Source organism: Fluctibacter corallii (assembly GCF_025751585.1).
Lineage (GTDB): Bacteria > Pseudomonadota > Gammaproteobacteria > Enterobacterales > Alteromonadaceae > Fluctibacter_A > Fluctibacter_A corallii.
The window spans coordinates 1-57,671 of sequence record NZ_JAOWKX010000012.1; the positions used below are offsets into that span (position 1 = coordinate 1).

General features: G+C 42.9%; 56 protein-coding genes and 4 pseudogenes (1 of these 60 running past the window's edge). 14 read left to right on the forward strand and 46 right to left on the reverse strand.

All coding sequences use genetic code 11. The features are described from left to right. Window positions 1–157: 157 nt before the first annotated feature. From OE749_RS17590 to OE749_RS17675, 18 genes are all read right to left on the reverse strand, one after another. Complete coding sequence (locus OE749_RS17590) at window positions 158–574, reverse strand: F0F1 ATP synthase subunit epsilon (RefSeq protein WP_263713805.1); 417 nt, start codon at window positions 572–574, stop codon at window positions 158–160. A 174-nt stretch (window positions 575–748) separates the two neighbouring features. Then, window positions 749–2,134, reverse strand: coding sequence for a F0F1 ATP synthase subunit beta (atpD, locus tag OE749_RS17595; RefSeq protein WP_263713806.1), 1,386 nt, complete (start codon window positions 2,132–2,134; stop codon window positions 749–751). Window positions 2,135–2,165: 31 nt separating this feature from the next. After that, window positions 2,166–3,026 carry a F0F1 ATP synthase subunit gamma gene (gene atpG / locus OE749_RS17600; RefSeq protein WP_263713807.1) on the reverse strand — a complete coding sequence of 287 codons (861 nt, stop codon included), beginning with the start codon at window positions 3,024–3,026 and terminating at the stop codon, window positions 2,166–2,168. Between the two features lie 48 nt (window positions 3,027–3,074). After that, window positions 3,075–4,616 (reverse strand): F0F1 ATP synthase subunit alpha, encoded by a 1,542-nt coding sequence (gene atpA, locus OE749_RS17605; RefSeq protein ID WP_263713808.1) that lies wholly within the window; start codon window positions 4,614–4,616, stop codon window positions 3,075–3,077. A 13-nt stretch (window positions 4,617–4,629) separates the two neighbouring features. Next, window positions 4,630–5,163, reverse strand: a complete 534-nt coding sequence (gene atpH, locus OE749_RS17610; protein ID WP_263713809.1) for a F0F1 ATP synthase subunit delta — start codon at window positions 5,161–5,163, stop codon at window positions 4,630–4,632. Between the two features lie 14 nt (window positions 5,164–5,177). Beyond that, window positions 5,178–5,648, reverse strand: a complete 471-nt coding sequence (gene atpF, locus OE749_RS17615; protein ID WP_263713810.1) for a F0F1 ATP synthase subunit B — start codon at window positions 5,646–5,648, stop codon at window positions 5,178–5,180. A 47-nt stretch (window positions 5,649–5,695) separates the two neighbouring features. Then, on the reverse strand, window positions 5,696–5,917 hold the full coding sequence (atpE, locus tag OE749_RS17620) for a F0F1 ATP synthase subunit C (RefSeq protein WP_026376053.1): 222 nt from the start codon (window positions 5,915–5,917) through the stop codon (window positions 5,696–5,698). A gap of 90 nt (window positions 5,918–6,007) precedes the next feature. After that, window positions 6,008–6,841 (reverse strand): F0F1 ATP synthase subunit A, encoded by an 834-nt coding sequence (gene atpB, locus OE749_RS17625; RefSeq protein WP_263713811.1) that lies wholly within the window; start codon window positions 6,839–6,841, stop codon window positions 6,008–6,010. Between the two features lie 80 nt (window positions 6,842–6,921). Then, a complete protein-coding gene (locus tag OE749_RS17630; protein ID WP_263713812.1) occupies window positions 6,922–7,308 on the reverse strand; it encodes an ATP synthase subunit I in 387 nt (128 codons plus the stop codon). Between the two features lie 377 nt (window positions 7,309–7,685). Continuing rightward, window positions 7,686–8,561 carry a ParB/RepB/Spo0J family partition protein gene (locus OE749_RS17635; RefSeq protein ID WP_263713813.1) on the reverse strand — a complete coding sequence of 292 codons (876 nt, stop codon included), beginning with the start codon at window positions 8,559–8,561 and terminating at the stop codon, window positions 7,686–7,688. 38 nt (window positions 8,562–8,599) lie between these two features. Further along, the gene (locus tag OE749_RS17640) at window positions 8,600–9,385 is read right to left on the reverse strand and encodes a ParA family protein (RefSeq protein WP_263713814.1); all 786 of its coding nucleotides are present in this window, start codon (window positions 9,383–9,385) and stop codon (window positions 8,600–8,602) included. A gap of 71 nt (window positions 9,386–9,456) precedes the next feature. Beyond that, window positions 9,457–10,092, reverse strand: coding sequence for a 16S rRNA (guanine(527)-N(7))-methyltransferase RsmG (gene rsmG, locus OE749_RS17645; RefSeq protein WP_263713815.1), 636 nt, complete (start codon window positions 10,090–10,092; stop codon window positions 9,457–9,459). A 3-nt stretch (window positions 10,093–10,095) separates the two neighbouring features. Then, window positions 10,096–11,997 (reverse strand): tRNA uridine-5-carboxymethylaminomethyl(34) synthesis enzyme MnmG, encoded by a 1,902-nt coding sequence (gene mnmG / locus OE749_RS17650; protein WP_263713816.1) that lies wholly within the window; start codon window positions 11,995–11,997, stop codon window positions 10,096–10,098. A 712-nt stretch (window positions 11,998–12,709) separates the two neighbouring features. After that, the gene (locus OE749_RS17655) at window positions 12,710–13,540 is read right to left on the reverse strand and encodes an ATP-binding protein (protein ID WP_263713817.1); all 831 of its coding nucleotides are present in this window, start codon (window positions 13,538–13,540) and stop codon (window positions 12,710–12,712) included. Window positions 13,541–13,548: 8 nt separating this feature from the next. Next, entirely contained in the window at window positions 13,549–14,190 is a 642-nt protein-coding gene (locus OE749_RS17660) for a DnaT-like ssDNA-binding domain-containing protein (protein ID WP_263713818.1), read from the reverse strand. Beyond that, on the reverse strand, window positions 14,191–14,637 hold the full coding sequence (locus OE749_RS17665) for a flavodoxin domain-containing protein (protein ID WP_263713819.1): 447 nt from the start codon (window positions 14,635–14,637) through the stop codon (window positions 14,191–14,193). It lies immediately after the preceding gene. Between the two features lie 172 nt (window positions 14,638–14,809). Next, window positions 14,810–15,220 carry a helix-turn-helix domain-containing protein gene (locus tag OE749_RS17670; protein ID WP_263713820.1) on the reverse strand — a complete coding sequence of 137 codons (411 nt, stop codon included), beginning with the start codon at window positions 15,218–15,220 and terminating at the stop codon, window positions 14,810–14,812. A 174-nt stretch (window positions 15,221–15,394) separates the two neighbouring features. Beyond that, window positions 15,395–15,895 carry a hypothetical protein gene (locus OE749_RS17675; RefSeq protein WP_263713821.1) on the reverse strand — a complete coding sequence of 167 codons (501 nt, stop codon included), beginning with the start codon at window positions 15,893–15,895 and terminating at the stop codon, window positions 15,395–15,397. A 69-nt stretch (window positions 15,896–15,964) separates the two neighbouring features. On the opposite strand from OE749_RS17675, the gene OE749_RS17680 reads away from it, so the two are divergent. Then, a protein-coding gene (locus OE749_RS17680) for an IS3 family transposase (RefSeq protein ID WP_263713822.1) occupies window positions 15,965–17,115 on the forward strand; the annotation gives its coding sequence in 2 pieces (ribosomal slippage) (window positions 15,965–16,202 and window positions 16,202–17,115; 1,152 coding nt in all). 39 nt (window positions 17,116–17,154) lie between these two features. On the opposite strand, the gene OE749_RS17685 is transcribed toward OE749_RS17680, so the two are convergent. Then, entirely contained in the window at window positions 17,155–18,249 is a 1,095-nt protein-coding gene (locus tag OE749_RS17685; RefSeq protein WP_263713823.1) for an XRE family transcriptional regulator, read from the reverse strand. 13 nt (window positions 18,250–18,262) lie between these two features. After that, window positions 18,263–18,934 (reverse strand): hypothetical protein, encoded by a 672-nt coding sequence (locus tag OE749_RS17690; RefSeq protein WP_263713824.1) that lies wholly within the window; start codon window positions 18,932–18,934, stop codon window positions 18,263–18,265. Window positions 18,935–19,287: 353 nt separating this feature from the next. Here OE749_RS17690 and OE749_RS18630 point away from each other — a divergent pair. Then, window positions 19,288–19,434: pseudogene (locus OE749_RS18630) on the forward strand (IS3 family transposase); the annotation flags it as partial. Between the two features lie 215 nt (window positions 19,435–19,649). Here OE749_RS18630 and OE749_RS17700 read toward each other — a convergent pair. Further along, a pseudogene (locus OE749_RS17700) lies at window positions 19,650–20,759 on the reverse strand (IS3 family transposase). A gap of 73 nt (window positions 20,760–20,832) precedes the next feature. Here OE749_RS17700 and OE749_RS17705 point away from each other — a divergent pair. Continuing rightward, window positions 20,833–21,159: pseudogene (locus OE749_RS17705) on the forward strand (integrase core domain-containing protein); the annotation flags it as partial. Between the two features lie 48 nt (window positions 21,160–21,207). Here the strand turns inward: OE749_RS17705 and OE749_RS17710 are convergent. From OE749_RS17710 to rpmH, 10 genes and pseudogenes are all read right to left on the reverse strand, one after another. Further along, the gene (locus OE749_RS17710; RefSeq protein WP_263713826.1) at window positions 21,208–21,762 is read right to left on the reverse strand and encodes a hypothetical protein; all 555 of its coding nucleotides are present in this window, start codon (window positions 21,760–21,762) and stop codon (window positions 21,208–21,210) included. After that, the gene (locus tag OE749_RS17715; RefSeq protein ID WP_263713827.1) at window positions 21,762–22,343 is read right to left on the reverse strand and encodes a ComF family protein; all 582 of its coding nucleotides are present in this window, start codon (window positions 22,341–22,343) and stop codon (window positions 21,762–21,764) included. Before OE749_RS17715 ends, OE749_RS17710 begins: the two co-directional genes overlap by 1 nt. A 156-nt stretch (window positions 22,344–22,499) precedes the next feature. After that, window positions 22,500–22,619: pseudogene (locus OE749_RS17720) on the reverse strand (helix-turn-helix domain-containing protein); the annotation flags it as partial. Between the two features lie 91 nt (window positions 22,620–22,710). Then, a complete protein-coding gene (locus OE749_RS17725) occupies window positions 22,711–23,532 on the reverse strand; it encodes a site-specific integrase (RefSeq protein ID WP_263713828.1) in 822 nt (273 codons plus the stop codon). Window positions 23,533–23,681: 149 nt separating this feature from the next. Next, window positions 23,682–25,055: a tRNA uridine-5-carboxymethylaminomethyl(34) synthesis GTPase MnmE gene (mnmE, locus tag OE749_RS17730; protein ID WP_263713871.1), complete on the reverse strand. Its 1,374-nt coding sequence runs from the start codon at window positions 25,053–25,055 to the stop codon at window positions 23,682–23,684. Beyond that, window positions 25,055–25,537, reverse strand: a complete 483-nt coding sequence (locus OE749_RS17735) for a YajQ family cyclic di-GMP-binding protein (protein WP_263713829.1) — start codon at window positions 25,535–25,537, stop codon at window positions 25,055–25,057. The genes mnmE and OE749_RS17735 overlap by 1 nt, the downstream gene beginning before the upstream one ends. 102 nt (window positions 25,538–25,639) lie before the next feature. Then, complete coding sequence (gene yidC / locus OE749_RS17740; RefSeq protein WP_263713830.1) at window positions 25,640–27,280, reverse strand: membrane protein insertase YidC; 1,641 nt, start codon at window positions 27,278–27,280, stop codon at window positions 25,640–25,642. Between the two features lie 119 nt (window positions 27,281–27,399). Then, a complete protein-coding gene (gene yidD, locus OE749_RS17745) occupies window positions 27,400–27,663 on the reverse strand; it encodes a membrane protein insertion efficiency factor YidD (RefSeq protein WP_263713831.1) in 264 nt (87 codons plus the stop codon). Continuing rightward, the gene (gene rnpA / locus OE749_RS17750; protein WP_263713832.1) at window positions 27,633–27,986 is read right to left on the reverse strand and encodes a ribonuclease P protein component; all 354 of its coding nucleotides are present in this window, start codon (window positions 27,984–27,986) and stop codon (window positions 27,633–27,635) included. Before rnpA ends, yidD begins: the two co-directional genes overlap by 31 nt. An 8-nt stretch (window positions 27,987–27,994) precedes the next feature. Next, the gene (rpmH, locus tag OE749_RS17755; RefSeq protein WP_082633349.1) at window positions 27,995–28,129 is read right to left on the reverse strand and encodes a 50S ribosomal protein L34; all 135 of its coding nucleotides are present in this window, start codon (window positions 28,127–28,129) and stop codon (window positions 27,995–27,997) included. 558 nt (window positions 28,130–28,687) lie between these two features. Here rpmH and dnaA point away from each other — a divergent pair. Genes dnaA through gyrB form a run of 4 tightly spaced genes read left to right on the forward strand, consistent with a single transcriptional unit; the run spans window position 28,688 to window position 34,773 of the window. Beyond that, complete coding sequence (gene dnaA, locus OE749_RS17760) at window positions 28,688–30,076, forward strand: chromosomal replication initiator protein DnaA (RefSeq protein ID WP_263713833.1); 1,389 nt, start codon at window positions 28,688–28,690, stop codon at window positions 30,074–30,076. 19 nt (window positions 30,077–30,095) lie between these two features. Continuing rightward, the gene (gene dnaN, locus OE749_RS17765) at window positions 30,096–31,199 is read left to right on the forward strand and encodes a DNA polymerase III subunit beta (RefSeq protein WP_263713834.1); all 1,104 of its coding nucleotides are present in this window, start codon (window positions 30,096–30,098) and stop codon (window positions 31,197–31,199) included. A 24-nt stretch (window positions 31,200–31,223) separates the two neighbouring features. Next, window positions 31,224–32,348: a DNA replication/repair protein RecF gene (gene recF / locus OE749_RS17770; RefSeq protein WP_263713835.1), complete on the forward strand. Its 1,125-nt coding sequence runs from the start codon at window positions 31,224–31,226 to the stop codon at window positions 32,346–32,348. Window positions 32,349–32,352: 4 nt separating this feature from the next. Beyond that, window positions 32,353–34,773, forward strand: coding sequence for a DNA topoisomerase (ATP-hydrolyzing) subunit B (gene gyrB, locus OE749_RS17775; protein WP_263713836.1), 2,421 nt, complete (start codon window positions 32,353–32,355; stop codon window positions 34,771–34,773). 530 nt (window positions 34,774–35,303) lie between these two features. Here gyrB and OE749_RS17780 read toward each other — a convergent pair. The 3 genes from OE749_RS17780 to glyQ are packed head-to-tail and all read right to left on the reverse strand — an operon-like array spanning window position 35,304 to window position 38,768. Continuing rightward, the gene (locus OE749_RS17780; protein WP_263713837.1) at window positions 35,304–35,735 is read right to left on the reverse strand and encodes a hypothetical protein; all 432 of its coding nucleotides are present in this window, start codon (window positions 35,733–35,735) and stop codon (window positions 35,304–35,306) included. A 57-nt stretch (window positions 35,736–35,792) separates the two neighbouring features. Continuing rightward, window positions 35,793–37,859 carry a glycine--tRNA ligase subunit beta gene (gene glyS / locus OE749_RS17785; protein ID WP_263713838.1) on the reverse strand — a complete coding sequence of 689 codons (2,067 nt, stop codon included), beginning with the start codon at window positions 37,857–37,859 and terminating at the stop codon, window positions 35,793–35,795. Between the two features lie 3 nt (window positions 37,860–37,862). Next, entirely contained in the window at window positions 37,863–38,768 is a 906-nt protein-coding gene (glyQ, locus tag OE749_RS17790) for a glycine--tRNA ligase subunit alpha (protein WP_263713839.1), read from the reverse strand. A 110-nt stretch (window positions 38,769–38,878) separates the two neighbouring features. Between glyQ and OE749_RS17795 the strand changes: the two genes are divergently transcribed. Beyond that, on the forward strand, window positions 38,879–39,457 hold the full coding sequence (locus tag OE749_RS17795) for a DNA-3-methyladenine glycosylase I (RefSeq protein ID WP_263713840.1): 579 nt from the start codon (window positions 38,879–38,881) through the stop codon (window positions 39,455–39,457). Between the two features lie 46 nt (window positions 39,458–39,503). Here OE749_RS17795 and OE749_RS17800 read toward each other — a convergent pair whose 3' ends face one another. The 4 genes from OE749_RS17800 to OE749_RS17815 all read right to left on the reverse strand — a co-directional run bounded on the left by OE749_RS17800 (window position 39,504) and on the right by OE749_RS17815 (window position 42,230). Continuing rightward, window positions 39,504–39,959, reverse strand: coding sequence for a DUF2489 domain-containing protein (locus OE749_RS17800; RefSeq protein WP_263713841.1), 456 nt, complete (start codon window positions 39,957–39,959; stop codon window positions 39,504–39,506). 17 nt (window positions 39,960–39,976) lie between these two features. Beyond that, the gene (yihI, locus tag OE749_RS17805) at window positions 39,977–40,489 is read right to left on the reverse strand and encodes a Der GTPase-activating protein YihI (RefSeq protein WP_263713842.1); all 513 of its coding nucleotides are present in this window, start codon (window positions 40,487–40,489) and stop codon (window positions 39,977–39,979) included. 38 nt (window positions 40,490–40,527) lie between these two features. Beyond that, window positions 40,528–41,199, reverse strand: coding sequence for a class I SAM-dependent methyltransferase (locus OE749_RS17810; protein ID WP_263713843.1), 672 nt, complete (start codon window positions 41,197–41,199; stop codon window positions 40,528–40,530). 407 nt (window positions 41,200–41,606) lie between these two features. Further along, window positions 41,607–42,230: a c-type cytochrome gene (locus OE749_RS17815; RefSeq protein ID WP_263713844.1), complete on the reverse strand. Its 624-nt coding sequence runs from the start codon at window positions 42,228–42,230 to the stop codon at window positions 41,607–41,609. Window positions 42,231–42,419: 189 nt separating this feature from the next. Here OE749_RS17815 and yihA point away from each other — a divergent pair, with 189 nt between their 5' ends. Further along, window positions 42,420–43,052 (forward strand): ribosome biogenesis GTP-binding protein YihA/YsxC, encoded by a 633-nt coding sequence (yihA, locus tag OE749_RS17820; RefSeq protein ID WP_263713845.1) that lies wholly within the window; start codon window positions 42,420–42,422, stop codon window positions 43,050–43,052. A gap of 434 nt (window positions 43,053–43,486) precedes the next feature. Here yihA and polA read toward each other — a convergent pair whose 3' ends face one another. Continuing rightward, window positions 43,487–46,249, reverse strand: a complete 2,763-nt coding sequence (polA, locus tag OE749_RS17825) for a DNA polymerase I (RefSeq protein WP_263713846.1) — start codon at window positions 46,247–46,249, stop codon at window positions 43,487–43,489. 412 nt (window positions 46,250–46,661) lie between these two features. Between polA and elbB the strand changes: the two genes are divergently transcribed. Together elbB and OE749_RS17835 are read left to right on the forward strand one after the other, a co-directional pair. Further along, on the forward strand, window positions 46,662–47,318 hold the full coding sequence (gene elbB, locus OE749_RS17830; protein WP_263713847.1) for an isoprenoid biosynthesis glyoxalase ElbB: 657 nt from the start codon (window positions 46,662–46,664) through the stop codon (window positions 47,316–47,318). A gap of 22 nt (window positions 47,319–47,340) precedes the next feature. Next, entirely contained in the window at window positions 47,341–47,946 is a 606-nt protein-coding gene (locus tag OE749_RS17835) for a TetR/AcrR family transcriptional regulator (RefSeq protein WP_263713848.1), read from the forward strand. Here the strand turns inward: OE749_RS17835 and OE749_RS17840 are convergent. Then, complete coding sequence (locus OE749_RS17840; RefSeq protein WP_263713849.1) at window positions 47,939–48,841, reverse strand: alpha/beta hydrolase family protein; 903 nt, start codon at window positions 48,839–48,841, stop codon at window positions 47,939–47,941. The genes OE749_RS17835 and OE749_RS17840 overlap by 8 nt on opposite strands. 219 nt (window positions 48,842–49,060) lie before the next feature. Here OE749_RS17840 and OE749_RS17845 point away from each other — a divergent pair, with 219 nt between their 5' ends. Then, window positions 49,061–50,512 (forward strand): TrkH family potassium uptake protein, encoded by a 1,452-nt coding sequence (locus OE749_RS17845; protein ID WP_263713850.1) that lies wholly within the window; start codon window positions 49,061–49,063, stop codon window positions 50,510–50,512. Window positions 50,513–50,540: 28 nt separating this feature from the next. Here OE749_RS17845 and OE749_RS17850 read toward each other — a convergent pair whose 3' ends face one another. The 6 genes from OE749_RS17850 to def all read right to left on the reverse strand — a co-directional run bounded on the left by OE749_RS17850 (window position 50,541) and on the right by def (window position 55,972). Beyond that, window positions 50,541–51,287, reverse strand: coding sequence for a complement resistance protein TraT (locus tag OE749_RS17850; protein WP_263713851.1), 747 nt, complete (start codon window positions 51,285–51,287; stop codon window positions 50,541–50,543). 27 nt (window positions 51,288–51,314) lie between these two features. After that, window positions 51,315–51,650: a hypothetical protein gene (locus OE749_RS17855; RefSeq protein ID WP_263713852.1), complete on the reverse strand. Its 336-nt coding sequence runs from the start codon at window positions 51,648–51,650 to the stop codon at window positions 51,315–51,317. A 127-nt stretch (window positions 51,651–51,777) separates the two neighbouring features. Beyond that, window positions 51,778–53,157, reverse strand: a complete 1,380-nt coding sequence (trkA, locus tag OE749_RS17860; protein WP_263713853.1) for a Trk system potassium transporter TrkA — start codon at window positions 53,155–53,157, stop codon at window positions 51,778–51,780. Between the two features lie 54 nt (window positions 53,158–53,211). Further along, window positions 53,212–54,513 (reverse strand): 16S rRNA (cytosine(967)-C(5))-methyltransferase RsmB, encoded by a 1,302-nt coding sequence (gene rsmB, locus OE749_RS17865; protein WP_263713854.1) that lies wholly within the window; start codon window positions 54,511–54,513, stop codon window positions 53,212–53,214. After that, entirely contained in the window at window positions 54,510–55,454 is a 945-nt protein-coding gene (gene fmt / locus OE749_RS17870) for a methionyl-tRNA formyltransferase (RefSeq protein WP_263713855.1), read from the reverse strand. Before fmt ends, rsmB begins: the two co-directional genes overlap by 4 nt. 8 nt (window positions 55,455–55,462) lie before the next feature. Continuing rightward, entirely contained in the window at window positions 55,463–55,972 is a 510-nt protein-coding gene (gene def / locus OE749_RS17875) for a peptide deformylase (RefSeq protein WP_263713856.1), read from the reverse strand. A 190-nt stretch (window positions 55,973–56,162) separates the two neighbouring features. Here def and OE749_RS17880 point away from each other — a divergent pair, with 190 nt between their 5' ends. Both OE749_RS17880 and dprA read left to right on the forward strand, forming a co-directional pair. Beyond that, window positions 56,163–57,224, forward strand: a complete 1,062-nt coding sequence (locus OE749_RS17880) for a LysM peptidoglycan-binding domain-containing protein (RefSeq protein ID WP_263713857.1) — start codon at window positions 56,163–56,165, stop codon at window positions 57,222–57,224. 52 nt (window positions 57,225–57,276) lie between these two features. After that, on the forward strand, window positions 57,277–57,671 hold the 5' end (the start) of the coding sequence (gene dprA / locus OE749_RS17885; protein ID WP_263713858.1) for a DNA-processing protein DprA. Its footprint extends 733 nt past the window's final position; 395 of the gene's 1,128 nt are visible here — the first part of the coding sequence; it begins with the start codon at window positions 57,277–57,279; its stop codon lies beyond the right edge, outside the window.

Sequence of the window (57,671 nt, forward strand, 5' to 3'; positions counted from 1 at the left end):
TGGTGAAATCGCATAAAAAAATCCGATGACTAGTGATCATCGGATTTTGAACTTATGAAAGGATCGGTCAACCGATCCTTAGATTTTTTAACTATTGCCGCTTAACTGATCGGCATTAGGCGTAGAGCCGGGTTTCACATGAAACATGTCGATTCAATTACTTGCGTAGTTTCTGAATCAAGCGTAGCTGAGCTATTGCTTCTGCTAGCTCTGCAGCGGCTTCTGCGTAATTGAAGTCTGAACCTGCGTTGGCAATATGTTCTTCAGCACGACGTTTTGCATCCTGAGCTGCCTGTTCGTCTAGATCTTCAGCGCGAACCGCAACATCAGCCAAAACAGTCACGTTACCTGGTTGAACTTCAAGCATACCACCAGCGATGTAAATCATCTCTTCGTGGCCATGCTGCTTCACCAAGCGAACCATGCCAGGTTTTAGGGCGGTGATTAAAGGCGCGTGACCCGGGTAAATCCCCAGCTCACCTTCACTACCCGTCACCTGAAGGGTTTCTACGCGACCTGAGAAGATTTTCTCTTCAGCGCTTACCACATCCAGATGTACTGTCATTGCTGCCATTTAACCTCCTAAAGGTTGTTTATAAGCTAGAAAAAACCAGCGTGTAATGTCGCCTTCAAATAAGAAGGTTAATGTGATTTGCATAGTTGCTTGCTTTGCAAGAAAGTGCAAAGATGTTTTTTATCTGAACACTTTCTTTTTTAAGCACAACGTTGTGCAAAATCACATTAAATATTACATGCCTTTCGCTTTTTCAATAGCCTCGTCGATAGATCCAACCATGTAGAAGGCTTGCTCTGGAAGGTGATCATACTCACCCGCTAGAATGCCTTTAAAGCCACTGATTGTGTCTTTCAACGATACGTACTTACCAGGTGAACCAGTGAATACCTCAGCAACGAAGAACGGCTGAGATAGGAAACGCTGGATCTTACGAGCACGAGATACCACTTGCTTATCTTCTTCAGATAATTCATCCATACCTAGGATTGCAATGATGTCTTTAAGCTCTTTATAACGCTGTAGTACAGACTGAACGCCACGTGCAGTGTCATAGTGCTCTTGACCGATTACGAGTGGGTCAAGCTGACGTGAAGTTGAATCTAGTGGATCAACCGCAGGGTAAATACCCAAAGATGCGATATCACGAGAAAGTACAACGGTTGCATCTAAGTGAGCGAACGTCGTAGCTGGAGAAGGGTCAGTCAAGTCATCCGCAGGTACGTATACCGCTTGGATTGATGTGATTGAACCCGTCTTCGTTGACGTAATACGCTCCTGAAGTACACCCATTTCTTCAGCTAGAGTAGGCTGGTAACCTACTGCTGATGGCATACGACCTAGAAGTGCAGATACCTCTGTACCCGCCAATGTATAACGGTAGATGTTATCAACGAAGAAAAGAACGTCACGACCTTCGTCACGGAACTTCTCTGCCATTGTTAGACCCGTCAAAGCAACACGTAAACGGTTACCCGGTGGCTCATTCATCTGACCGTAAACCAACGATACTTTATCTAGTACGTTAGATTCGTTCATTTCATGATAGAAATCGTTACCTTCACGTGTACGCTCACCAACACCAGCAAATACTGAGTAACCGCTGTGCTCGATCGCGATGTTACGGATAAGTTCCATCATGTTTACAGTTTTACCTACACCAGCACCACCGAATAGACCAACTTTACCACCCTTAGCGAATGGGCAAACTAGGTCGATTACTTTGATACCTGTTTCAAGTAGTTCAACTGCACTTGATTGATCTTCATAAGATGGCGCTTCACGGTGAATAGACATACGCTCTTCTTCACCAATTGGGCCAGCTTCATCAATTGGATTACCTAACACGTCCATGATACGACCTAGTGTCGCTTTACCTACTGGAACTGAGATAGGAGCACCTGTGTTTTCTACAGCAATGCCACGACGAAGTCCGTCTGTAGTACCTAGAGCGATACTACGAACAACACCGCCACCAAGCTGCTGCTGCACTTCAAGGGTTAGACCTTGTAAGTCACCGTCGGTAACTTTTAGTGCGTCATATACTTTGGGTACCGCAGACTGTGGAAATTCGATATCCACAACGGCGCCAATGATTTGGACGACCTTACCTTGACTCATGTTTAGTCCTCATTAATTTTTTAACCTTTGCCTACACCGCAGACGCACCACCAACGATTTCGCTAATTTCTTGCGTAATCGCGGCTTGACGCGCTTTGTTGTATACCAATTGCAAGTCATCAATTAGGTTGCCCGCGTTATCGGTGGCGGCTTTCATTGCAACCATACGAGCAGCTTGCTCTGACGCAGCGTTTTCAACTACGCCTTGATATACTTGAGACTCTACGTAGCGCACCATAAGTGCTTCCAAAATAGGCTTTGGATCTGGCTCGTAGATATAGTCCCAACGGTGTTCTAAATCTTTATCATCAGACTTTGGCAAAGGTAATAGTTGATCGATCTTAGGCTCTTGAGACATTGTGTTAACGAAGCGGTTGAACACCAAAAACAGGCGGTCAATTTTGCCTTCGTCAAATGCCTTAAGCATGACACGAACGGTACCAATCACATCTTTAACACTTGGTTTATCGCCCAGGCCAGACTCTGCTGCTAGAACGTTTCCACCAAAACGACCGAAGAAAGCACAAGCTTTCGAACCCAGCGCTGCAAAATCTACTTCAACGCCTTTGTCTTGCCATTGCTTCACTTCTGTTGTGACTTGTTTGAACTCGTTAGTGTTCAAACCGCCACATAGTCCACGGTCGGTAGAGATGACGATATAGCCAACACGCTTAACCTCGCGCTCTTCCAAATAAGGATGGCGATATTCAAGGTCACCGTGCGCCAAGTGACCGATCACTTTTCGCATATTGTCAGCGTATGGACGGCTTGAAGCCATACGGTCTTGCGCCTTTTTCATTTTAGACGCAGCAACCATTTCCATTGCGCTGGTGATCTTTTGAGTATTCTTGATACTCCCGATCTTACCTTTTATCTCTTTGCCGCTAGCCATGACTATCTCCGATATTTACACGTTGCACTGCCGAGGCAGTGCGTTTGATTACCAGGTTTGTGTCGCTTTGAACTTTTCCAAAGCTTCAGTTAGCTGGGCTTCAATTTCACCGTTGTAATTACCGGTTTCGTTGATAGTCTTCATTAGGTCAGCGTATTCACTGTTAGCGAAAGAGTGTAGAGATGCTTCAAAATCAAGCACTTTATTCAGTTCTACGTCTTTCAAGAAGCCTTTCTCAACAGCGAACAATGAAATAGCCATGTCACCGATAGATAGCGGTGCATACTGGTTCTGTTTCATTAGCTCTGTTACGCGCTCACCGTGTTCTAGCTGTTCACGTGTTGCTTCATCTAAGTCAGAAGCAAACTGAGAGAACGCTGCAAGCTCACGATACTGAGCAAGCGCTAGACGGATACCACCACCAAGTTTCTTGATGATTTTTGTTTGCGCAGCACCACCTACACGCGATACCGAGATACCAGCGTTAACAGCCGGACGGATACCTGCGTTAAACAAATCAGATTCCAAGAAGATCTGACCGTCAGTAATTGAGATTACGTTAGTAGGTACGAATGCCGAAACGTCACCTGCTTGCGTTTCAATGATAGGAAGCGCAGTCAATGAACCAGTTTGGCCCTTCACTTCACCGTTAGTGTACTTCTCTACGTAAACATCGTTTACACGAGCAGCACGCTCTAGTAGGCGTGAGTGAAGATAGAATACGTCACCAGGGTAAGCTTCACGACCAGGAGGACGACGAAGAAGCAATGAAATTTGACGGTATGCAACAGCTTGCTTAGACAAGTCATCGTATACGATCAATGCATCTTCACCACGGTCACGGAAGAATTCACCCATTGTACAACCAGAGTACGCTGACAAATATTGTAGCGCAGCAGACTCAGACGCTGATGCAGCAACAACAATGGTGTGCGCCATTGCGCCGTGCTCTTCAAGCTTGCGTACAACGTTAGCAATGGTAGATGCTTTCTGACCGATCGCTACGTATACACACTTAACGCCAGTGCCTTTCTGGTTAATGATGGCATCGATAGCCATCGCTGTTTTACCTGTTTGACGGTCACCGATGATAAGCTCACGCTGACCACGACCGATTGGAATCATCGAGTCAACAGATTTATAACCAGTCTGGATAGGCTGATCTACTGATTGACGCTCGATAACACCCGGTGCGATTTTCTCAACAGGTTCGAAGCCTTCTGCATCGATAGCACCTTTACCGTCGATTGGCTCACCTAGCGTGTTAACAACACGGCCAAGTAGTGCACGACCAACAGGTACTTCTAGAATACGGCCTGTAGATTGTACTTTAGTACCTTCTTGTAGATCCGCATAAGGACCCATAACTACCGCACCAACAGAGTCTCGCTCAAGGTTCAATGCGATAGCGTAGCGATTGCCAGGAAGCTCAATCATCTCACCTTGCATTACATCTGCAAGGCCGTGAATGCGAATAATACCGTCAGTTACTGAGACGATAGTACCTTCGTTACGAGCTTCACTTACTACTTCAAACTGCTCAATTCGCTTTTTGATCAGTTCTGCAATTTCAGTGGAATTCAGTTGCATGCTCTTTTCCCCGTTATGCTTGTAACGCGTCTGCCAGACGGTTCAATTTAGATTTTACGGAACCATCGATAACCATATCACCGGCTTTAATCACAGCACCGGCGACCAATGCAGGGTCCACGTTACAATTCAGCTTAACTTTTCGTGCAAGACGTTTTTCAAGAGACGCGCTGAGTTCTGCTTTTTGTGCATCAGACAATTCTGCTGCTGACGTAACGTCAACGTCGATTTCTTTGTCATATGCAGCCTTCATGCTATCAAACATGGCAGAAACTTCAGGAAGCGCTTGTAAGCGTCCGTTTTCGGCCAGAAGCTTTATCAGATTCTGGCCATGCTGGTCGAGTTGTTCGCCACAGACGTTGTTAAATACTTCTGCTAGCTTGTCAGATGCAAGCGAACTAGTCAGGACACCCTGCATAGTCTCGTTATTTGCAACTTCAGCTGTAAAAGCCAACATCTCTTGCCATTTGGCAACAGCGTTTTTCTCTACCGCGTAGTCGAAAGCAGCTTTAGCGTAGGGGCGAGCGATAGTTGTCAATTCAGACATAGCTCTTCCCCTCGTTAAAGTTCAGCGACAAGTTTTTCAACTATGTCACTTTGTGCAGCTGCGTCGATTTCACGCGCAAGGATTTTCTCAGCGCCAACTACTGCTAATGCAGCAACTTGCTTACGAAGTTCCTCTTTTGCACGGTTACGCTCAGCTTCGATTTCTGCCTGACCTTGCGCAACGATTTTTTCACGCTCGGTATGACCACGTTGCGTTTCTTCGTCAACAATTTGTGACGCACGCTTCTTGGCTTGCTCGATAATTTCAGCTGCTTGAGTCTTGGCCTCTTTCAATTGCTCAGTTGCTTTTTCCTGAGCAAGTTCAAGTTCCTTCTGGCCTCTTTCTGACTTGGCCAAACCGTCAGCAATATCCTTCTGACGTTTTTCGATTGCTTCCATAAGCGGTGGCCATACGAATTTCATACAGAACCATACGAAAACCGCGAAAGCAATTAGTTGGCCGATAAGAGTGGCGTTAATGTTCACGACCGCTCCTCCTCATTAGTTGTTCGCTAAAAACCTAAGATTAAAAATTAAGCACCAACAGCGAACAATAGGTATAGAGCGATACCAACACCGATCATCGCGATCGCGTCGATAAGACCCGCTACGATGAACATTTTAACTTGCAGTTGAGGTGCAAGTTCTGGCTGGCGAGCCGCAGATTCAAGGAATTTACCACCTAGCAAACCGAAACCGATAGCAGTACCTAGAGCACCCATACCGATTAGTAGAGCAACAGCGATGTATAACATGTATGTCTCCAATTTTTAGTTAATTTAAAAGTTAAAAGTTAAAGTTAAGAAAATGTTTTTAGGCTCTGAAGGTAATCAGAGCCTTATCAATTAATGGTCTTCACTCGCCAAGCTCAAATACACGATGGTTAACATCATGAAAATAAACGCCTGTAAAGGAAGAACAAGAATATGGAATACCGCCCAAGGGAAATGCAGAGGTAGCTGCCACAAACCCAGTGTTGCGATAAGAATAAAGATCAATTCACTTGCGTAAAGGTTACCGAACAAACGTAGCGCCAACGAGAGAGGGCGGGCAAGTAGGGTTACCGTTTCAAGAATGAAGTTCACTGGAATAAATGCCCAATGACCAAACGGCTGCATAGTAAGCTCTTTCATGAAACCGCCTACGCCTTTCATCTTGATTGAATAGAATATAATCAAGAAGAACACACCGATCGCCAAAGCAAAGGTAAGGTTAAGGTCGGTAGTAGGCACAGCTTTCATGTAAACATCGTGCGGGTCCATACCAAAACCATATTGACCGATAAGACCTGCAATTGAAGGTAGTACATCAACTGGAACAAGGTCCATCAGGTTCATCAACAATACCCAAACGAAGATGGTAAGGGACAGGGGTGCAATTAACGCACTGCGGCCGTGGAACGTACTCACAACATTGTCATTAACAAAGTCGACAACTAATTCTACGAACGCTTGTGTTTTAGTAGGTACACCCGTTGTTGCCTTTTTGGCGACAGAACGGAAGTACCAAAGGAAAAGTATGCCCAAGCCAATTGACCACGCTAAGGTGTCAACGTGCCATGTCCAAAACCCAGCGTCAGCACAGGCTTTGTTAAATGCGATGCCGCCATCAGCAGTACACATTTTGGCATTGGTCAAGTGGTGCTTGATGTATTCTGAGGTAGTAATTTCAGATGCCATTGATTAACCCAAATGTTTAAGTTTAAAAATCGTTTTTATCTTTCTTTTACTGCTGTTCATTTGTGCACACGAAAAAATCGTTAGTTATTGTGTCTGAACATCAGCATGGCCACCCATTGGGAAGCCGTTGTCAGGGCATATGCGATAAGAACCGTCAACGGTTCAATCGGCAAAAATTTAAATGCCACAACAAATAAAATCATTGTGAGTAAAAGTTTGAGCTTTGCACCCTTGTTAAAACTACGTACGACTTGCTGATTTTGGCTCGCACCTGAATGAAGAAATGCGAAACGGGCAAAAATCGTATTAGGAAGAATGCAGATAATCGCACCACAAATAGCCGAAACCCCAGATATTTCGCCGTTTTGAATAAACTCAAACAAGGCGAAAAGGCCCGCTATAAGACTTTGAAAAACGATAACTTTCGCAGCCAACTGTCGGCCACTTTGAGCCAAGATGTTTGCCACTATTTCCTGCGTTCCGTTCAAACCTTTACAAAAAGCGCCAAAAGTATACCGATTTGTGGCAAATTTTCAACTGAATAACGTGGTTTGGAATAAGAATTGTAGTATTTCAAACCGCCTCTCAAAAAAACCAGTTTGTAAGTGCTTAGCAGCCCTTACGAAAGAGACGGTAAATTAGATTAATTTTATTGAAAATAAGGCTGATATGTTACTTTCCAAGTACCTCGTTAATACAGTAAAAATAATTTAAAAATCATCTTGATTTATTCAAGATCTAGTATCTAGATTCTGATCTCACTGTATTTTTGTACACAAAGATATTCACAGAAAAAAGGCGATCTGTGGATGATCGCCTTTTCTTTATAAACCAATGAGTTAGATCACTTTATATGGGCTAAAATACCGTCCAATTGATCTAAGTCACTGAAATTTATCACAAGCTTACCTTTGCCTTTTGCATTGTGTGCGATCGAAACTTGAGCACCTAATGTTTCAGATAACTGTGTTTGAAGACGCTGCACATCGGGATCGACCGATTTCTCTTCTTTTGCTTTTGGTGGTTCAAGCATTTTTCGTACAAGATTTTCGGTATCTCGCACTGTTAAACCTTTACCAGAAACGATCTGGGCAGCTTCTGTTTGCACTTCACCTTCGAGAGACAGTAAAGCACGAGCGTGTCCCATCTCTATGTCACCATGTTCAAGCAACAGCTTTACATCATCATTCAGGTTATTAAGTCTTAATAAATTCGTGACTGTAGTACGCGATTTCCCCACCGCCTCGGCGACTTCCTGATGAGTCAGTTCGAACTCTTTCATTAATCGATCAAGCGCTTGTGCCTCTTCCATTGCATTAAGATCTTCACGCTGAATATTTTCTATCAATGCAATTGCCACAGCAGCTTCGTCTGGCACATCTTTGATTAAGCATGGAATAACGTCCAATTGAGCTAACTGTGATGCGCGCCAACGGCGCTCTCCAGCGATAATCTCATAGCTGTTTTCGGCTAGCTTTCTAACAACGACAGGCTGAATAATACCCTGAGAACGAATAGACGATGCCAACTCTTCCAATGCTTCTGGAGACATATCTTTGCGAGGCTGGTATTTACCGGGTTGTAAATACTCTATTGGCAGTTTTTGCAATTCACCTTTTGTCTCAGGTTTTTGCTCTGTTTCAAGCTTTGATTGCGTTGCTTGGCTGGTTGCCAATAGGGCATCCAATCCTCTGCCTAAACCGCGTTTTTTCGACGACATGGCTTCCTCAAATGTTTTAATTATTCGTTGGTTATGAATTAGCTAGCTTTTTTCATCGTCTTGTCACGACGACGAAGGATTTCACCTGCTAGGGCCAAATACGCTTTAGCACCTGTCGATGATTTATCATAATACATGGCAGGCGCGCCGAAACTTGGCGCTTCTGCTAACCGTACGTTTCTGGGAATGACAGTTCGATACACAAGCTCGCCGAAGTGACGCTTAAGTTGCTCCGATACATCATTCGCAAGACGGTTACGAGGATCGTACATGGTTCGAAGAACCCCCTCGATTTTAAGTTCCGGATTGACTACGGCAGCCAGTTTCTTGATGGTATCCATCAAAGCTGTTAATCCTTCCAATGCATAATATTCACATTGCATAGGAACAAGCACTGAATCTGCAGCAGCCATTGCATTTACCGTCAATTGGTTCAGTGACGGTGGACAATCAATAAAAATATAATCGTAGTAATCTCTGACAGAGGCTAATGCATTACGAAGTCGAACTTCTCTGGCAAACATTTCCATTAATTTAATTTCGGCAGCAGTGACATCACCATTGCCAGCAATCAAATCGTATTTGCCTGAGGTATCTTTCACAATAACCTCGCTCACAGGCTTATCTTCAATTAGCAGTTCGTAGCTGGTTGATTCCACTTCATATTTGTCAACACCGCTTCCCATTGTTGCGTTACCTTGAGGATCAAGGTCGATAAGCAATACCTTTCGCTTAGTCGCAGCCATTGATGCCGCGACATTAACAGCAGTAGTGGTTTTACCCACTCCACCTTTTTGGTTAGCAATTGCAATTACTTTGGCCAAAATGTTATCCAGCTACGTTAGTGATTCGTTAAATCCAAGGAGACGACTTTATCAAAAAAGCGAGAATAGCACTATTTTTTCACGATTTTGAGCAAGTGACGTTCACCTTCTAGCTCAGGAACCGATAGAACGATAGATTCAAGCAATTGATGGCTACCTGAAATCTCATCAATTTCGTCCTCAGGAAATTGCCCTTTAAGTGCTAAAAAGGCCCCCTTTGAATCTACCAGATGTTGGCACCAGTGCAACATATCTTTTAACGAAGCAAAAGCGCGACTCAGCACACCATCAAGTTGGTGCTCAGGTTGATAAAGTTCTACACGACTTTGCACAGGGTCGATATTGTTAAGAGACAACGCAAACTTAACTTGTTTCATAAAACGTACGCGTTTGCCCAAACTATCCAATAGCACAAAGTGTTTGTCTGGACACATAATTGCAAGTGGGATACCTGGTAAGCCAGGTCCCGTTCCTACATCAATAAAGTGTGTGCCAGATAGATGGGGGGCGACCACGATTGAATCAAGAATATGCTTGACCAACATCTGCTTAGGATCCCGCACTGACGTTAAATTATACGCTTTGTTCCATTTATCCATTAGCTCGACATACGCGACTAATTTGATAAGTTGGTCTTCAGTTACGGTCAACGACGTTTTTACAACGCCTTCCTTAAGAAGGCGCAAAAGTTCAGAATTCACCTGCATTGTTTACGCACTTTGTTTTTCAGACTTTCTTAAAAGCCCTTGTTTTTTAAGGTGAACCAGCAGCAAAGATATTGCCGCAGGTGTGATCCCAGAAATGCGTGACGCCTTGCCGATCGTTTCGGGGCGAGCATCGGTTAATTTCGCGATCACCTCATTAGATAGTCCCGAAATCGTGCTGTAGTCAAAATCCATCGGCAACAAGGTATTCTCGTGGCGTTGTGCCTTCGCGATCTCGTCCTTTTGACGCTCAATGTAACCAGCATATTTAATCTGAATTTCTACTTGCTCAGCCGCTAGCGGATCATCGATCCCCGGCCCTAATGCTTCGATCGTCATTAGCGTCTGGTAGGTCATTTCTGGGCGTCTAATCAAATCCTCTAGCGAATGTTCACGCGATACAGGCGTTTTCAGTAGTGGATTAAGGGCTTCTACTGCCTCATGAGAAGGATGAATCCATGTCGCTTTTAAACGCTGTTTCTCCGCTTCAATTGCTTCCATCTTAGCATTAAATGCAGCCCAGCGGTGGTCGTCAACCAAGCCAATTTGACGACCTTTTTCTGTTAAACGAATATCCGCGTTATCTTCGCGTAAGAGCAAACGGTATTCTGCGCGACTGGTAAACATACGATAAGGCTCTTTTGTTCCCATTGTAGCCAGATCGTCAATCAATACTCCCGTGTACGCTTCATCACGACGCAAGATAAACGGCGCTTTGTTTTGTACTGCCAATGCAGCATTACAACCCGCTAATAAGCCTTGTGCACCAGCTTCTTCGTAACCCGTCGTGCCGTTGATTTGTCCGGCAAAATACAAACCCGTTAAAAATTTGGTTTCGAGGGTTTGTTTCAGATCGCGAGGATCAAAAAAGTCATATTCGATCGCATAGCCAGGTCTGATAATGTGAGCATTTTCAAATCCTCGTATTGAACGGACCATCGCCAGTTGCACATCAAACGGTAAGCTGGTTGAAATGCCGTTCGGATAGACTTCAATACTGTTTAGCCCTTCTGGTTCAACAAAGATTTGATGGGTTTCTTTATCAGCGAAACGCATGATTTTATCTTCTATTGAAGGGCAATAACGCGGGCCAATACCTTCGATCACACCGGTATACATAGGCGATCGATCTAAACCACTACGAATAATGTCGTGCGTCTGACTGTTGGTATGCGTGATGTAACACGGGATCTGTTTGGGATGATCGTCGCGTGAACCAATAAATGAAAACACGGGAACAGGATCATCGCCTGGCTGTGGCTGCATCACTGAGAAATCAAGGGTTCTGGCGTCTAGTCGCGCAGGTGTACCGGTTTTCAAGCGATCAACCCTAAAGGGAAGATCCCGTAGCCTCTCTGCCAATGCGATAGAAGGTGGATCGCCTGCACGGCCTCCACGATAGTTTTCCAACCCTACGTGGATGGTACCTCCAAGAAAGGTCCCAACGGTTAATACAACGGTTTTGGCTTTGAATTTGAGCCCCATTTGGGTTACGACACCCGTTACACGATCATTTTCTACGATCAGATCGTCACACGATTGCTGAAATATCGTTAAATTCGATTGGTTTTCTAGCATCTGCCTGATCGATTGTCGATATAGCTGTCTATCAGCCTGTGCGCGGGTTGCGCGTACAGCAGGGCCTTTACTCGAGTTAAGCGTGCGGAACTGGATCCCTGCTTTGTCGATCGCGAGGGCCATCGCGCCACCAAGGGCATCAATTTCTTTAACTAAATGTCCTTTCCCGATCCCACCGATCGCAGGATTACAAGACATTTGTCCGAGTGTTTCAACGTTATGCGTCAATAGCAGCGTATTTACGCCCATCCTAGCTGCTGCCAGTGCGGCTTCTGTACCTGCATGACCTCCGCCAACGACGATAACGTCAAACTCTTGTTGATAGAACATTTGCTGCCCCTGTTAAAACTCGTTAATTACCGCTTACGCCTTTAAAAACCTAGTGTAGAACAACTGTAGCTACTTAGGTTTATTTAGCCCCTTAAAATAAAAGGGCGCATATTCTATATGTATTTTGTTAGAAGATAAACGATTAAAATTTATTCAAGGGATCTTTTATTTGTTTCTTGATCATAAAAAGCCTTTCAATATTATGAATACTGTCTTTGCGATCACATTACGGATCAAAAGGATCCAAATGACTTAGATATAGATCTCTTTTTTGATCTTTAGTTTATTATTTTTATTATATAGATCGGCAAGATCTGTTGGTAAGTCAATTTAATTCTTTTAAATCAGTGCTTTAAAGAATGATCTATCCTGTGGGTAGTCTCTGATCAGATCGCGTATAAGCTGGGATCAAAATGGCATTTTATCCACAGTTCAATATTTGGAAAACTTATTCATTGTTGAGATCAGTGCTTTCGAAGATGATATCCCGATCTTTATCCACAGTAACTAACAATAAGTGATCTAACTGTGGGTAAAATGTGATCTAATGATCGTATATTGCGATTAGATCCCCTCTATATCGCAGATCGGAACGATCAAAACGGATTGGAAGATAGGCTGTGTAAAACTTTTTAAATCTAAAATAGTGAAAAGAGAAGAGGGAGAAATGGTAGCCAGCTACACTAAGCTGTGAGCTGGCTCTAGACAGGTATTATTTAACCTGATTGGGCTTGTATCCGCTAGTATTGGAAGCGAGAGACGCAGTTTGTGCTGTCTCTGGAGTGATAATTTCCTTGCGCCGACTTGGGCCTGAAAACTTTACTTTATAGGTGTCATACTCTTTGATCGATTCAAAACAGTAGCGACCTAATGCTATTTCAAGTTCTTGAAGATTATGATTCGTGATAAGAATGCAGTTCTTTTTATTGACTAATCGTTGCCTGAGTAAATTACCCAACCAGCTTTGTGCGTTTTTCTTTAACATGCTCTCATTGACGCATACCTCGTCTAAAATCAGCAGATCGACATCGAGTAATTCTTGATTTACTTCTCTGAATTTTTCGCCAATATTGTCTTGAGCATTGTAATCGTAAGAGAAAAAACGCATTTCCAGCAAGCTAGACAATTGGCGGTATAAAACAGATATCTCGTACTGTTCTATTAATTCATGCGCAATGGCACCGGCAATGTGAGATTTTCCACGCCCATAATCACCGTAAAAGATCATCATGTGTGAGCCTGCTTGACGCCATGCTACATCTTCGTGTGCAGCAATAAATGAGCGTGCGATACTCACGGCTTCGATTACATCGGTGCTGTCTTCTATTAGATTGGCAAAGGTCCATTTCGGGTTGAGATCGGAGCGGCCGTGAATCGCCTCAATCCGCTTATGTTTGGTTTCTGCTTGAAGCTTCCTGACATCAGCATTGGCTTGTCTTTCATACTGCTTGCGTAGTGATGAGTATTCGATATATTCGCCACCGGTATCTTGTTTACCGAGGGAGCGACCAAGTTCACGGATTCGATCATTAATACTTTTCATATTTCGCTCTATTTTTTGCTATATTTTTCGACAAGCTTTCTGGCATTGTCATCCACTTCCAACCCTGCTTGTGGCGTATAATGCTGCGTGCCTGCAATATTTGTATGCTTCACCACACCCGACTGGCGTTTATTTTTAATATGAAAAACAAACTTCTGAGTCCATTGGTATTGGCTGAATTGCATTTGGGGCCGCCCCATCCAATATGCAATGAAATCACCCAATTCAGCGGCCTCATAGTGTTTATCAATAATACCGACTAGCTGAGCAATATCTTCGAATAAAGATGGCGTAGGGACCCAATCTGGATGCATATTCTGCCAGTCCATGTGCATGGCTGTATAGTCATTCGGATCGCCAGATAGAAGCGGTAACAATAGTTGCTTACCATTGAAGCTAGTATCAAGCGATTGCGTGTCTGGTACGGCTAACAAACCCACGTCAATAAGCTCTTGGATGAGTTGATTGACTTGTCTGCCCAGTGTGTAAGTGGGCTTTTGACCATTAAGCAATTCGATTAACTGCTTGTAGTTCAATGGCTGAGACTGGCCTGAAATCTTCTTGGCATAAGGGCGAAGGCCAAGTAAATAAAGTACTCGAGCATCGTTACTTATGGGCCGATATAATGCATTGAGCTCAGATTGATTCAATCATGCCTCCAAATATTGTGCGCTGATCTGTTTTTCAAGCCAAGGCGCAGCGATCTCTTCTGGAATAGGGTGATTGAGAACGTCAATATGTAAAGGTGGTGCAAGAAGTGTTGCGCCTTGTGCTTCGCATAGTGATTGCATTTTCATAGCACCAAAACAATAGGTATCGTAACTGCTATCACCTAAACCAATCACGAGAAAGCGTGTAGTATTTAGTGATGCGTTAGCGAGGGCGTCTGCAAAAGGTTGTATATTATCAGGTAAATCGCCTGCGCCATGGGTAGAGGTACAAATAATCCATGGACGGCTTGCATCTATTTCGCCTAAGGTTGGGGTAAGGTGAATCGTACCTTGCATACCACACTTTTCCAGTGTTTCGAGTACGGCATCAGCAACGTATTCAGTCGCACCTAAAACAGAACCTACAATAATCTCAAAGTGTGCCATTGTCGTGATATATCCTATTTACCGATACAAAAAGTTAAGTTTCCTTGTTATACAATAGCTTATGTTTTATTTGGTGGGCCGTTTGCGGCCCGCTACCGGATAAAAAAATCTAATAAAAGGAAACTAAAAATAATTTTCGATTTTCTTTTGCTTTACTTTGTTTTCTTGATCATCACTTGGATCTTAGGTTCCTATTTAGATGATCCACTTTTTCTTTAGTGAATGATTGTACTTCGTCTTCAGTCATTACTCTATTGCTTAATAGCCAGTTATCAATTTCTTCTCGAGGGAAGTAGATCTTTTTACCGTTAGGCTTGCAATGTGGAATCTGCCTGGCATGGGTAAGCTTATACAAATAGTCTTTACTGAGCCCTGTATATTCGACACATTCATCAAAGGTTAGTGCCTTCTTCATACCTAAAGATATTTTCTTAAATTCATGTTGGATGATTTGATGAATACTGAACGTTGTTTCTGGTTTGCTCTCGAGCTCTTTTAAACTGCTCAAGTCACCAATTAAACTATCAATGCTATCGTCTTGTTCATCTAAAAAGCTTGGGATATTGGGAATTTGGGAAACCATATATAATTCAACCTCTTATGCTTGGTAAACTTTTTGGGGAAAATCTATTGTTAGGGATAACTCTGTGCAAATACGTTGTGGAAAGACTTTGTAATATCTTTCTTGTTTGCTTGGCTCTCCTGATAGTGCTGGTTTTACTTTGAAAGTGCCTCTACTACTTTCATTGGTTTGCAACTAACCTTTCTTAGCCATAAGGCTTGATAGTTCAAGTGTTTTTCTTGGGCTGGCTTGCTTTAAACCAAATCCATTTCTAAAACTATCTCTTGTGATGAACCAAGTCAGTTCATCATTCTCATACTTCCAGTATCCTGCTAAGTCAGGGGCGAGTTCTTTTCCTGGTAGTGTTAATCGGCTATTCCATGCCTTAATTGCAAATGGTGTCTTTCGGACAACAAACTGTTCTTCGGCATCGCCTTCAAACCCTCTTGCTGCAATCCAAGATTCAACCACCTGAAAAATTGAGGACTCAACCTCTCCTTTAGACCAGGGAACAAGCCCAAATCGAGTTGCCAATTCTCCAGCTACGGCTAAAAGCGCAAACCTGTCAAGAGCATAACCAACTTGGTTTCCAGCCTTGTCGATTTTCCAATTACTAGTTAACTCTTGTATTCTAAGGCGTAAGAATTGGGAAATATTTTGAATGCTACTTAGATGAATTAACCAGGGGTGGAACAAAGCGTGGTAAGACCCTAGCGCACTAGACACTTTATAGCTTTATAATTGCATAAACTATGAGGTGTTGTAATGAGCGGAAAACGCTACCCAGAAGAATTTAAAATCCAAGCCGTTGAACAAGTTACTAAACAAGGTCATTCGCTGACTTCTGTCGCGGAGCGATTAGGTGTGAGCTATAAGTCGTTGTCGGATTGGGTCAAACGATATGACAAGCCAGCGAGCCAACGAAAACAAGACGACGATCAGGCAGCAGAACTACGCAAACTAAGAGCTGAGTTAAAACGTGTAACGATGGAACGTGACATATTAAAGGAAGCCGCCGTGTACTTTGCAGGGGAGTCAAAGAAAAGTACGCGTTCGTAAGGGAGCTGCTCCCACGCTACCCGATTAAAACCATGTGTCATGTGCTCAATATTGAGCGTAGCGGCTTTTATGCCTGGCTCAAACAACCGTTGAGTGCCAAAGCGAAAGACGATAACCGCTTACTGGGTAAAATCAAACAGTTTTGGCTTGAGAGCGGCTGTACTTATGGCTATCGCAATATAACGATTGACCTTAGAAGTGATGGTGAAATCTGCGGCAAGAACCGCGTATATCGCTTGATGCGTCAAGCTAATATTCACGCTGTACGTGGATATAAACGTCATCCTGGCTTTAAGGGCGGTAAGACCAACGTTGCTGCACCTAATACCCTCAATAGGACGTTTGACGTGGATAAACCCGACTGCTATTGGGTAACAGACTTCACTTACATTCGCACATACGAAGGCTGGTTGTACGTAACCGTCGTCATCGATTTGTTTTCTCGCAAAGTAGTGGGCTGGACTATGAAGAGTAGCCCTAAAGCCGACTTGGTTATCGACGCCTTACTTATGGCCGTTTGGCGTCGACGTCCAAAGAAAAAGGTGCTGGTTCATTCAGACCAAGGTATTCAATACACATCTAGTGATTGGCGCTCCTTTCTAAATGAACACAACCTTGAGGCAAGTATGAGCAGAAAAGGTAATTGCCATGATAATGCTGTTGCTGAAAGCTTCTTCTCATTGCTTAAAAAGGACAGAGTGAAACAAAAAATCTATCCAACTCGGCAACAAGCCCGTGCGGATATCTTCGATTACATCGAAGGCTTCTACAATCCAAGAAGAAACCATGGTACAAATGGAGGGCTGTCTCCAGTCGAATATGAAAGACAGTACTATCAGCAGCTTAAAGATGTCTAGATTGCTGGGGTCTTACCAATGCCGAATTTTTCCATACGTTTATTTTACTAATCTAAGGTTAGGCCTTTTGGTTTCGCCGGTAGGGTTATTTGGGCCAGAAATAACTCCGACCTTAAATAGCAAGTTAGTCACTTCTTCAAGCGGCAAAGAAAGGTGGGTTGCAATGTCTTTTATTGAAATACCTTCTTGTTTCAACGAATTCAATAACTTGCCTATTAATAACGACGTTTCTCGTTCAATACCGTTTATTTCTTTTGATCTAAGGCCTTTTTTACTTGCCTCAATAATCAGGTTCCTATGGTGCCACTCTGTAATTCCATCAACGTTTTTCATATGTACGATTAACGCCATAGCTGAAACTTTCCAGTTTTGTTTTAAGCCGATTATATCTTCCAGTGAAAGGTAACGGTTGGAGTGGGCAAGGACTGTTTTTTTTGGCATTAGTAAATGTGCAGCAAACTGGTCCGCTTCTGCTTCTAAATCTTTCCCTTGAGGAATACCATGGCGGTGTAAAATAAGATGGCCAAGTTCATGTGCAGCATCAAACCTGCTGCGTTCGCCAGACTTTTGGGTATTTAAAAAAACATATGGAATATCATCTTTCCAAAATGAGAATGCATCAACTGACTGTGTATTTTCTGCCAAGGAAAATACTCTGACACCGTGGAGTTCAAGTAAGTGAATCATGTTACTGATACTTTGACTCCCTAATTTCCATAACTCACGCAATGTTTCTGCGGCTGCTTCCGGATTTAATCCTCTGAGGTCAGGAATGTTTACTGGAGGTAAATTGAAGTTGCTTTCAAAGTAATTATTGATCAGTAATGCTATAGAGCCTGCTCCAATAGCGGCGTGTTGTTGAGCAGCTTTCATGCTTTTTAACGAACGAAATGAAACAGTATCAGGTGATACTTCCTCAATATCGTCAGAAATAAAAAAGAAATCTTCTGGGTATCCAAGAGCATCAGAAAACGCGTTGATTGTGTGCTCAGGAGGAATGTGTTCACAATATTTCTTTTCATACTCGGAAACCATCCGAGGGGTTAAGCCAACTTTTTCAGCTAACGCCTTTAACGTTAGCTGACGCCTAGTTCTAGCGAGCTTTAACCGAGATGGATTAAACTGCTTAATCATGATGTTTCAAAATTTATTCTACTTTCTTAGTTACATCAAAACTAATATCCTCATTGAATTCAGGCTTATCAGTCGGTGTAACATCTGAGTTAAATGGAACTGGGTTAAATATAATTCTCTGTTCCCAGCTGTCTATTCTTATTTTACCGTTTGATCCGGACATACCGCTTGGTAGTGACAATTCGAACCGTACTTGCTTTAAAGCGGTATCAATGTGGTACAAAAGAACCCAGGTTTCTGTTTTATCGATTTTTTCTTGAAAAATTGATACTACGTCCTCATCGTCTCCAAAAAGGCTATAGTTGACGCCTACATAGTTTTGAGTAGAAGCACCTTTTGTATTCTTTGTTTTAGGAAAACCTTCCTTTATACCAGTATGCCTATCGCCACTGGTTACAACTATATTAACACCAAGACTTTTGTTAAAAGTTAGCGTCAGCCCTTTTTCATGTGACATATTCCAACCAGCCTGGGTTTGTAATAGTTGCTCCCGGAGTGAAGCGTTAACTTCCTCCCAAGCTCTTGACCCCCCGGCTGTAACAGGGTGTAATTTTGTAACTTTTTTAAATTGGAACAAACCTTCTTGAATGGCACGCTCCAAAATTTCTCGACTTAACCCTAATTCAGCAAGTTTGGATTTTGCTGCTTCAGAGGTCTTAGTTGAGGATGAGATAAAACTACTCATATAAATGAACCTTAAAAATAGTGGTTAATAGTAAATTCGCTGCAACACGTACTTCCTATTTTATCCTCAAAAATGAGGGGAAATCAAGAAATGAAACTATTAACCCAAAATTCGGCATGCCGAATTTTATCGTCCAAGGTAAGTAACAGTTATCTGCTCTCTCTCATGTCCTAGCTCTTTAGATATAGTAAACCTGGCTTGTTGGTCGATTTCTTTTGCTTCAGGAGTTAACTGTCTACTCGTTGGGCCTCCTGAATCAATCCGGGTTTGTCGGAGGCTAATTATCTTGAGAGAATTAGCCAATGAACAAAAGAGTAACTTATTCCCCAGAAGTACGCGAGCGTGCGGTTCGCATGGTTTTGACATCAGAGCATGAACATTCATCGAGGTGGGCTGCGATGGTCTCTATTTCATCTAAAATTGGTTGTACACCTGAGACATTGAGGGCTTGGGTTAACAAAATAGAAGTCAACACAGGTAAGAAGGTTGGGGTCACAAGTGATGCCGCAGCTAAGATAAAAGAGTTAGAGCGGGAAAACAAAGAGCTTAAACAAGCCAATGAGATTTTGAAAAAAGCAGCTGCATTTTTTGCTCAAGCGGAGCTCGATGGGGCAACCCACGCGCACAAACCTCAGAAGTAGTCCAGTTTATTGATTTATATCGCTCGTTGTATGGTGTCGAGCCTATTTGTCGTGTTGTGCTGTCCACTTCCCCATTAATGACACAGTTCTAAATTAGAGTTTTCCAGTTTAGCTCGGTAAGCTGCCGGTGGTAGATTACCTAAGCTTTCATGCGTTCTTTCTTCGTTGTAATCCAGCCGCCAGAACCAAGACATCTCTCTGACTTGAGTGATGCTTTCAAACAGATATACATCCAAGAACTCTCGTCTGAATGAACCGTTAAATCTCTCAATAAAGCCGTTTTGCTGAGGTTTACCCGGTTGGATATACACCAATTCTACCTTTTGTTCTTCGCACCAATCAGTTAAACATGCTGATATCAGCTCCGGACCGTTATCGACGCGGATCTGATTAGGCAGGCCTCGCTCAGCTTTAAGTTGCTCCAATGTCCGTACAACGCGGTCTGCCGGCAATGACGTATCCACTTCGATAGCAAGACATTCTCGCGTACCTTCGTCAACAATATTAAGTGTTCGAAACCGCTTACCGCAGTACAGCGTGTCATGCATAAAATCCAAGGCCCACTGATGGTTCACTTGTTTGAGCACATCTAACGGCTGTGCGATGCGTTTAGGCAGTACGCGCTTGGCTCTGCGTTTCAGGTTCAGGCCCATCTGACAGTAAACGCGATACACACGCTTGTGGTTGAATGTGAAGCCTTTGAAGCGCATGCGCCCAAAACATTTCCAGAAGCCTGCTCTAGGCGACTTCTTTAACTCTGCATTAATCGCATCAATGACAGCAGAATCTGCTTTGCGCCAGTCTCGTTTGGGTCGGTAGAAGGTTGAGCGGCCAATCCCAACAAACAGACAGGCTTTTAATATGCTCAATCCGGACTCAACAAGTAGTTTGGCGCAATCGCGCTTCTCTGCTGTCACCAGCCCTTTTTTGCAAAGAGCTCCTTAATCGCATGGTTTTCCAGGCTGACATCGGCATACATCTTTTTCAGCTTGGCATTTTCTTCTTCAAGCTCTTTTAGTCGCTTAACATCAGACGCTTCCATACCACCGTACTTGGACTTCCAGTTGTAATACGTTGAGCTACTTATCCCATGTGTTCGGCACACATCATCTACTTTCATTCCAGAATCGGCATTCTTTCAGAATGCCGATGATCTGTGATTCGGTAAAACGTGATTTTTTCATTGTTGTCTCCTGCATTAATCATTGCAGAAAACTCCAATTAAGTCTGTTTCATATTAGGGGAAGCTGACAAAAAGGCGTTATCCATCACAGCGATCGCGGTAGCCAATATGTTTCAATTCGCTACTCTGAGCGCCTTTCAGAGGCTGGCTTCAACGCCTCTGTCGGCAGTGTTGGAGATTCTTATGACAACGCTTTGGCCGAAACCATAAATGGCCTATACAAAACAGAAGTCATCCACAAAGATGGCCCTTGGAAAGGACTAGATCAAGTTGAGCTAGCCACACTAGGTTGGGTTGATTGGTTCAACAACAGGCGCCTGCTAGAGCCTATCGGAGATATACCACCGGTTGAATATGAGGAAAACTATTATCGACAATTAGGTAAAGATGCGGCAGCATAACTCAAACAAATCCGCCTCCGAATTTACCGGTGCGATTCATCAATACAATTAAAATAAACTGCTTTGTTCATTTTTAAATGATTCAATAGATGACATAAGGCTTATTTTCTTATCTGCTTTTGTTAGTGCTGTTTCACTCATATAGGAAATTAAAGTTTCTAGATCATTAACTGTCTTAACTTTAAGAAACTTCTTTTCTTTATTAATGAAAACCAGAGATTTCTTACCTCTTTTGAGGAGTTCTATTGCATTACTTAATGTACCTGTACTTTTAGTATCCCATATCATCAGCCCATAATCACAATCTTCGGCCATTTTTAAATCTTTAGCAGTAAAAAATGCTCGGGTTCCTTTGGAGTGATTCGTTGCTATGTTATTTGTCTTCCACTTTCCTATATTATTTCTCGGTTGATCACCTGCACAGTAAACCAGCACAGAATTAGCGTGCTTTTCCAGTAAATATGTTTGTATTGAGGTATCTACCCCATCAGCATCTCCAACTAAAACGTGAAATCCAGAGTTGATGATGTTGTCTATCCTGGCTAGTACATCTTGATTAATATTTTTGATTCTCATTGAACCTGAAATAAATACTTTATGCATTAATGTTTCCTCGTAGCGGTCGCAACGTATATATTTCTTATTTTATTGTAACTTCGAAGGACTTGTGTAGCTGCCTCAAGTGAGGAACCAGTATCATAGAGATCATCAATAATTAGTACATCATATTGTCCATTATTAAGCACGTCATTCACGGAAAATGCTTCTATTAATGTTTGAACTTTTTCATCTCTGTCTTCAATGTCTTTTATTTGAGGTGTATTTTGTACCTTCTGTAATAGGTTCTCAAGGCATGGAATTCCCATATTTTGAGCAACTTGTCTGGCAACTTCTACGACTGGTTGCCTAGTACGTTGTTTAGAAGGCGGCATAGGTATTATTAGGCCTGCACTAGAAAAATATCTTGCTAGAGAGGAACTCATTTGATTAGCAATAGGCGATATTTGTTGAAAGTTTGAACGGTACTTTAATTGAAAAAGGGCTTCTCCAACTTCTGATCTTGTTGTGTCAAATTCTGGGTGGCCCCATTGGTTCTCGCCTAGATAAATACTTTGAATAACATGCTTATCTAATGAATAACCTAGATCCCAGCTTCCATGTATTACTTGAATGTTAACTTCCATATTTTTAAACCTTTAAATTCATTTTACTTAGTCATATTTAGTGATGGTTTGTTAAATTAACAAGAGGAAAGTAGAAAAATAGTATTTTTATTACTTTTTAATTAGCCGGATAGTCATTATTAAGCTATGGATTTGTGATTTTCCGGCAAAGCCGGAACGGCTTATCGTGCTGTGGCTAACACTCAGCCGCTTTCCAATTTCCCGGTAACTGAAACCCTCGCGTAAGTAGGCCTCTATCTGGTATCTTTGCCCTTCGATCAACTGCTTGTAACTCATGGTAATACTCTAATTGTTTGGCGACTTTAGAATACCACCAACAGGCAGTTGATCGTGTCCACTTCCCCATTAACCATGAGTGGTGCACTTATTATCTGAATTCGGGCTTAGTCTTTTTATGATTAAATACTATTCTGTAGCCATCATCCAGTTTACACAAATCAACCCAGGTGAATTTTTGAATATCGCTCCAACGAATTCCAGTCAGGCAGCTAAATATAAATGCTCTTTTTAACACATCATATCTGCACTCTGCGTTTACCAGGCGTTTGAGTTCTTCATCAGTAAGGTAGTTGCGCTTATTTTGGATGATTTTAATACTCTTCACTTCTTGCACTGGGTTTCGTCTGATTATCCCTTGCTGATAGGCTAGGTTTAGAGCGGCCCTAATCTTATTAAAGTAACTACTTGCCGTATTGCTTGATAACAGGGTGTCTGACTTTGTTTTTGCAGAGGATTGTAAATATTGTTTAAAACCGTTTAATAGTTCGGCATCTATATCTTCAAAATTTAGCTCTGGCAATGGATGAAAGCGTCTAAGGTGTATTAAGGAAGATACCCAAATTGAGTAATTTGAAGCACTATCTGTTTTGTGTTTTTCAACAATAATGCCTTCCATAAATTCGAAGAAACTTGCTTTTTGCTTCTCTAAATCTTCGAAACAATGCTTATTGTTTGCGTAGTCAACAAGAGCTTTCGCTCTAATGTTTTCGGCTAAAGAGTTCACACTTTTGTTGTGCTCTCTCTGATTTTTATCTTTTGGGTTTTGATAAACAAATAGATCAAGACTTTGTCGTCTACGTTTTTTCTTGCGCTTGCCTGATTCGTCAATAACCGAGCCAAAATTTCTAGTTAACATTAGTGCCTGACGACCTTGAGCGTCAGGCGACTTTTTTTCTATGGTAATTTTCATGCAGTCTCCAACTGGCCTACTAGTGGGCACATCGTGGAGAATATTTAGCTGTTAAAAGAAAAGAAGGAAAGTAAAAAATAAAACTAATTTATTGATAATATTAGTTATTTTAATCTTTCTTTCCTTTGTTTGGGTGTTGTTTTCTTTAATTATTTACCAATACAGAATGAAGAGAAAATACGCCCGAGTAAATCGTCAGATGAAAATTCACCAATAATCTCGTTTAGATGATGTTGAGTGAGACGAAGTTCCTCTGCCAGTAATTCTCCCGCTAAATTTTCGTGAAGTTGTTGTTTACCTAACGCGAGGTGTTCACAAGCGCGATTTATCGCGTCAATGTGGCGTCGTCTGGCAATAAATTGGCCTTCTGAATTGGATTGGTAGCCCATACAGTCTTTGAGATGTTGCGCGAGTGCATCAATGCCTGCTTTTTCACTCGCTGAAATGCGATAGACTGGCATTCCATTGTTTTCGGAGAAGCCTGGCTCTTCCAATGACAGGTCGGCTTTATTTCTCACTAACGTCACGCCAATGTGTGGCGGTACTTGCTGCATGAATTCAGGCCATACTTTATGGGGATCTGATGCGTCAGTTTCTGTACTGTCTACCACAAACAAAATACGGTCTGCTTGACGAATTTCTTGCCATGCGCGTTCAATACCAATTTGTTCAACTTTGTCGGTACTGTCGCGCAATCCTGCAGTATCGATGATATGAAGCGGCATGCCATCTATGTGAATATGCTCTTTCAATACATCTCGCGTGGTGCCTGCAATTTCTGTAACGATAGCGGCATCTCGACCGGCTAGGGCATTGAGTAAACTAGATTTACCGGCATTGGGTTTGCCTGCAATGACTACTTGCATGCCCTCACGTAACAGAGTGCCTTGTTTCGCCTTGTTTTTTACGGTGTCTACATGTTGGATGATATCGTCTAAATCGCCTGCTACTTTGCCATCACTAAGAAAGTCAATTTCTTCTTCTGGAAAATCAATAGCGGCTTCTACATACATTCTTAGATGAATGACTTTTTCAACCAGTTGCTGGATTTGTTTTGAAAAATCCCCTTGTAGAGAACGCATGGCACTTTTTGCTGCCTGTTCAGAGCTGGCTTCGATGAGATCGGCGATGGCTTCAGCCTGCGCGAGATCTAACTTATCATTTAGAAACGCACGCTCACTAAACTCACCTGGGTTGGCCATTCTGATGTTTGGAAGCGTCAGAATCTCTTTTATGAGCATGTCTATGACCACTTGGCCACCATGACCTTGAAGTTCAAGCACATCTTCGCCAGTGAAAGAGTTCGGCCCTTGGAAATACAATGCAATACCTTGGTCTAGGGTCTCACCGTCGCTATTATTAAACGGCAGATACTCTGCTGTACGGGGATTAGGAATACGGCCTAAAATGGCTTTTGCAACGTGTTTGGCTTGATGACCTGAAACCCGTACTATTCCTACTCCACCTTTGCCTGATGCCGTTGCTTGAGCAACGATGGTATCGTTTTGTACTTCCACCGTGATTAATCTCTGAAGTTGTTGAATTGGAAAGGTTGACCTAAATCGGCCTCACGTACGAGTGACATGACTGATTGCAAGTCATCTCGCTTTTTACCTGTTACGCGAAGCTGCTCTCCTTGTATAGAAGTTTGCACTTTCAGTTTGGCGTCTTTAATGAGTTTGGTCAGTTTTTTTGCTGTAGGTTGATCGATACCCTCCTGGAACTCAATGCGCTGCTTGACGGTTTTACCTGAGTGCTCAACATCACTTCTGTCCATGGCTGCTGTATCAACACTGCGTTTTACACAGTTGCTTCTTAAGATGTCGATCATTTGCTTAAGTTGAAAGTCGGCTTCGGCCTTCATGACCACAACGCCATCGGCGAATTCGAATGTGGCTTCAATACCTCGGAAATCGAAGCGTGTGGAGAGCTCACGATTCGCATTGTCTACTGCATTTTTTACTTCAACCATGTCTATTTCAGAAACGATATCAAATGAGGGCATGGGTGCATTCCTATTAAATGTGTTTTTAAATAATTGAGTGCTATTGTATCAGCGTATGAGATTCAAAAAAGCCCGCTTTTGCGGGCCTTTTCTACATATTGATTAACTCGTTTTTAAGCCTCGCTTTTCCATCGAGCTGTAAATCATTTTAGCTTGTATCAGCGTAATCACGTTACTGATTAACCAGTAAAGTACCAAACCTGCTGGGAACCATAAGAAGAAGATACTCATGAAAACAGGCATCCATTGCATAATCTTTTGCTGCATTGGATCGGTAACAGTCATTGGCTGAAGCTTTTGTAGCAAATACATACTCGCACCGGTAAGCACTGGGAGCACAAAGTATGGGTCTTTAACGCTCAAGTCTGTAATCCATAAATAAAAGTCAGCGTGGCGTAATTCAACACTTTCAAGGAATACCCAGTAAAGCGCTAAGAAGATTGGCATTTGAAGAAGCAGCGGGAAGCATCCACCCATTGGATTAACTTTCTCTTTCTTATAGAGCTCCATCATCCCTTGTGACATCTTTTGACGATCGTCACCAAAACGGTCTTTTAGCTGCTGCATCTTGGGCGCTAAGTTACGAAGCTTTGCCATAGACTCATATTGCTTCTTGGTTAATGGATACATTGCTCCTTTAACAATAATCGTGATCAAAATAATTGCTAGACCCCAATTACCGACTAACCCGTGCAGGAACTTAAGCAGTGCGAACAGAGGCTGTGAAATCCACCACAAAATTCCGTAATCGACTGTAAGGTCTAAGCCGCGAGCCAAGTTAGCAAGAACATCTTGGTCTTTAGGGCCTAAGTACAATGTGCTGTCTAAACTTGTTGTGTCGCCAGGCTGCAATACAACCACTTCTCCTGTATAACCAATTGCTGCAAAGCGGTTTTGAATAGTGCGGGTAAACAGGTTATTCGTATTGGTTTGATTCGGAATCCAGGCTGAAACAAAATAATGCTCTAGCATAGCGACCCAACCGCCATTTGTTGTCGTTCTTAGATTTTCATCTTCAATGTCGTCGAACGTATATTTCTCATATCGGGTATCTTCCGTTGAGTAAGCTGTACCGCGATACGTAGGCATGAACATATTGCCTTCAGGCACACTGAGAGTTTGTTTTAGCTGACCATAAGGTTGAAGCTGTTTCGCCGAATCAGACTGGTTTGTGATGAGGTATTTCACATTAATGGCGTGCTGATCGCGACTAAATATAAATTGTTTTGTGATGAGTAAGCCATCTTCTGATTTCCATGTTAAAGGAACGATCAACTCATCACCCGTCATTTCATAGCTAGACTCCGCGCTTTGATAAATCGGGCGACCACGTGGGTTTGCATCAGGACCATCAACACCAATAAGGCCACTTTGTGCTACATACAGTTCTGACTCGCCAGCATGGAGCAACTCGAACGCTTCGTCTGAGTTTTGCGTAAGTGGGAAGTTCAGAAGCTTTGCCGACACAATATCGCCGCCACGGGTATCAATTTGCACTTGGTGATTGCTTGAAACCACATTAATGATTTGCTGCTTGCCAGTGGTTACTGATGTCGCGCTGAGGGATTGTTCACTGACAGGTACATCCGCCGATGGTTGACCCGCTGGTGCATCATTCACCTGAGTAGGTTGTGTTTGAACTGTTGCGACGGGCTGAGGACCATAGTCCTTCTGCCATTCCATCCATAACAAGAAACTGACCATAACAAGGCCGATTACCAAAAAACTACGTTGGGATTCCATACGGTACTCTTTTTTCAACGAATGTTATTGTGCGGAGTGGTGTGCTCCGAGTTCACATTATTTGATTTCAACCTTATAAGGCTGAAATGGTTTACTTTATTAAGCGCACGAATGACAAGTTATGTGTCTTTTGATTTCGTGCAGTGCAATTTATGCGGTACAGGATCGTGCCCACCTTCATGCAAAGGGTGGCATTTTAATATGCGTTTGACAGATAACCAACCTCCAATTAAGAATCCATGCATTTTTATTGCATCGATAGCATATTGAGAGCACGTTGGATGAAAGCGACAGCTTGGACCTATCAACGGAGAAATAAATCGCTGATAACCACGAATGAGTGTAATAGGGATTAAGCGCAACGCTTGGAAAGCTTTTTCCATAATTTACTCAGTAATTGATAAACCTGTTCATTTGAAAGGGTATCGAGCTGACTTTTGCCAACTACAACAATATCGATGTCGGGTAAATTATGTTGATTTAAGCGAAAGCTTTCGCGAATCAATCTTTTTAATCTATTTCTATCGTGGGCTTTTCTGACACGTTTTTTAGAAAGTGTAATACCAATACGAGGGTGGTTACTCTCATTCTTACGTGCAAGAAGTGTTAGGTGTGGGGAAACTGCCGGTATTGCATCGGCAAAGACATATTCAAAGTGGGAGGGAGATAATAATCTTAACTCCCTTGAAAACGAATTTTCACCCACTTCGGATATTACGCTGATAAACGAGCACGGCCTTTAGCGCGACGACTAGCTAGAACCTTGCGGCCATTTTTTGTCGCCATACGAGCACGAAAACCGTGAGAACGCTTACGCTTTAAGTTACTTGGTTGAAAAGTTCTTTTCATGACCTAGTCCCGCTATACATAAGGTTGTTGGTTAATACCACAGTGGAATCAACATTACGTTAATAACCGCTGTGCTCAAAAAGGACGCTGAATTCTAGAGATCATCTGACGCTTTGTCAATCAAAGATCGTAAGGATCGCTAAAAATTTATTCAATTTCTTTTTTCTCAGTTGTTAATAGTTTTCAGAATTTCACACTATGTATCCACAGATAAAGGAAAAATGAAAAAAAACAGATGAAATTTAACATAAAATTTATCCACTCTGTTGATCTTTGTCGATCCGAATAAAAGTTTTACCCCACATTACAAATTAATTAAAAGTATATTAAAAACAATAGTTTATATTTGTTTTGCGTGAGATGCATAAAAATAAAAAAGATCAATGTTGAAGTATGTATAGGTTATGCGAGATAATTCACAGCCCTCGTCGAACGAGGTGAGAAATAGAATAAATATTAACCTTCAAAAGTAGTCACACATAATTACTTAATTTAGGCTAATACCTCAAGTAGTAGTGAGCTGGGCTTGTCAAACCTCAGCATGGAGCAACATTTTCGATGTCTTTGTGGAATAAGTGTCTAGAACGATTACAACAAGATTTGCCGACTCAGCAATATAGTATGTGGATAAGACCGCTTCGTGCTCAAGAAGAAGTGGGTGCTTTAACGTTGCTTGCGCCAAACCGGTTTGTATTGGATTGGGTCAGAGACAAATACAGAGCTAAAATTACAGAGCTTTTCGATGAGTTTTGCGGGGCTGATGCGCCTAACTTACGCCTAGATGTTGCTGCGGTAAACCCATCTATGAATGGTTTTTCACAAGGTGCGACGGCGATGCATTCATCATCAATGCCAGTAACACATGCTGTTAAAGCTGCTGCGCCTGCGACCAAGCCCGTTGTTCCTGCTCCAGTCGAAGACGATCACAAAAGTAATATTAATGTTACTTACACCTTTGATAATTTTGTCGAGGGTAAATCGAATCAGTTAGCCAGAGCCGCTGCTTCGCAGGTGGCTGATAATCCTGGTGGTGCTTATAACCCGCTATTTTTGTACGGCGGAACGGGCTTAGGTAAAACCCACTTATTACATGCGGTGGGCAATGGCATTATGGCGAAAAAGCGAAATGCTAAGGTTGTCTATATGCATTCTGAGCGTTTTGTTCAAGATATGGTAAAAGCCCTACAAAATAACGCTATTGAAGAATTTAAGCGCTACTATCGCTCCGTAGATGCATTGTTAATAGATGATATCCAATTTTTTGCGAATAAAGAACGCTCACAAGAAGAGTTCTTCCATACTTTCAATGCACTGCTTGAAGGTAATCAGCAAATTATTCTCACGTCAGATCGCTACCCTAAAGAGATAGATGGGGTAGAAGATCGCCTTAAATCTCGGTTTGGGTGGGGGTTAACAATTGCAATTGAGCCACCGGAACTAGAAACTCGGGTGGCCATTTTAATGCGAAAAGCGATGGAAAATAAAATTCATCTTCCAGACGAGGTTGCATTTTTTATTGCTAAACGCTTACGTTCGAATGTACGTGAATTAGAAGGCGCATTGAATCGAGTTATTGCAAATGCGAACTTTACCGGTCGTCCTATTACCATTGATTTTGTTCGTGAGGCACTGCGAGATTTACTAGCGCTTCAGGAAAAGTTAGTGACAATTGATAATATTCAAAAAACGGTCGCCGAATATTATAAGATTAAAATTGCTGATATTTTATCGAAGAAGCGTAGTCGTAGTGTTGCGCGTCCGAGGCAAATGGCAATGGCCTTATCAAAGGAACTAACAAACCATAGTTTACCTGAAATCGGTGATGCGTTTGGTGGAAGAGATCACACAACGGTTCTTCATGCATGCAGAAAAATAGTGCAGCTAAGAGAAGAAAGTCATGATATAAAAGAAGATTATCAGAATTTAATCAGAACACTGTCTTCATAATAAAGTATTGAGCGAATCTATGAAATTTACGATTAGCAGGGAAAATTTTCTTCAACCACTACAGTTGGTGTCTGGCGCAGTGGAGCGTCGTCATACGCTACCTATATTATCGAATGTTCTGATAAAGGTTAGCGATAATTCTTTATGGATGACTGGCACCGATTTAGAAGTCGAGTTGATTGCCAACGTCACGCTTACGGGAGAGTTTAATGAAGGGGAAATTACGGTTCCTGCTAAAAAGCTCTTAGATATCTGTAAGGGACTTTCTGATGACAGTGAGATTAGGTTTGAGGTTGATGGTAATAAGGCAATTATTCGATCTGGTAGGGGACGCTACTCGCTTTCAACCTTATCTGCTAGCGATTACCCCAATTTAGAGGATTGGGAGGGTGAAGTCGAGTTTGAGGTCTCTCAGAGTGATTTGAAACGGCTAATCGACTGTGTATCTTTTTCAATGGCACAGCAGGATGTTCGGTATTATTTAAATGGGATGTCGTTGGAAACGGAAGAGCATTTAATTCGCTCCGTTGCGACAGATGGTCATCGATTGGCGCTATGTAAAATGGAATACTCCAGTGCATCACTTCCTACTAGACAGGTAATTATTCCTAGAAAAGGTGTAATGGAGATATCGCGCTTAATCGAAGCAAATGACAAGCTAGTGAAGATTCAAATAGGTGCAAATCATATTCGAATCTTTTCAAATGACTTTATCTTCACCAGTAAGTTAGTAGATGGTCGTTTCCCTGATTACAGACGAGTCTTACCTAAGGACGGCGATAAATTAGTGGAAGCAAGCAAGGACGTTCTTAAGAGCGCATTTTCTAGAGCTTCAATTCTTTCTAATGAAAAGTTTAAGGGTGTCAGGCTAAATCTTGTAGGGCAGGATTTAAAAATCACAGCCAACAATCCGGAACAAGAAGAAGCAGAAGAAATTGTTGAAGTTCAATATCAAGGTGAAGACTTGGAGATAGGTTTCAACGTAGCGTACTTAATTGATGTGTTTAATGCGTTAGGTTCTGAGAATGTAAAAATTTCTCTTTCTGACTCAAACAGTAGTGCTTTAATTGAAGATGCCGCTGATGACTCTGCACTTTATGTCATTATGCCAATGAGACTCTAGTTCTCTTAAAAATCGGTTTATTGTATGAAACTGGACAAGGTCCATATACAGCATCTAAGAAACTTGGATGCTGTTTCTCTTCACCCTTCCTCTGAAATTAATATTATTTATGGTGCAAACGGTAGCGGTAAATCCTCAATACTGGAGGCGATCCATTATCTAGGCTTTGGTCGTTCGTTTAGGACGAGTAAGCATAAAAATGTTGTAAATTATGATGCTGATGAGTTTAGTGTATTTTGTACATTAGACACGCTTGAGCAAGTAAAAAAAATAGGCTTACAGCGTTTTAAAGATGATAACGTGAAAATTAGTATAGATGGGGAACACTCGAATAGATTGTCCGATTTGGTCAGTCAGATCCCTGTTCAAATTTTTACACCGCAAAGTTCTGACTTGTTATTGGGTGCGCCTTCGTCGCGGAGGCGATTCTTAGATTGGGGATTGTTTCACGTGGAACAATCCTACGCTGGGTTATCGAATACCTTTCTTAAAATTCTAAAACAAAAGAATGCGTTGCTTAGAAAGCATCAATCGATCAGTAGCGGAAAGATGTCGGGGAAGCATAACGAGGAGTTGATTAGGGAGGAGGTTTATTGGGATGGTCAGTTCCTGCATTATGCCGAACTAATTGATGCATTAAGGGAGGCGTATATTGAATCTATTAAGCCCCATTTTTATGCAAATTTGACGCAATTATTACCTGAGTTTTCCCCCGAAATTTCGTATTATAGGGGATGGGAAAGGTCTAGTGATTTACGTTCTAGCTTTGAGGCTAAGCGCGTTAGAAACCGCAGCTTTGGCTATGTGTCTGTAGGTCCCCATAAAGCTGATATTAAGATTAGGCTAAAGGGGGTAGATGCAGCTGAAGTACTTTCGAGAGGGCAGCTAAGGATGCTAGTAGCAGCGTTACAATTAGCTCAGATAAACCACCTTAATGAGAAAGTCGGTAAGACCTGTGTATTCCTTTTAGATGACATAGGCGCAGAACTCGATTTAGGTAAAAGAGAAAAGTTTATAAACAATATTATCGCAAATGATGCGCAGTTGTTTGTTACTGCGATTGAGAAGCAACAGATTCCCTTTATTTCAAATTACGATAATAAAAAGATGTTTCACGTGGAACATGGTCACGTGAAAGAGGAGATATAGTCATATGGCAGAAGAGAATAACTACGACTCGTCGAGTATTAAGGTCCTAAAAGGGCTTGATGCCGTTCGTAAGAGACCCGGTATGTATATCGGTGATACTGACGACGGAACAGGGTTGCACCACATGGTGTTTGAGGTCGTAGATAACTCTATCGATGAAGCACTCGCCGGACATTGTTCTGAAATTAAGGTGACTATCCATACCGATGGTTCCGTTTCTGTTAAAGATGATGGACGAGGAATTCCAACGTCTATTCATCCTGAGGAAGGTGTATCTGCGGCTGAAGTTATCATGACCGTATTACACGCTGGCGGTAAGTTTGATGATAATTCATATAAAGTATCAGGTGGACTTCATGGCGTAGGCGTATCTGTTGTAAATGCACTGTCTAAAAAGCTACAGCTTCGAATTCGTCGTGAAGGGAAAGTACACGAGCAAGAGTACAGCCATGGTGAGCCACAGCAGCCGCTTTCCGTCGTTGGAGAATCAGAGAAAACAGGTACTAGCATCCGCTTTTGGCCCAGTGAGAATACATTTTCGAATGTAGAATTCCATTACGATATTCTTGCTAAACGCCTTCGGGAGCTAAGTTTCTTGAACTCTGGTGTGTCTATCGTTTTGGCAGATGAGAGAGATGGCAAACAAGATCACTTCATGTATGAAGGTGGCATTCAGGCGTTCGTCGAATATTTGAATCAAAACAAAACACCCGTTCATCAAAAAGTTTTCCATTTTCAGCTAGAAAAAGAGGATGGCATCGCCGTTGAAGTGGCAATGCAATGGAATGATGGTTTCCAAGAAAACATCTACTGCTTTACTAATAATATCCCACAGAGAGATGGTGGAACTCACCTAGCTGGTTTCAGAGGTGCGCTTACCCGTACGTTAAATAACTACATGGAAAAAGAAGGCCTTAATAAGAAGGCTAAGACAAATGCCAGTGGTGATGATGCGCGTGAAGGTCTTACGGCTGTAATTAGCGTTAAAGTACCGGATCCGAAGTTCTCATCTCAGACTAAAGATAAGTTAGTTTCTTCAGAAGTTAAGCCCGCAGTAGAAACTGCAATGGGTGAAAAGCTAAGTGATTTTCTATTAGAAAATCCTGCTGAAAGTAAAATTATTGCGGGTAAAATTATTGATGCCGCCAGAGCACGTGAAGCTGCCCGTAAAGCCCGTGAGATGACACGACGTAAAGGTGCGCTCGACCTTGCGGGGCTACCCGGCAAACTGGCTGATTGCCAAGAGAAAGATCCCGCTCTGTCTGAACTATATATCGTGGAGGGTGACTCTGCGGGTGGTTCAGCCAAGCAGGGAAGAAACAGAAAGAACCAAGCTATTCTGCCGCTTAAAGGTAAAATCCTGAACGTAGAGAAAGCGCGCTTTGATAAAATGCTATCTTCTCAAGAGGTAGCGACGCTGATAACCGCGTTAGGTTGTGGTATAGGTCGAGATGAATATGACCCAGAAAAATTGCGCTATCACAGCATTATTATCATGACCGATGCCGATGTAGACGGCTCGCATATACGTACATTACTGCTTACTTTCTTCTATCGTCAAATGCCGGAGTTAATTGAGCGTGGCTATATCTATATTGCACAGCCACCTCTTTATAAAATTAAAAAAGGTAAACAAGAACAATACTTGAAAGATGACGAAGCACTTACTAACCATCTAACATCTATTGCACTAGACAACGCATCTGTACATGTTAATGAAGATGCACCAGGCATCGCCTCTCAGGGGTTAGAAGCGCTTGTAAGAGAGTACCAGTCAACCATGAAGATGATTGACCGTATGTCTCGCACAATGCCTACAGAGCTGTTAGATGCGCTCATTTACAGCGGTAGATTGTCGGTCACCGATCTGAAAGACAAAGACAAGCTAACTCAATTTGCTGAAGCTTATGTGAAGCAATTAAGTGATGCTGAGTCTAATGGTAAAACGTATCGATATGAAGTGAGCGAAGACCAAGAGCATAGTGGATGGTCTATCGACCTTGTAGTACGTCAGCACGGTATTGATAACGTCTATGCATTCGACCATGATTTTATCGACTCAACTGAATACAAAAAGCTGAGTGGTTTGAACGAACAAATTAATGGAATGATGGAAGAGGGCGCACATGTCAAACGTGGCGAGAAAGTGAAGGAAGTTGAGTCCTTTGCTCAAGCACTTGACTGGTTGATGGCTGAATCTAAGAAAGGTCAGTACATACAGCGTTATAAAGGTCTTGGTGAGATGAACCCTGATCAGCTTTGGGAGACGACCATGGATCCTGAATCACGTAGAATGCTTCAGGTAACGATTGAGGATGCGATTGCGGCAGATCAATTGTTTACGACCCTGATGGGTGACCAAGTAGAGCCTCGACGTGAGTTCATTGAAAGCAATGCACTAAAAGTTGCAAACCTTGATGTGTAACTTGTAGACGCAAAGTAATAATTCTACATTACCGTCAAAACCCAATGCGATGCATTGGGTTTTTTTGTAGCAGTCTGAAACCTAAATGGTGATATCAGACTAACCATTTATGCCTCTTTGTTCAGGCTTGCTACATCCCGCTCTTAATAAGAATATCTATTCCAATTCAAAACGCTCGGTTAACTATCGTTTAAATAAATGGATTACTTAACCCCAATTACAACATGTCATATGAGGTGACTTTACTACCACAACACCTGATGGAGCAGCCTGCCACCGTCGACTCCTTTCTGAACCTTGCTCGAATATTTAGGGTCTTTCAAGTGTCCCATTGTCAATTGTAACGCCGAATTCTGTGCTAAAAAATAAATATAAAACCAACTGTTCTTAAATATTGTTAGTAACATAAGTAGGGCCAATGTGTAGTAAAGATGTCCCGTTTACGATTGAGAATAAGTGAGGGAAGGAGAGCCCCAATCAAAAATAAAATCGAGGCATTTAATGGGGAAGTAGAATCTCTTTGAAACGCACTAATCTTTTAAAACGTAAACAATAGGTTGAGATTGATTGCGTGCATCAAATATAAAACGATAAAGCCCTGTTTTATTGGGCGTAAACTTAAAGTTTTCTTTCGGATTTTGACAATCCACTAACGCTTTGGCGCCAGCTTTTAAATTAATATCTCGATTCGACAATGGGCCGCATGCTAAGCCTGGCGTCCAATTTTCATCTGCAAACTTAAAATCATAAGGTTGGCCATCGGCGATGAGCTTGACACTTGCACTATAAACTTCATCACTGCCTTCTTTAACTTTGTAGCTGGGGTTTGCTTCCCACCAAGTAAATACGCCTCTTAAATACAGCTTGCTATAGTCTTGGGTTTTCCTCTGTTCGACTGAAATGGTTGAACATCCCGATAAGGCAGTTAACGCCAACAAGTACGAAAAAATCCTGAACTTCATTGTTGTACCTTTGCTACATCGTAAAAAAGGGGCGTGATGCGCCCCTCTACGATTGAATTAATTCAATAGGGAGATATCAGCTGTGTGTAAGAACAAACGTCTTAGCGTGAACAACAACGCTAAACGGTTTTTCTTAATTGCGTCGTCATTTGCCATCACCATGACGTTGTCGAAGAACGCATCAATACTATCTCTTAGGCAAGACATCGCCTTCAGGGCTTCCTCGTAGTTACCCGCATCAAGCATCGGACGTACTGTCTTTTCAACGTCTTCTAGTGCACTGAATAACTGACGCTCTTCGTCTTGCTCGAATAAAGCGGTGTCAATTTTACCTGCTTCAGAAATGCCATTTTTTTGAAGTATATTCGCCACGCGTTTGTTCGCAGCTGCAAGAGCTGATGCTGACTCCATTGACTTAAACGAAGATACACCCTCAATTCTAGCGGCGAAATCGGCAGGCTTTGTAGGGCGTTTTGCCTCTACCGCCTGAATCACATCGACGTCGATGCCTTTTTCCTGGTAAAACGGTCTGAATCGAGCAAGGATAAAGTCAACGACCTGATCGCTAGTATCTTGGTTCGTCAATTTGCCACCGAATAATGTCGCCGAGCGAGAGACTAAATCAAGCAGATCCAGTTCAAGTTTATTCTCAACGATAATACGCAGTACACCGATTGCGGCTCTTCTCAGTGCAAATGGGTCTTTATCACCCTTAGGCAACTGGCCTATACCGAAAATGCCCACTAGCGTATCCAGTTTATCAGCGAGCGCTACGGCGCTACTGGTTCCTGCTGAAGGAAGGCTATCCCCCGCAAAACGTGGTTTGTACTGTTCATCCAACGCCGTCGCTACGGCCTCCGGTTCGCCATCGTGACGCGCATAGTGCATCCCCATGACACCCTGAACATCAGGAAACTCCATGACCATGTTGGTCATAAGGTCCGTTTTACACAGCAGTCCCGCTCGCTTCGCTTCTGCCGTATTGGTTCCCATCAATTCCGCAATTTGACCCGCAAGCGCAGAAATACGATCAGATTTGTCTTTTAGCGTACCGAGTTGCTTTTGAAACAATACGGTTTCTAAGCTAGATAAACGCGACTCAAGCGTCTCTTTTCTGTCTGTTTCAAAGAAAAAGCGAGCGTCTGCCAGACGTGGACGAATTACCTTTTCGTTACCCGATATCACCTGTGATTTATCTTTACTGTCTATATTACTAACAAACAAAAAGCGGGGCATAAGCTCGCCGTCTTTAGACAATAAAGGGAAGTATTTCTGATCGTCTTTCATGGTATAGATCAGGGCTTCTTTCGGTACTTCCAAGAAGTCTTCGTCAAAGCTCGCTGTTAGCACAACTGGCCACTCAACCAATGATGTGACTTCTTCTAATAATTCGTTGTCTGTTTCTACTACGCCACCTTCAGCCTCAGCAGCCTTTGCTAATTGCTCGATGATTTGTTGCTTTCTTGCTGCATAGTCAGCAATAACAAACTGTGATTCGAGTGATTGTAGGTAATCATCTGCGTGAGTAAGTGTGAACTCACCATCACCATGGAAGCGATGACCGCGGATAGTGGCAGCGGAATTGATATCCAGCACGCTACCAGAAATTATTTCGTTTCCATACATCATAGTAAACGTATGAGCAGGGCGAATAAATTGCGTTGTTTTCGCTCCCCAGCGCATCGGCTTAGGAATAGGAAGCTTTTTCAAAGCGGTCGCGACGATGTCTGGTAGCAACGACTCAATAGGCTGTCCCTCAACATTCGCCTTGAAGAGTAACCATTCACCTTTGTCTGTCGTAAGGCGCTCCGCATCCGCTACAGTAATGCCATTAGAGCGCGCCCAGCCTTCGGCTGCCTTTGTCGGATTGCCTGAATCATCAAATGCAGCCGCAATCGCAGGACCACGCTTTTCAACAACCTTATCTTCTTGACGGCTAACTAACTGAGTTACCTTAACCGCTAAACGTCGTGGAGAGGCGTACCAAGTTAGGTCTTCAAATGACAATTCAGCGTCATGTAATCCATCTTGAATGCCGTCTTTAAAGGCTATCGCTAGGCTCTTAAGCGCCTTCGGTGGTAATTCTTCCGTTCCCAATTCAATTAAAAGGCTTTCTTTACGCATCGTTTACTGCTCCTTTTGACACATTGGGAATCCAAGCGTTTCACGCTTCTCGTAATAGCTTTGTGCGCATGCCTTGGCTAGGGTTCTGACTCGCAAGATATAGCGCTGACGTTCCGTAACCGAGATAGCATGACGAGCATCTAACATATTAAATGCGTGAGACGCACGCATTACCTGCTCGTAAGCTGGTAAGGGTAATCCAGCCTCGATCATACGCTGGCTGTCTTTTTCGCATTGGTCGAACATGGCAAATAGCGTGTCTACATCTGCGTGTTCGAAGTTATATGCTGATTGCTCTACTTCGTTCTGATGGAATACATCGCCATAAGTGACTTTACCCATCGGGCCGTCTGTCCATACCAAATCATAGATACTGTCGACGCCTTGAACGTACATTGCTAGTCGCTCGAGTCCGTAGGTGATCTCGCCAGTAACTGGTGAACACTCTAATCCACCCACCTGCTGAAAATAAGTAAACTGAGTGACTTCCATGCCATTAAGCCAGACTTCCCAACCAAGTCCCCAAGCTCCGAGAGTGGGAGATTCCCAATTGTCTTCTACAAATCGGATGTCGTGAACCAGCGGATCAAAGCCGAGCTCTTTCAAAGACCCAAGATATAATTCTTGAATATTGTCAGGTGATGGCTTCAACATAACCTGAAATTGGTAGTAATGTTGTAAGCGATTGGGGTTTTCTCCATATCGACCATCGGTGGGACGACGACAAGGTTGTACATACGCACTGCTAATAGGCTCAGGACCCAAAGAGCGTAGGAATGTCATAGGGTGAAATGTACCTGCACCCACTTCCATATCAAGGGGTTGAATAATGACACAGCCTTGCCGCGCCCAGTAATCCTGTAGGGCGAGAATTAGCCCTTGAAAGGTCTTGATATCATACTTTTGCATAATGCACTGCTAACTCGGTTAATTGATTCAAAAAATGCTGTTCAGTATACCTTTTGTGCGCGAATGAATGTAGATTAAATAGCGCAAATAACACACTTTAGGCTGAATTTATGGACAAAAAACGTTGTGGATGGGTGTCTGATGATGCTTTATACCAAGATTATCACGACAATGTGTGGGGGCGTCCAGTCGAGGATGCACAAGAGCTGTTTGCAAAACTGTGCCTAGATGGTCAACAGGCCGGCTTAAGTTGGATTACCATCCTCAAAAAACAAGCCAACTACGAAGCGCTATTTCATGATTTCAATCCGTACAAAATAGCGCAAATGACACCTGACGATGTGGAGCGCCTTATGCACGAACCTGGCATAGTAAGGAACCGTCTTAAAATTCAGTCGGTTATTAAAAATGCGCATGCGTTTATCAAAATAGAAAATGAAGGCAGTTTTTCAGATTTCCTATGGGATTTTGTTGATCACAAAACACGTGTTAATCAATGGAGGACTTTGTCTGACGTGCCAGCGAGCACACCGGAGTCGGATGCGATGGCGAAGGCATTAAAAAAGCGAGGGTTTAGCTTTGTGGGCACCACGATTTGCTACGCGTTCATGCAGGCAGTGGGCATGGTTAATGACCATGTTGTGGATTGCCATTGTTATGAAGATACGGTAGCTCTAGCTAAAAGGTAATTGCATGGAGCGCGCTTACCTCCAGATAAACGCGCACTCTGGCTAATCAGATAGCAATTTGAAAGGATTTTAGTGGTGCAATTTCTTTTAATATTGCGGTTTCTAAACGGCTTTCATGCTCTTCCCGTTCATCATCCTGTTCCTTACGAACCTGTCTGGTTAACGCTTTGCGTTCTTCATGAGTAGGTAAGTCTTTTACTAAGTCATAAAGTTCATATAGGGCTGGAAATTGAATCTGACAATCAGGGACGTCTTTTACCGGTAAACTATGTAAAAGGTTAACTAAACGAATCGCGCCTTCAGACAAATTGCACTGTTGTTGCTCCATAGCCATTGCAATTACTTGAACGCTTTCGGTGATGGAATCAACACGTTGCTGTCTCATTGCCAGCTGATTTTTAGACTGCTTATTTAGTGCAAATAGTAATTTACCTGCATAAAATGCCAAGCTTGCAATTACTAAAAGCGCAAATATCAACGCAATCCACAGTTCGTAACTCATTATCTACAATACCCTAATTATACTAACTTCTTGGGATCGATAGACTCAAAACGTGCTAATGGATCATCGTCATCCCCATCTACATCGTCATTATCGTCGGCATCATCGTGAATACCGAGTAATTCACACAACGCACGGTGACGTTGCATTTTTTGATCAACATATTGTTGTTCCTCAACGGAGAGCACAGCCTGATCTTCTATCTTATCTAATAATGCTTCAAGTCTGGCATCGGCTTCAATCGCCGCCAGTTCCTGCTTGGGTGAGAAGTACTTAGGCTTAGGTACTTTTTTCTCAACCTCTTTTACCACTAGCGGTACTGGCTTTTTGCTGCCAACCCGTGGATCTTTCTTTTGATTTTGAATAGGCGCTTTAGTGTCTTGCTTAGTGCTATGACGACTTCCGCTTGGGTTACCGGTTTTCTTTTTCGGCTTCCCACCGGAAGGTGAGCGGGGTTGGCTTCCCGGTTCTTTTGGTGCTTTACGAACACCGATTTGCCCGACTTTACGGGTCTTTTTTGATCTGGCCATACTAACCTCAATAATCTATCTGCGTTAATTTTAACGCATTATGTCGGGCTGTTGATATGTTTTCTTAAGAAGACTACATCGTTACTTATCACTGACAGCGTTAAACCGTAATGATTGGCTATCCATTGAAAGGTTTTTTCACTAAAAAAGCTTACGTGGGTGATATCGTTCTTGTAGTGCCAATGAGCAAACCGCTCTTTGCTTATCACGCGTTTTGTCATCACCGCCAACAACCCATTTGGCGTGAGCATGTTTATTAGCTTGGTAAATTCCACATGTGGCGCATGAAAATGTTCGCACGCTTCTGTGCAAGTGATCACGTCATAACGTTGTCTCAACTTGCTGAGATTATTGGCGTAAATAGGATCGAATACCGCCATCTTAATACCAAATTCTTCAAGCATTGAAGCGAGAACAGGGGCAGGGCCGCAACCAAAGTCGAGCCCTGAAAGCGTGGGAGAACTAAGGTTTTCTGATAATGTTTGTATGAGAGGAGCGCTCAGCTTAGTGAGAAAGTGCCGATATCCCTCATCTTCAAACGCATTCTCATGTAAATCGTATTCCTGCTTTTCTTGCACTTGATTAGGCAGACTGCACGGCTCAACAAAAACAAGCATACAAAGGTTACATTGAAAATACCGTCGGCGTTTGTCTGTATGGTAGTGTTGGGTGTCGCCAGAAAGGCACAGTGGGCAAGGATAGTTGAGCATATTTTCGTTTCACAAAGAAAAAAGGCGATAGCAATGCTATCACCTTTCGTATAACTAAGTGCCAGATGACACTTCTCCCGTTATGTATTCTTCCTGAATAATAACAGTTCCCTATTTTACGCTTCCCTTATTTTTATTCTTCACGAAGCCTTATTTTCTCGTTTTCGGTCTTCCTGACGCTTTATTGGTCGTCCTTATATTTCCCAAGTAGGTTAGTGACTAACTCTTTTTATTGTTGATTACGCTAGTCTGGTCTTCCATGTTAGCTGCTCAAAAACAGCGTCCTTATTGTTATTGTTGCGCAAAGCATACACTATTAGTGTGGTTTTACAACTTTTTTACAAACAAAAAGTGAACTTTTTTTGAAAGTTGCAATAAAAAAGCGACATATTGTCGCTTTTCTAAGATTAGTGTAGGCCACCTAAATATTTCGAAATTATCTCAATATCTTTGTCTGTCAGACGTTTAGCGATATCTCGCATCATTCCGTTAGGGTCGTTGGCGCGATCACCAGAACGGAAAAGCTCCAACTGAGATTTTATATAAGCTGTGTGTTGCCCGCTAATATCTGGGAAATTAGCTAATCCCATTCCATTTCCGCGTGGACCGTGACATGCGATACAAGCAGTAATGCCACGCTCCATATCACCACCACGATAAAGCTGTTCACCCGCCTCGATAACATCTTCAGGCGTAGTGCCTGAGGTTGCTTCCTGACTTGCGAAAAAAGCAGAGATATCTTTGATATCTTGATCTGAAAGTCCGGCAGCCATACCATTCATTACAGCATTATTACGACCTTCAGCACCGCCTGTCTTAGATGCTAAACGGAAGTCCATTAATTGCTTTTCCAGATAGCTAGCATGCTGACCAGCCAACTTTGGATTCATATCGATGGCACTGTTACCATCGTTTCCGTGGCATGCTGCACAAGCTGCCGCTTTGTTTTTACCTGCTTCAGGATTGCCTTCAGCGAATGCGCTTGAAGTAAATCCGAAGGCCACCAAGAATAGCAAACCCAATTTCTTCATAGTTGATCTCGACAAACGTTTGATTAGTTAACGATTTTTAATTAGGCGTATTTTACACATTTACGCGCCTGTTAAAATCATTTACAGAGTAATAGTAGGGATATTTCTTTGAAATACCACTATTTGTGCCATTTTCAGTGATATACTTTGCCTCATTATTCGCTGTAACACACATTTTGTAGGTATATTGTGAGTCACTATAGCAAAGCTACCTTTTTTACCAGTGCACCTGATATTCGGCATTTAAAGCAAAATGACGGAATTGAAGTGGCGTTTGCAGGCCGCTCAAATGCCGGAAAATCAAGTGCACTTAATACATTAACACGTCAGAAAAACCTCGCCAGAACCAGTAAAACGCCAGGACGTACTCAGCTTATTAATGTGTTTGAACTTGATGAGACGCGACGCTTGGTAGATTTACCGGGCTACGGTTATGCAAAAGTACCCCTTGCCATGAAAGAAAAATGGCAAAAGTCATTAGGTGAGTATTTGCAACAGCGCAAATGCCTCAAGGGACTTGTTGTATTGATGGATATACGTCACCCATTTAAAGATCTCGACCAACAGTTAATTCAATGGGCAGTTGATGGTCAACTTCCAGTTCTGGCCCTATTGACGAAAGCCGACAAACTAAAGTCTGGAAAAAGAAAAGCGCAATTGCTTATGGCCAGAGAGGCAGCTTTGGCGTTTTGTGGTGATGTAACCGTGCATACTTTTTCGTCACTGAATCGCCACGGGTTACCTGAGTTGGAGCGCACATTAGATGAATGGTTTGGGTATATTGAGCCAAAAACCGAAGACATTACGTTTGATGATCTTTAATCGCTCCTCATTCAAACTTGGTCTAGTATCTTATATCTAACCACTTAAATGATTCACTCGTTCTGTTGCGACCTCAGCATTGTTTCTTCAACGACTTCCCGCAAAAAAAGAAAAGCCTCTTATAAAAATAAGAGGCTCAAATGAGAGAAAACACATAAAACACACAGTAATTAAGAGTGTGCTTTATTCGTAAAGTTCATCTATTAGTAAAAAAATATTAAATTATTTTTAATATGGTGTGGTGAGCGCTGGGTAAATCGCAGTTGACTAGGCATAAAAAAACCCCGGCTAATTAGCCGGGGTCAAAGCAAAGGTCTGAAAGATTTAACATCTTACCTCTGTACCCTACAGAGGAAATAGTAACCTAAAATGGTGAAAATGCAAGCTGATTATGTAAGTTTATTACATAAATGTGGTTTATTTTCATTATTTTCCTAATGCGCTTGATCCCAGTTTTCTCCTGTTCCGGCCTCCACAAGTAGCGGAACCGAAAGAGATACAGCTTCTTCCATAAGACTGACAATGGTATTCGTATACGTTTCTACTTTTTGTTCTTTTATTTCAAATACAAGTTCATCGTGTACTTGCATGATCATTTTGACATCATCCGCTGGCAGTGTCGAAATCCATGCGTCAACTTTCAACATCGCCTTTTTAATAATATCGGCTGCTGTACCCTGCATCGGCGCATTAATTGCCGCGCGTTCTGCGCCCTTGCGTCTTGCACCATTACTTGCGTTGATATCGGGTAAGTAGAGGCGTCGTCCAAACACTGTCTCAACGAATCCTTGAGACTTTGCTTGTTCTCGTGTCGTCTCCATATAGGTTTGTACGCCAGGATAGCGTTCAAAATACAAATCCATATACTTTTGCGCATCATGACGTGGGATATTTAGCTGTCTGGAAAGACCGAAAGCAGACATCCCGTAAATTAATCCAAAGTTGATGGCTTTCGCGCTTCTACGTTGCTCAGTGCTTACTTCATCTAGTGGCACCCCAAATACCTCAGCCGCTGTTGCTTTATGGATATCTTTGCCTTCAGCAAAAGCGTTCAGTAACCCTTTGTCCTCAGATAAATGCGCCATAATTCGCAGTTCAATTTGTGAGTAATCCGCTGCGACCAATTTATACCCAGACTGAGGAACAAAAGCTTGTCTGACTCTTCGGCCTTCTTCTGTGCGAATGGGAATATTTTGCAGATTCGGATCTGTCGAAGACAATCGTCCAGTTGCAGCTACTGCTTGATGATAAGATGTGTGAACACGCCCAGTGCGAGCATTAATCATGTGGGGGAGTTTGTCTGTGTAGGTATTTTTTAGCTTAGTTAACCCACGGTATTCCATTAATAATTTCGGCAAAGGATAGTCATGCGCAAGTTCTTGCAATACTTCTTCTGAGGTAGAAGGTGCGCCTTTTGGTGTCTTTTTAATTACTGGCAGCTCAAGTTTCTCAAACAAGATGTGCTGTAATTGCTTCGTTGAGCTGAGGTTAAATGACTCACCCGCAATATTATGTACTTCTGTTTCCAACTCGAGAATGCGTTTTGCGAGATCCTGACTTTGCTGAGCGAGTTGTTGGCTATCAATGAGAACGCCTGTTTGTTCCATTCTGGCGAGAACCGACGCTAGCGGTAACTCTATATCATTGAATATGCTTACCAAGGTGTCGTGTTCAGACAGTTTGTTCCAAATCGCGTCATGCAGTTGCAAAGTAATGTCTGCATCTTCTGCGGCATAAGGGGCAGCTTGCTCCAATGGAATTTGGTTAAAGGTCAGTTGTTTCGCACCTTTACCTGCAATTTCTTCAAATTTTACTGTGTTATAGGCAAGGTATTTAACCGCTAGGCTGTCCATATCGTGTCGCGAAGCAACACTGTTGAATACATACGATTCCAACATGGTGTCAAAGGCAATGCCTTGAAGATCTATGTCATAGTTAGCTAAGACATTTTTATCGTATTTTAAATGCTGCCCGACTTTCTTATATTCATTGCTTTCTAGAATAGGTTTTAGCTGTTCTAGCACCCATTGCCTATCTAGCTGTTCTGGTGCATCAGCGTAATCATGGGCAACAGGTACGTAAGCGGCTTCACCAGCTTCTACCGCGAACGAAACGCCGACTAATTCAGCTTCCATGTAATTCAGACTGGTCGTTTCAGTGTCAAAGGCAAATAGTTCAGCACTTTTTAGCTTCTGTAGCCAAGATAAGAAGTCCTCTTTATTCAAGATAGTGTGATAAACCCCTTTGGCCGCTTCGGGTTTAGCATCTTCCGTGGGTTTGACGTTTGTTTCGCTAGGGTTGTCCAACACGTTATTGCCTTTGCTGACCTCTTCAAACCAGCGTTTAAATTCGTATTCTGAAAACAGCGCTTTTAGCGCTTCATTATCTGGCGATGATGGACAAAGGGATTCAGGTGTATAAGAAAATTCACAATCAAGTTTAATCGTGGCCAGCTCATAGGATAATCGAGCTTGCTCTTCGTAGGTCTCCATTTTGGCAGCCATACTTTTTGCGCCACGAAATTCAAGTGAGGCGATACTATCAAGATTGTTATAAATCGCATCGATACCGCCAATTCCTTGCAACATCGCCAATGCGCTTTTGTCTCCAACACCAGGTACACCAGGGATGTTATCGACCTTATCACCTTTGAGCGCCAGAAAATCAATAATCAATGAAGGGGGAATACCGAATTTATCAACCACACCGGCCTCATCCATAACCTGATTATTCATAGTGTTGATTAGGGTTACATGCTCATTTACCAGCTGAGCCATGTCTTTATCACCCGTACTAATAAGGGTAGGTATGCGCCTTTCGGTGGCAATACGCGCTAGGGTACCGATGACATCGTCAGCTTCTACACCGTCTTCGACGATAATGGGTAATCCCATAGCTTTGATGATTTCATGTAGTGGCGCAATTTGGCTTCTTAGCTCTTCAGGCATGGAAGGGCGGTTGGCCTTATACTCTTTGTATATGTCATCGCGAAAAGTTTTTCCTTTTGCATCAAAGACAACCGCCATGTGCGTTGGTTGAAATTGTTTAATTAAACTTCTCAACATGTTCACTACGCCGTAAATGGCTCCCGTGTCCTGACCTTTAGAATTGGTTAGGGCCGGCATACCATGAAAGGCGCGAAAAAGATAAGAGGAACCGTCAACGAGAATAAATGGATTGCTTGGAATATTTGCCATAGTGAATAATTTTTGTTAGAGGAATCGACGTTTTGCGTAAGAATGCCATAAATACTGCGATTCATCCATGTTAGCAATGTTAATTATTTGTGGATAACTCTGTTGATTATTATTTTATCAACAGCGAAAACCACCATTGCAAATCGCAAAAGTGTCAAATTAAAAGTAAATTGTAACTTCTTTGAATAAAGACAGGATGATATCCAGTTTTTATTATTTTTATTTCTGAGCAGCGGAATTGCAAAGTACAAAGGAAGGTAAGAACGGACGTTTGCCCTCCTTGGAACTTTCAAGTAATTACTTTAACACAGTATCGGGATCTGTGTGGTAATGTGGTTAAACTTTTTTCTTCTGTGTGGTGTTAATTGAATGTTAAAATTGCATAAGCGAGTAAAATAGAGGGCATAAAGCAATGAAGCCAGTAGCAATTATTTTAAGTGGGTGTGGTGTATTTGATGGCGCCGAAATCCATGAGTCGGTATTTACCATGTATGGATTGGCAAAGCGGGGCGTAGAGTATGTTTGCTTTGCACCCGATATCCCACAAATGCATGTGGTTAATCACCTGACCGGTGAAGTCGTCGAAGATGAATCGCGGAATGTGTTAGTAGAATCTGCGCGTATAGCCCGTGGTGAGATTAAATCATTGTCACAATTAGATGTCAGTGAATTTTCGGCACTGGTGGTTCCAGGTGGTTTTGGTGCAGCAAAAAACCTGTGTGACTTTGCAGTAAAGGGAGCAGAGGCGAGTGTTAATCCTGATGTGTTAAAAGCGTGCAAAGCGTTTGCTGAGGCTAACAAACCTGCTGGATACGCGTGTATCGCTCCGTCGTTAATGTCTTCAGTGTATGGCACAGGCGTGAAACTTACCATAGGTAACGACGCTGATACCGCATCTGCATTGGAAGCGATGGGGGCACAGCATATCGATCAGCCAGTAACAGGTGTGGTCCTTGATGATAGAAATCGGGTGGTTAGTACACCGGCCTATATGTTGGCGCAGTCTATAACAGAAGCGGCAGACAGCATCGACAATCTTATTGAAAATCTAGTCAAACAAATTAGTTAGTACACACTAATATTAGCGTAGTATGACCTCAAAACAGACCTACCATCATGGGAACTTAAAGCAAGCACTAAAAGACGAAGCGCTTGCTTTAATTCGTCAAAACAGCGTAAATGCAGTGAGTTTGCGGGCGATTGCACGCAATGTTGGCGTGTCACAATCGGCTCCCTATCGACACTTTGGTGACAAAGAGGCATTATTGTCAGCAATTGCCGAAGATGGATTTGAACGCCTGAGTGGGTCGATGCAGCGTGTGATGTCAAATAGACGAGAGCGGCCGTTAGAGGCATTAATTGACGGCGGTGTTGCTTACGTGGAATTTGCTTTTCATTATCCGGAACATTATCGCTTGATGTATATGTTTTCAAAAGATAAGCCCAAACTTCATTCACTGCATTGTGCTAATGATGCGTTTGATTTGTTGTCGGAAACCTTATCTTTTGGTGAATCGGCAGGGTGCTTTAAAACTGGTTGTAAAGACACAATGATTTTATCGATTTGGTCTTTGGTGCACGGGTTCGCCACTATGTTAATCGATAAAACCATTGAAGATGACGCGCAAAGTATTCGCCCTCGGTTTGAGCGAATGATTAGCATTCTGTTTGATGGGATTGGAATTCCAACTACTTAGCCTTAGTTAGCAGCGTTGGGAGCAGTGGCTCCCATACTGACTGAGCGTATCGTTTTTTAAAAAAGCCCAAGTGACCGATTCGTTTCTCTCCAAATTCAGCAGGGTGTATTAGGTGTTTTTGTTTTTGCTGCATGCCAAACAAATCGACCAAATCGCGCCAATTTTTCTGGGATAGCATTTCGTCGTCTGCCATGAAGAGACTGTCTAGCGGTACGGATATGTCATTGAACTTGGCTTTTATTGCCGAACTTTCAACGCCTACGCAATACTTAGGGTGCAAGCACCATCTACGCCATTGTCTCATCACATTTTTAGGAAGATCGCCTATAAGATTGATGCGTTTGCCGGGATAGTAACCCCAAAGTTGCGTTGAGACAGGCACAATGACGTACCACAGTAGCCATGCAATCTTATTTAATGGAGCAGCATTGTATCGCCAGTATCCCGTTCCAGATGCCACAGTGATCACCTTTTCCACCTGATGAATACCGTTGATTAACGGAAATATTTGGCCTCCCAAGCTATGACCCAGCCAATAAACCGCTTTATCCTGACTTTGTGACAGCACGTGAGAAAGCACGCATGAACAGTCTACGGTCGCCCAATCCAATATGTCATGGGCGTAATCTTTTATTGGCAGAGACTGAGATTGCCCCATGCCACGATAATCAAATGTAGTAACTCGCACTCCTTGACTGGCTAACCATGCCGCGAAATCGGCGTAATATTGCTGATGGACCCCCATCGCTGGCGCGATGATGACATGCTTTTCATATTCGCCAATTGGAAGATAATCAGTTGCCGTGATCGTATGTACATCGTTTGTCTTTATTTGAAATAAATGACAGTGGGGCTTTTGGTCATTCGTTTTTGATTGCTCAGTGAATGTGTTCATTAGCGTACTCAAATATCGATTTAACTTGTACGCTACGAATTAATGTGTTCATTGTCAACATTGGTGGATCCAACCAAGTCATATTGAATGAAATGAAGTTTTTTGTTGGCAATATCCATTTTATGCTTTTGATTTAATCGTGACGCGCACATAATTGAATACTAAGCACAAAAAACGCGAAGTAGCGAAAGATGCCTTTTAGAAAACAGATAGAGTGTCATGCAATTTAGAACCATAATAAGAATTCTTGGATTATTAGTGGCAATGTTCAGTACCACAATGATCCCGCCTGTAATCGTTTCGCTGATTTATCAAGATGGTTCAGGCTTACCCTTTTTGTTGGCGTTTTTTTTGTGCTTGGTGACAGGCGTAGCCTTTTGGTATCCAAACCGAACTTATCGCAGAGATCTTAGAGCAAAAGAGGGATTTCTCATTGTGGTCTTGTTCTGGACGGTACTGGCCAGTTTCGGGGCGCTTCCATTCTTACTGCTTGAACAACCTCAGATGTCAGTTACAGATGCATTCTTTGAGTCATTTTCTGGTTTAACAACAACAGGCGCGACGGTCATTCAAGGAATCGAGTACTTACCCAAAGCGGTACAATTCTATCGTCAGCAGCTTCAGTGGTTGGGGGGCATGGGGATTATCGTCCTTGCTGTGGCGATTCTCCCAATTTTAGGCGTTGGAGGCATGCAGTTATACCGTGCTGAAACCCCTGGGCCAGTGAAAGATTCAAAAATGACCCCGAGAATAGCAGATACAGCCAAGCACCTTTGGTACATTTATTTATCTCTCACAACTGCGTGCATGTTGGCCTATTGGATGGCTGGTATGAATGCATTTGATGCAATTTGTCATGCCTTTTCCACTATCGCGATAGGCGGGTTCTCCACTTATGATGCCAGTATGGGGCATTTTGATAGCCCCCTAATCAATGCTATATGTGTGGTATTTTTATGGATAGCAGCGCTCAACTTTGCCTTGCACTATGGTGCCGCTAGCGGCAGAACGGTGAAAGGTTACCTTAAAGATCCTGAATTTAAGGCGTTTTTCGTTATACAGATAAGCTTAGTGCTTATTTGCTTCTTAGTATTAGTGTATTTCCGCGTATATGACACCGCTGAATCTGCGTTAGATCAGGCGCTGTTTCAATCTGTTTCCATTAGCACCACCGCCGGTTTTGCGACGGCAAGCTTTGCTCAGTGGCCTGCGTTTTTACCTATTATACTGATCTTCTCAAGTTTTATTGGTGGTTGTGCAGGCTCTACCGGTGGCGGTTTAAAAGTGATTCGTGTCTTTTTATTGTATCTTCAGGGCAAACGTGAAGTAGATAGGTTAATACATCCAAAAGCAGTGTATGCCGTGAAACTGGGTGACCGTGCTATGCCTGAGAGAGTGGTTGAAGCGGTTTGGGGGTTTTTCTCTGCTTACGCAATGATTTTTGTGGTGATAATGGTTGGCTTGATTGCAACTGGAATGGATAACATTACTGCATTTTCAGCTACCGCTGCGACATTAAATAATCTGGGACCGGGGTTGGGAAGTGTATCTGGGACGTTTGCTGAAATCTCTGATGCATCTAAATGGTTATGTATTACCGCAATGTTATTCGGACGGTTAGAGATATTTTCATTGCTGGTATTATTCTCCCCGACATTTTGGCGCAGCTAACATTAGCCGCGCCAAAATAAAATGCTATTTAGAAGAAAGATGCCATTGCGTAGGCAGTCTTCTCAAACATAAGCGGTTGAGCTTCAACTAGTTCCAGATTTGCTTTGTTTGCTGTTGTTACCACACGTGTGCGGTATTCTTTCTGATTTGATACTTCAGAGTAGGTTTGTGTGGCTGCACCATCATCAGACACTTTCGTGTTTACTTTGGCGTCCCGTCTAATAATTACCCCTTCGCGTGCCTTTTCTTTAATTTGAATGTCGGCAACCAAAAGATAAGTAACATCTTTAACCAGTGCATTAGCCGCGGTAGATACTAGTCCACCGATTAGCGCAACGCCTGCAGCATCTTTATAGTCTCCGCCTGTCGCATATGCCACGGTAGCGCCAGTTGCGACTCCTTCAAAACCTGATTTCAGATAGTTATCTGCTGCCGATGGTGAGGCTTTTTCTAGGTTACGCACAAATACACTCATAGTGTATTGCGCATCTTGTGGGTTTTCAGTGAAGCTGTAACCATTGCCACTGGCAGATATCTGGTTATTCAATGCAGCGCGAAATTCATTGCGATCGAATTCCATTACAGCACTACGCACTTCCAAATATATTTTGCGTTTCTCTGCCGGAACAGGGTCAACAAATATTGAAGTGCTTAGTTTGGTTTGTACATCAAGATCTTTTTTTGCTAACGAGGTGTGTACGGCTGCACATCCTGTAAACAATAGTACAGTTGTTAGTAGCACAGCGAAGCGTGCACAGTGTTTCCTTGCGTTCATAATATTGCCTTAAATGTCTTTAACGTCTTAAAAGTAGTAATGTCCGTAGTAGCGGTAGTAGTATCGACAATTACGGTATTCCTGCCAGCTGTACCGAAGGAGATCGCGGCAAGTGTAGCCGGGCCGCCAATAAGTTCCTTGGTACTCTTGTGGTTTAATGTTTTGCTCTAGCATGCTTTTAATGTATGCATCGACCTCTTCAGGCTTTTCCGCCAAAAAAGGTTTAGACAACACTTCAGCATTCAATTGAGCCTGTAATTTAGCCAGTTCATCATCGTCGTTTGCGTGTACCGAAGTAGCGTGCACAACAAGCGTTAATGATAGGGCTGTAATACGTATGATGGTGTGTTTACATACGTGCATATCTCCTCCTCCATAAAGTGAAATGCACGAGTAACAGGTGATGGTGTTAAGCGATTTATTATTATTTTACTTAACTATAATAGAGAATTTCTAATAGTGTATTATTTATTAGGTAGATTCTATGTTCTTAACCAAAGAAAAATGCACTCGGTTGGAACAGTTTCTCAACGTCACCAATAAATTTCTTGTCTACTAAGAACAAAATAACATGATCGTTTGCCTCGATACGCGTGTCGCTATGGGCGATGATGACTTCGTCTTCGCGTACGACAGCGCCAATGGTGGTTCCGGGGGGAAGTTTAATTTCTCTGATTTCCCGGCCAACAACTTTTGAGGTGCTTTCATCGCCATGGGCTATCGCTTCAATTGCTTCTGCGGCTCCTCGGCGAAGGGAATAAACGTTAACAATATCACCACGTCGAATATGCGTAAGCAACGCAGAAATTGTGGCTTGCTGTGGAGAAAATGCGATATCAATTTCACCGCCTTGAACGAGGTCGACGTACGCGCTGCGTTGTATGAGGACCATCGCTTTTTGCGCACCCATGCGCTTAGCGAGCATGGCTGACATGATGTTTGCTTCGTCATCGTTTGTAACGGCAATAAATGCATCGACTTCCTGAACATTTTCTTCGCTGAGAAGTTCGTGATCAGATGCATCTCCACAGAAAACAATGGTTTTGTCTAATCGCGCTGCAAGGTATTTAGCGCGCTCAGGCGAAAACTCTAATAACTTCACATTGTGATTATGCTCTAAGCGTCTAGCCAGGCCTTCGCCAATCAATCCGCCTCCGGCAATCATAATACGTTTATAACTAGACTCGAGTTTTTGTAATTCGCTCATGACGGCGCGAATGTGCTTCGTTGCCGCGATAAAGAAAACCTCATCATCCGCTTCGATCACCGTTGTGCCGAGTGGGCGAATTGGTTTACCGCGTCGGTAAATAGCCGCCACCCGAGTTTCAACGTTAGGCATGTGCTCCTTGAGCGCCGACAGCGCATGGCCCACAAGTAAGCCGCCATAATAGGCTTTTACCGCCACTAAACTGGCTTTACCTTCGGCAAATTCCACAACTTGTAACGCGCCAGGGTAATCGATTAAGCGTTTAATTGCCTTGGTGACAAGTTGTTCTGGTGCAATCAGATGATCTACTGGAATGTCTTGGTGCTTAAACAACTTATCTTGATGAATGATGTATTGCTCTGAACGCACTCGTGCAATTTTAGTCGGCGTATTAAACAAACTGTGTGCAACTTGACAGGCCATCATGTTGCTTTCGTCGCTATTGGTCACCGCAATCAACATATCGGCATCTTCTGCGCCTGCTTTTTCAAGCACATCTGGGTGCGAGCCCATGCCGTTAATGACCTGCAAGTCTAATCTGTCTTGCAATGAGCGCAGTTTTTCTGCATCAGAATCGATGACGGTAATTTCATTGCGTTCCCCAACAAGGTTTTCCGCAAGCGTGCCACCGACCTGTCCAGCACCAATAATAATTATTTTCATAGTTTTATTCGTTCAGAGCGATCCCGCTTTGATAGTAATTTGGGTATTCTTCGGCTAAGACTTTAGCAGTCTGGCGTAATAGAAACCATCCATCTGATCTTCGCCGGGCAGAATTTGTCTACCGGGATTGTCTGTTGTTTCTGTTTTTGTTACTGGTAATAACGACGCTGAAGGCGTGCGTGCCAGAAATTTCGCTATTTGTTGGCTGTTTTCTTCAGGAAGAATTGAACACGTCGCGTAGAGCAACGTGCCGCCCGGTTTTAGAATTTTCCACATGGCGCTTAAAATATCTTGCTGAATGGCAACTAGCTCTTCAATGTCTTTGCTTTTGCGTAGCCACTTGATGTCTGGATGACGTCTAATCACGCCAGTGGCAGAGCAGGGGGCATCAAGCAAAATACGATCAAAGGGTTTCCCGTCCCACCATGTATCAACCTCTACGGCATCGCCTGCAACCAAGGTTGCGTTGTGGTTCAGGCGCAATAGGTTCTCTTCGACCCGTTCTAAACGGGCTTTGTCGATATCAAGGGCTATGCAAGCACTCAATGAGGGCTGTAACTCTAAAATGTGGCAGGTTTTACCGCCTGGGGCTGCGCAACAATCAAGAATGCGCTCGTTTTCTTGCGGTGAAAGCAAGGAAGCGGCCAATTGCGCTGCGCCATCTTGCACTGCAAATAAACCGTCAGTGAACCCCGGTAACGAGACGACATCAACACTTTTAGGAATAATAATCGCATCTTCAAGAGTGGCGTGCTTGTGCGCATTAATACTGGAAGGAAGCATGTCAAAATAGGCATCACGCGCAATTTTTTGACGATTGACTCTTAGCCATACAGGGGCGCGAGTGTGCATTGATTCCACAATCGCGTCTATTTGTTCAGGATAATTGGTTAACAAACGTTTATAGAGCCATTTAGGTAACCCTGAATTAATTTGTGGATCATCCGGTTTTTGTAAGTGTTTATCTTGTCGTTGAAAATTACGCAATACAGCGTTAACGAGCCCTTTTAAGCCTGGTGCATTCAATGCGTTGCAGGCTGCAACTGTTTCAGCCACGGCGGCATGAGCAGAGACTCGCGAAAATGCTAGCTGATAAAAGCCCAAGAGAATAAGGTGCTCGATGATCTTTTGGTTGCCTTTCAACGGCTTTTGTAACATATCGCGCAGCCAATATTGCAATAATGGCAAGTGGCGTAACACACCAAAGCTCATCTCCTGCAACCAAGCTTTATCTTTGTCTTTTAATTGGGCCTGATATTTCGGGAGAACGTCTCTGGATGACTTGCCAGATTCTAAAATATCAAACAGCGCTTTGGCTGTTGCCGCTCTGAGTTTTGCGCCCGAATGATTGCTCACGCTAGCACCGTACCCTCAGCGAACCAGTCGCTGCGTGCATTTAAAATGTCTGCGACAGACATCGCTTTTTTACCTGGAATTTGAATTTGAGTTAAACGCAGTGCGTTCTCACCACAGGCTATTAGCAATCCTGTTTTATCTGCTTTTAATATGGTGCCAGCCTGAACAGATTGAGTATTTTGTTCTGCGACTTCAGCATGCCATACCTTGACTGGGCCCGCGTCTAGTTCAAAGAACGCCATTGGCCAAGGGTTAAAGGCGCGTATGTTACGTTCTAATTGTGTGGCTGATAATGCCCAGTCGATTTTCGCTTCTTGCTTAGACAATTTCTCGGCGTAGTTGACCTGCGATTCATCCTGTTTTTCGGGTGTCAATGAGGTGAGCTGAGATAGCGTATCAAGCAAGGCTTGAGGGCCTATGTTAGCCAACTTCTCGTATAATGTAGCACTGGTGTCATTGGGCAATATTTCGACATCAGACTTTAGTAACATATCGCCCGTGTCGAGCCCCTCATCCATTTGCATGATTGTAACGCCCGTTTGCGCGTCGCCTGCCCAAATGGCACGTTGAATAGGGGCTGCACCTCGCCACCTTGGTAGCAAAGAGCCATGCACGTTCAAGCAGCCGAGTTTCGGGCGCTCTAATATGGCTTTAGGTAAAATAAGTCCGTAAGCAACCACTACCATGACATCGGCTTGTATTTCATTAAATTCTTGCTGCGCCTCTTCTGTTCGCAGGCTCTTTGGTTGCAGAACCGGAATGTCATGTTCAAGCGCGAGTTGTTTTACTGCGCTTGCTTGTAATTTTTTGCCGCGACCTGCGGGTCTGTCTGGCTGAGAGTAAACCGCTACAATATTGTGCTCTGATTGAATCAATGCGTCTAAATGTCTTGCAGCAAAATCCGGAGTACCGGCAAAGATAATATTAAGTGGTGTGCTCACGTTGTTCCTTATTGCTTGGCGGCCAAGCGGGCTTCTTTTTCGATTTTTGTGCGAATACGTTGGCGTTTCAGCGGAGAAAGGTAATCAATAAACAACTTACCTTTGAGATGATCTAACTCATGCTGAATACAAATCGCTAACAAGCCTTCGGCTTCTAAAGTGAACGTTTCACCATTTGCATCAAGAGCTTCAACGGTGACTTTTTCCGCACGTTCTACTTTTGCATAGCTATAAGGTACAGACAAACATCCCTCTTCAGAGATAGTTTTACCTTCTTTGTGAGTAATTTCGGGATTGATAAATGCGTACGGCGTATCTTGATCTTCAGATACGTCAATAACGACCACGCGCTTATGCACATTGACTTGCGTTGCAGCTAAGCCAATACCGTTTTCTTCTTTCATGGTTTCGAACATGTCTGAAACCAATTGTTTGATTTCGTCGTTTACCTCAGTTACGGGCTTCGCCACTGTACGTAAGCGCTCGTCAGGAAATCTAAGTACGTCTAATATTGCCATGTTACTCGAAAATTTATCGGTGCCACGAGGCAAACGCCCATGGCAAAGTATTAATTACCATACGATCACGCGATAGTCGCTATTTAATCGCAGTACCCAGCCGTTATTCTAGCTTAAATAAAATCAATACCAAACACATATAACAATGATGCTAGGATTAACCTAACAGTTCATTGCTGCGAGGGAACACATGATCAAATCGGTTCGCAATTTCGTGCTTGTTTTAGGGCTATTACCTCTTTTATGTATTGCCGAAACGGTAAAAATCAAGTCTGATGCGCCCGTAGAGTACACCGTTAAAAAAGGTGATACGTTATGGGATATTTCAGAAATGTACTTATTCAAGCCGTGGTTGTGGCCAGAATTGTGGCGAAATAATACCCATATTGAGAATCCCCACCTTATTTACCCTGGTGATGTATTGTCACTGCAATTTGATGAGCAGGGTAATCCCGTGCTAACCCTCACGCGAGATGCGAAAAACCGCCGCGTGCTATCGCCAGGCATTAATGTAAATGAAAAGCCCGTTGCCGTGCCCCTTATTTCGTTAGAGGCACTGACTCCCTTTATGGAGAATGCACATATTACCTCGCTAAGTGAATACGAAGGGCTGCCTCAAATATTAGGGAATTATGGCGGTGCGAATTTGTTTGGTGAGGGTGAGTTTGTTTTGGCTCATGCGATTGATCAACAAAATGATAAAACCCAATATAAGGTAATTCGAGCGGTTCAAGAAATTGAAAGAGCAGACAGTATCTTTGTGGTATCAAGGGAGGTGGGAGAAGTACGCCCAGTGCTTTCTGATACCGGAGAGGTGAGTTTTGCGCAAGTTGGCGTCGGCAAGTTAGAAGTTAGGCCTGGGGATCGCGTTAAAGCGGAAGTGCCGTCAGAAGATGTGTTTACTTTGGCAAGCCACAGTGCATGGGAAGCAGAATTAGTGGGTAGCCTAAAGGGTCACAATTTGATGGGAAAATTTGATGTAGTAATCGTTGAAAGTAAGGCTGAACCATTGGTTTCTGGCTCGGTTTTAGGTATATATCAACATGGCCCCACAATTGTTGTAGGAGACTCGCCAAAGTATCAAACTCACTCAGAGGAAGTCAGCACAATACTCGGACAACAAATCCATCACCAACCAGCCATTAAAGTGGGAGAACTCATTGCAATTAAACAATTGGGTAAGTTTAATTTAGCCATCATCATCGATGCATCGGAGGTGGTGCGGCAAGGAGCTTGGCTCGGAAACCCTTAACGAGACGCACAGGATGTGCATGCAATAAATAAAAAAATACAGGAGGTATTTAATGTGCGCAGGGACGCAAACACTGACATCAGAACATATTGCGGTATTGGTGCTTTCACAAGTTCCTAACTTTGGCCCAGTTTCATATTCTCGCTTGTTCAATACGTGCCAACTCACACCCGATGAGGTGATTAATACAAGTTCATCAAATTTAGCGTTGCTCGGCCTCTCAACTGCGCAAATTCGTGCCATTAAACAACCTAATTGGCAAGTAATTGAGCGTGTTGGCTCTTGGCTACAACAGGCTCCCTCGAACCATCTACTCCTACGTACTTCCCGCCACTACCCTAAGTTGCTAAAAGAATGTATCGATGCGCCCATCTTATTATTTGCATCTGGGAATGTATCGCTACTAAATACACCGCAAATTGCGGTGGTGGGCACACGTAAGCCAAG

Excerpts from the sequence above, each read along its gene's own strand:
- OE749_RS17590 (WP_263713805.1), bottom strand. The coding sequence starts at position 574 with ATGGCAGCAATGACAGTACATCTGGATGTGGTAAGCGCTGAAGAGAAA.
- atpD (WP_263713806.1), bottom strand. The coding sequence starts at position 2,134 with ATGAGTCAAGGTAAGGTCGTCCAAATCATTGGCGCCGTTGTGGATATC.
- atpG (WP_263713807.1), bottom strand. The coding sequence starts at position 3,026 with ATGGCTAGCGGCAAAGAGATAAAAGGTAAGATCGGGAGTATCAAGAAT.
- atpA (WP_263713808.1), bottom strand. The coding sequence starts at position 4,616 with ATGCAACTGAATTCCACTGAAATTGCAGAACTGATCAAAAAGCGAATT.
- atpH (WP_263713809.1), bottom strand. The coding sequence starts at position 5,163 with ATGTCTGAATTGACAACTATCGCTCGCCCCTACGCTAAAGCTGCTTTC.
- atpE (WP_026376053.1), bottom strand. The coding sequence starts at position 5,917 with ATGTTATACATCGCTGTTGCTCTACTAATCGGTATGGGTGCTCTAGGT.
- atpB (WP_263713811.1), bottom strand. The coding sequence starts at position 6,841 with ATGGCATCTGAAATTACTACCTCAGAATACATCAAGCACCACTTGACC.
- OE749_RS17635 (WP_263713813.1), bottom strand. The coding sequence starts at position 8,561 with ATGTCGTCGAAAAAACGCGGTTTAGGCAGAGGATTGGATGCCCTATTG.
- rsmG (WP_263713815.1), bottom strand. The coding sequence starts at position 10,092 with ATGCAGGTGAATTCTGAACTTTTGCGCCTTCTTAAGGAAGGCGTTGTA.
- mnmG (WP_263713816.1), bottom strand. The coding sequence starts at position 11,997 with ATGTTCTATCAACAAGAGTTTGACGTTATCGTCGTTGGCGGAGGTCAT.
- OE749_RS17655 (WP_263713817.1), bottom strand. The coding sequence starts at position 13,540 with ATGAAAAGTATTAATGATCGAATCCGTGAACTTGGTCGCTCCCTCGGT.
- OE749_RS17665 (WP_263713819.1), bottom strand. The coding sequence starts at position 14,637 with ATGGCACACTTTGAGATTATTGTAGGTTCTGTTTTAGGTGCGACTGAA.
- OE749_RS17670 (WP_263713820.1), bottom strand. The coding sequence starts at position 15,220 with ATGGTTTCCCAAATTCCCAATATCCCAAGCTTTTTAGATGAACAAGAC.
- OE749_RS17685 (WP_263713823.1), bottom strand. The coding sequence starts at position 18,249 with ATGATTAAGCAGTTTAATCCATCTCGGTTAAAGCTCGCTAGAACTAGG.
- OE749_RS17690 (WP_263713824.1), bottom strand. The coding sequence starts at position 18,934 with ATGAGTAGTTTTATCTCATCCTCAACTAAGACCTCTGAAGCAGCAAAA.
- OE749_RS17710 (WP_263713826.1), bottom strand. The coding sequence starts at position 21,762 with ATGCATAAAGTATTTATTTCAGGTTCAATGAGAATCAAAAATATTAAT.
- OE749_RS17715 (WP_263713827.1), bottom strand. The coding sequence starts at position 22,343 with ATGGAAGTTAACATTCAAGTAATACATGGAAGCTGGGATCTAGGTTAT.
- OE749_RS17725 (WP_263713828.1), bottom strand. The coding sequence starts at position 23,532 with ATGAAAATTACCATAGAAAAAAAGTCGCCTGACGCTCAAGGTCGTCAG.
- OE749_RS17735 (WP_263713829.1), bottom strand. The coding sequence starts at position 25,537 with ATGCCCTCATTTGATATCGTTTCTGAAATAGACATGGTTGAAGTAAAA.
- yidC (WP_263713830.1), bottom strand. The coding sequence starts at position 27,280 with ATGGAATCCCAACGTAGTTTTTTGGTAATCGGCCTTGTTATGGTCAGT.
- yidD (WP_263713831.1), bottom strand. The coding sequence starts at position 27,663 with ATGGAAAAAGCTTTCCAAGCGTTGCGCTTAATCCCTATTACACTCATT.
- rpmH (WP_082633349.1), bottom strand. The coding sequence starts at position 28,129 with ATGAAAAGAACTTTTCAACCAAGTAACTTAAAGCGTAAGCGTTCTCAC.
- dnaA (WP_263713833.1), top strand. The coding sequence starts at position 28,688 with ATGTCTTTGTGGAATAAGTGTCTAGAACGATTACAACAAGATTTGCCG.
- dnaN (WP_263713834.1), top strand. The coding sequence starts at position 30,096 with ATGAAATTTACGATTAGCAGGGAAAATTTTCTTCAACCACTACAGTTG.
- recF (WP_263713835.1), top strand. The coding sequence starts at position 31,224 with ATGAAACTGGACAAGGTCCATATACAGCATCTAAGAAACTTGGATGCT.
- gyrB (WP_263713836.1), top strand. The coding sequence starts at position 32,353 with ATGGCAGAAGAGAATAACTACGACTCGTCGAGTATTAAGGTCCTAAAA.
- OE749_RS17780 (WP_263713837.1), bottom strand. The coding sequence starts at position 35,735 with ATGAAGTTCAGGATTTTTTCGTACTTGTTGGCGTTAACTGCCTTATCG.
- glyS (WP_263713838.1), bottom strand. The coding sequence starts at position 37,859 with ATGCGTAAAGAAAGCCTTTTAATTGAATTGGGAACGGAAGAATTACCA.
- glyQ (WP_263713839.1), bottom strand. The coding sequence starts at position 38,768 with ATGCAAAAGTATGATATCAAGACCTTTCAAGGGCTAATTCTCGCCCTA.
- OE749_RS17795 (WP_263713840.1), top strand. The coding sequence starts at position 38,879 with ATGGACAAAAAACGTTGTGGATGGGTGTCTGATGATGCTTTATACCAA.
- OE749_RS17800 (WP_263713841.1), bottom strand. The coding sequence starts at position 39,959 with ATGAGTTACGAACTGTGGATTGCGTTGATATTTGCGCTTTTAGTAATT.
- yihI (WP_263713842.1), bottom strand. The coding sequence starts at position 40,489 with ATGGCCAGATCAAAAAAGACCCGTAAAGTCGGGCAAATCGGTGTTCGT.
- OE749_RS17810 (WP_263713843.1), bottom strand. The coding sequence starts at position 41,199 with ATGCTCAACTATCCTTGCCCACTGTGCCTTTCTGGCGACACCCAACAC.
- OE749_RS17815 (WP_263713844.1), bottom strand. The coding sequence starts at position 42,230 with ATGAAGAAATTGGGTTTGCTATTCTTGGTGGCCTTCGGATTTACTTCA.
- polA (WP_263713846.1), bottom strand. The coding sequence starts at position 46,249 with ATGGCAAATATTCCAAGCAATCCATTTATTCTCGTTGACGGTTCCTCT.
- elbB (WP_263713847.1), top strand. The coding sequence starts at position 46,662 with ATGAAGCCAGTAGCAATTATTTTAAGTGGGTGTGGTGTATTTGATGGC.
- OE749_RS17835 (WP_263713848.1), top strand. The coding sequence starts at position 47,341 with ATGACCTCAAAACAGACCTACCATCATGGGAACTTAAAGCAAGCACTA.
- OE749_RS17840 (WP_263713849.1), bottom strand. The coding sequence starts at position 48,841 with ATGAACACATTCACTGAGCAATCAAAAACGAATGACCAAAAGCCCCAC.
- OE749_RS17845 (WP_263713850.1), top strand. The coding sequence starts at position 49,061 with ATGCAATTTAGAACCATAATAAGAATTCTTGGATTATTAGTGGCAATG.
- OE749_RS17850 (WP_263713851.1), bottom strand. The coding sequence starts at position 51,287 with ATGAACGCAAGGAAACACTGTGCACGCTTCGCTGTGCTACTAACAACT.
- OE749_RS17855 (WP_263713852.1), bottom strand. The coding sequence starts at position 51,650 with ATGCACGTATGTAAACACACCATCATACGTATTACAGCCCTATCATTA.
- trkA (WP_263713853.1), bottom strand. The coding sequence starts at position 53,157 with ATGAAAATAATTATTATTGGTGCTGGACAGGTCGGTGGCACGCTTGCG.
- def (WP_263713856.1), bottom strand. The coding sequence starts at position 55,972 with ATGGCAATATTAGACGTACTTAGATTTCCTGACGAGCGCTTACGTACA.
- OE749_RS17880 (WP_263713857.1), top strand. The coding sequence starts at position 56,163 with ATGATCAAATCGGTTCGCAATTTCGTGCTTGTTTTAGGGCTATTACCT.